We start from the raw sequence: 57671 nt of genomic DNA on the forward strand, positions 1-57671 counted from the left end.
GTTCGGGCGCACCGCCCCCGCCGCCCCCGCCCGCCGGCTGCTGCCGCGCCCCGCCGCCGGCTGGACCAACCCGCTCCTGCTGCTGGCCGCGGCCGCGCTGGTCGCGGGCGCCGTGCTCGGCAACTGGTTCGCGCTGCTCCTGGGCTGGCTGATCGCCTACGGCTCCCGGCGGCTGACCCCGGCGGAGACCAAGTGGGCCGTGCTGGGCGTGCCCTCCCTGGCGCTGGCGGCCGGTCTGGTCTGGCTCTGGGGCCGCGACAACGGCCGCTGGGGCGACCCCATCGCGCACGGCCACATGAACGACGCCCTGGCCGAGACCTGGCCCTGGGTGGTGCGCGGCGCGGCGGTGGCCTCGGCGCTGTTCCTGGTCTGGCGCTCCCAGCGCAGGCCCTGACGCCCAGGGGCGCGGCGCGCCGTCGGGAGGGCCCGGCACAATGGCCCGCATGACGCTCCCCGCCCTCACCGTCGGCTTCGACCTCGACATGACGCTCATCGACTCCCGGCCGGGCATCCGCGCCTGCTACGTGGCGCTGGCGGAGCGGACCGGGACGTACATCGACGCGGATCTGGCGGTGACCCGGCTCGGGCCGCCGCTCGCCGAGGAGCTGGTGAACTGGTTCCCGGCCGGGGAGGTCGCCGCCGTGGCCGACCTGTACCGGGAGATGTACCCGTCGTTCGCGATCGCCGCGACGCCCGCCATGGCGGGGGCGCGGGAGGCCGTCGAGGCGGTGCGGGCGGCCGGCGGGCGGACCATGGTGGTCACCGCCAAGTACGAGCCGAACGCCAAGCTGCACCTCGCCCACCTGGGCATATCGCCCGACGTCGTGGTGGGCGACCTGTGGGCCGAGCAGAAGGCGGAGGCCCTGCGCGCGTACGGCGCGAGCGTGTACGTCGGCGACCACGTCGGGGACGTGCGCGGCGCCCGCGCGGCGGGCGCGCTGTCGGTCGCCGTGGCCACCGGGCCGTGCGACGGCGGTGAGCTACGGGCGGCCGGGGCGGACGTGGTGCTCGACGACCTGTCCGCCTTCCCGCGCTGGCTGGCCGGTCATCGGCCGGCGCCCCGGGCCTGACGCCGGCCGGCGGCGACCGAACGCAGCACGCCCGCGGCGGCGACGAGGAATCCGATGGCCATGAGCATGCTCAAGCCGAACATGTAGGTCGGGAAAGGCTTCGCCCCGAAGAACAGCGGTGCCATGGTGACCATGGTGGCCAGGGCGCCGATGAAGAACACGACGGCACCGGCGCGGATCAGCCGGTCACCGGGCCCGGTGGAATTCGTTTGGGTTTTGTCACGCACCGGACCAGGGTAGTTCCCAGCCCGAGAGAACAACCGGGGGACGTCTTGTCACCCGCCCGAAGACCATTAGCCTTGGTAGCGCTCGGTAGCGCCAGGTGTCGGCGGGTCACGGTCGACCCGCCCCGGGGCTGACGAGAGCCGATTTACGAAGCTTTTTCCCGACGAGGACGAGGACGAGGACAGACGTGCCTACCGGCAAGGTCAAATGGTTCAACAGCGAGAAGGGCTTCGGCTTTCTCTCCCGCGACGACGGCGGTGACGTCTTCGTGCATTCCTCGGTCCTCCCCGCCGGAGTCGACGCGCTCAAGCCGGGCCAGCGCGTCGAGTTCGGCGTGGTCGCCGGTCAGCGCGGTGACCAGGCACTCTCCGTGACCGTGCTCGACCCGACCCCGTCCGTCGCGGCGGCCCAGCGCAAGAAGCCCGACGAGCTGGCCTCCATCGTGCAGGACCTGACGACCCTCCTGGAGAACATCACCCCGGGGCTCGAGCGGGGCCGCTACCCCGAGAAGACCTCCGGCAAGAAGATCGCCGGCCTGCTGCGCGCGGTCGCCGATCAGCTCGACGTGTGACCCGCGGCCGGCCCCGGGGGAGCGGTGACCCTCAGGGGAAGGCGAGCGCGTCCGGGCCGAGGGGCGGCACCAGTCCCTCGGCCGCCGCGCGGGTGAGCAGCCCGCGGATCGCCGCGTAGCCGTCCTCGCCGAGGTCGGCGGTGAACTCGTTGACGTACAGCCCGATGTGCTGGTCCGCGACGGCCGGGTCCATCTCCTGGGCGTGCTCCATGACGTACGGCCGGGAGACCTCGGGGTCGTCCCAGGCGGCCTGTACGGACGCCTTGACGGCGTCGGCGATCCGGCCGAGCGCCGGGGCGCCCAGCGAGCGCCTGGCGATGATCGCGCCCAGCGGGATCGGCAGCCCGGTGGTGCGCTCCCAGTGCTCGCCCATGTCGGCGAGCTTGTGCAGCCCGTAGTTCTGGTAGGTGAAGCGGGCCTCGTGGATGACGAGCCCGGCGTCCACCTTGCCGTCGCGCACGGCCGGCATGATCTCGTCGAACGGCATGACCACGATCTCGCCGACCCCGCCGGGCAGCGTGTCCGCCGCCCACAGCCGGAACAGCAGGTACGCGGTCGACCGCTCGCTGGGCACCGCGACCGTCCGGCCCGTCAGCTCGGCGCCGTCCTCCCGGGTCAGCACCAGCGGCCCGCAGCCCCGGCCGAGCGCGCCGCCGCACGGCAGCAGCGCGTAGTCGTCCAGGACGTACGGCAGCACGGCGTACGACACCTTCAGTACGTCGAACTCGCCGCGCTCGGCCATGCCGTTGGTGATGTCGATGTCGGCGAAGGTCACGTCGAGCGCGGGTGCGCCGGGGATCCGGCCGTGGGCGAGGGCGTCGAAGACGAACGTGTCGTTCGGGCAGGGGGAGTAGGCGATCTGCAGGGATTCAGTGGGCATGCGGGTTCCAACTCTCCAGTGCGGGCGCGAGCTTCCCGAACCCCTCGGTGAGGGCGGTGAGCGCGTCGCCGATGCGCCAGGCGGCGCGGTCGCGGGGGCCCACCGGGTTGGAGACCGCGCGGACCTCCAGCACGGGCACCCCGTGCGCGGCGGCGGCCTCGGCGACCCCGAACCCCTCCATGCCCTCGGCGAGGGCCCCAGGGTGCCGGTCGCGCAGCGCGGCGGCGCGGGCGGCGGTCCCGGTGACGGTGGAGACGGTGAGGACGGTGCCGGCGCGCGCGCCGGTGGCCTCGCACGCGACTCGTACGAGTGATTCGGGCGGCCGGTGGGTGACGGTGCCGAAGCCGAGTTCGGTGACCGGCAGGAAGCCGTCGGTGGTCTCGGCGCCCAGGTCGGCCGCGGTGATCGCGTCGGCGACGACCAGCGAGCCGAGCGGCGCGCCGGGCTGGAAGCCGCCGCCGATCCCGGCCGAGACGACCAGGCCGTAGGGGCGGCCGGCCAGCGCCGCGGCGGTGAGCGCGGTGGCGGTGGAGGCGGCGGCCAGGGCAGGCCCCACACCGGCGGCCAGCAGGTCGAACCCGGCGGCCGCGTGCACCACGCGGACCGTCCCGGGCAGTGCGCTCTCCCCGGCTCCGGCGCCGGGGAACGCCCCTGCCACCGCGTTCCGTTCGGTCGGGACCGCGGTGGCTACGAGGACGCGTACGGAAGGCGTGATCAGGCCTTCTTCAGCTTGAAGGACCACAGACCCTTGGCCGGGTTGGTGCCCATCTGGATCGAGACGGTGTTGGTGTTGCCCTGGGTGCCGTACTGGGAGTTGAAGAAGGCGCTGCCCGGGATGGCGCGGTACGTCTTCTTGCTGACGTCGGTGAACTGGCGGCCGTTCACCAGGATCGTCCAGCCGCTGTCGGCGATCTTCGGGTCGACCCCGAAGCGGACCCTCTCGTCCTGGTCCAGCTTGATCGACTCGATGTCGCCGGCGTTCTTGGCGCACTTCGTGAGCGACGCGGCGTCCAGCGCCTTGCCGTCGTTGTAGCAGACCGCCTCGGAGCTGACCGAGCTTCGGCCCACGGTGACGGTCGCGACGGGCGTCGGCTTCTCGCAGCCCGACAGGACTAGCAGTCCGGCGGAAACGGCGCCGGCGGCGGCGACGGCGCGGCGGCGTCGCACAACGGATTGCAGCGTGGTCATGGCCGAAGGCTATCGGGCCCCCGCAGCCGTCTGCCCATGTGGGGTACGGCGTGCCCGGTTCGTTACGCCACTCGCGCTCGTGCGCGGCCGCCGTGCCGGGCCGAGGCGAGCAGGCCGCGCAGCGTGGTCAGCCAGCCGGCGGCCACGATCGCGGCGGCGACGACTAGGCCGAGGGTGCCGTTGAGCGGCATCACGATGCCGATCGCGCCGCCGAACACCCAGGCCATCTGGAGCAGTGTCTCCGACCGGGCGAACGCCGAGGTCCGCACCAGTTCGGGCACGTCCCGCTGGATCAGCGCGTCCAGGGACAGCTTGGCCAGCGCCTGCGCGAACCCGGCGACCGCGGCCAGGCAGGCCACCAGGAACGGCCCGAAGAACAGGGCGGCCACGATCGCGGTGCCGAGCGCCACGGCGACGACCGTCACGATGATGATCTCGGGCGCCTTCGACTTCAGCCAGGCGCCGACGGCCGTGCCGAGCGCGTTGCCCGTGCCCGCCGCGACCCCGACGATCCCGAGCGAGACCGCCGCGCTCTCCCCGGCCGGCGGGTGCTCGCGCAGCAGGAAGGCGAGGAAGAAGATCAGGAAGCCGGACAGGCAGCGCAAGGCGGCGTTGGCACCCAGGGCGTGCGTGACGGCGGGCCCGACCGTGCGCAGACCGGGGCGCTTGGCCAGTTTCTGCCGTGGCCCGTGCAGATGCTCCTCGTCGGCGGCGAGCAGCGCGAAGTCCTCGCCCTTGGCCGAGTCCACCTTGCGCGGCAGGGAGAACGACAGGAACGTGCCGGCCACGAAGATCACGAAGGCGCCGTACAGCGGCCACGGGTCCCCGACGGCGTGCAGCCCCGCCCCGATCGGCGCGGCCACGCCGGTGGCCAGCAGCCCGGCCAGGGTCACCCGCGAGTTGGCCTTCACCAGCGAGAACCCCGGCGGCAGCAGACGCGGCACGACGGCGCTGCGCACCACCCCGTACGCCTTGGAGGCCACCAGCACTCCGAGCGCGGCCGGATACAGCTCCAGACTCCCGCTCGCCACCGCCCCCGAGATGATCAGCGCGAGCAGCGCACGCGCCAGCATCGCCCCGGCCATCGCCGCGCGGCGGCCGTGCGGCAGCCGGTCGAGCAGCGGACCGATGACGGGGGCGAGGACGGTGAAGGGGGCCATCGTGATGGCCAGGTAGAGCGCGACGCGGCCGCGGGCCTCGTCGGTGGGCACGGAGAAGAACACCGTGGACGCCAGGGCCACGGTGATCATGACGTCCCCGGCGCCGTTCACCGCGTGCAGCTCGATCAGCTTGCCGAGACCGGACTCGCCCGCCCCGTGGGCGTGCGTGGCCTTGCGGATCCCGCGCGCGGTGCCGGTCACCGGGAAGTGCAGGGCACGGCCGACCGAGCGGACGGCACCGCCGACCCGGCCCGAACCGCCACCCCGAACGCTCCCCCTGTCCGCGGCTGCCACGTCGTTCATAGTGCCCCGAGACACCGCCCGATAGTGCGGTTTGAATTCAAGCGAGTCGAACGCCCGGCTCGTCCCGCCGCTTCTCCCCCGCACGGCCGGGCGCCCGGGGGAGCGTCGTACACCGGCCGAGGGGGCCGGAATCCGGGTGTGTCCGCGGGACGTCCGCGACCGGTGGACGGGCCGGAGACATCGCCGCGCGGCGGCGGACTGTCCCCGACCACCGGCGACGGGGTAGCGTGCGTATCTCAGCCATAACGCAGAATGGATGGCAGAGGTGCGCCCGAGCGCGATCGGACGCGGACGTCGATGCGGCCCACAGGTCCGCTCCGTCCGCTTCACCGCCGGAGGCAGCAGCACTCGTGTAGACGGCGTAGGAGAGAAGCGATACCTGTGAGCGCAGCGACAACGCGAAGCCGCACCCCCGACCGCCTGTGCGCCGAGGCCGTCGACCTCGCACGGGCCGCCGCCGAGGAGGCCGCCGCACCCGGAGTGGTCGGCGAGCACGCCGGCCTGGTGTCGGAGGGCGACCGTGTTGTCACGCACTTCTTCGAGTGCAAGGAGCCCGGCTACCGCGGCTGGCGCTGGGCGGCGACGGTGGCCCGCGCCTCCCGAGCGAAGATCGTGACGCTGGACGAGGTCGTCCTGCTCCCCGGCCCCGACGCCCTCCTCGCCCCCGAGTGGGTCCCGTGGAGCGAGCGCCTGCGCCCCGGCGACCTCGGCCCCGGTGACCTGCTCCCGACCGACCAGGAGGACCTGCGCCTGGAGCCCGGTTACACGGGCGAGGAGGAGCCGCCGCCGAACTCGGTCCTGTCCGGGGAGATCGCGGAACTCGCGGAGGCCGAGGACGCCGAGGTCACCCCCGGCACCCCGGCCGTCCAGCAGACCGTGCCGGCCCGCGGCACCATCGCCGCGCTCGCCGAGGAACTCGGTCTGCGCCGTGCCCGCGTGCTGTCCCGCTACGGCCTGCACGTCGCCGCCGACCGCTGGGAGGACGCGTTCGGCCCCAAGACCCCGATGGCCCAGGCGGCCCCGGCCACCTGCATGAGCTGCGGCTTCCTCACCCCCATCGGCGGCTCCCTCGGCCAGGCCTTCGGCGTCTGCGCCAACGAGTTCTCCCCGGCCGACGGCCGCGTGGTCTCCTTCGGCTACGGCTGCGGCGGCCACTCGGAGGCGGCGGTCATGCCCAAGCCGCCCCAGCCGCCCGCGCCGGTGATCGACGAGACCCGGGTGGACCCCTTCCCGCTCCGCCCGTCCCGCGACTCGGGCTCGGTCCCGACGACGGGAGACGACGAAACGGCGGAACTCGGCCACTCGTAGCCTCCGCCGGCCGGCTGGTTCCGGGCCGGCTGTCCCCAGGGCGGTGCCTGCTCGGGGGCGGCTGCGTGCTCGGGGCCGGCTGTCCCCAGGCCGGCTGGTTCGGGCGACTCGGCGCTCCCCCGGGCCCTTTCCTCTCCGGGGCGGTTGAGCGCTTGGGGTCGGTTGGACCACATGGGTCAGTCGCCCCCGCAGCCGGCCGGGCCGCGCAGACCGGCTGATCGGGGTCGGCGACCCGACCCCGATCCGCACCCCGCCCTGACCTCGCCCTTCGGTCTCCCCGGCGCGCTCGCTGTACCTTCGTCCTCACGTCGACGAGGAGAGTGAACGTGAGCAAGTACGTGCGGCCCGCGGCCGAGGGCGCCGACCCCTTCGGCACCGCCCGCCTGCGCCGCGGGGTCCTCGACGCCTGGGCCACCAGCCCCGCCCGGTTCCGCGAGGACGCCAACGCCGAGGAGGACCTGGTCCTCGGCGGCTACCGGGACCGCCTTGTGGTCGAGCTGGCCCAGAACGCCGCGGACGCCGCCGCCCGGGTGGGCGCCCCCGGCCGGCTGCGGCTCACCCTGCGCGACGGCGTGCTGGTCGCCGCGAACACCGGCGCCCCCCTGGACGCGACCGGTGTCGAGTCCCTGTCCACCCTGCGCGCCTCCGCCAAGCGCGACGCCCAGGACACCCACGGCGCCGTCGGCCGGTTCGGCGTCGGCTTCGCCGCCGTCCTCTCCGTCACCGACGAGCCCGCGATCATCGGCCGCCACGGCGGGGTCCGCTGGTCCCTCGCCGAGGCCCGCACCCTCGCCGCCGACACCGCCCGGCACAGCCCCGGCCTCGGGGACGAGATCCGGCGCCGCGACGGACATGTCCCGCTGCTGCGACTGCCGTTCGCCGCCGAGGGCTCCGCCCCGGAGCCGTACGACACCGCCGTCATCCTGCCGCTGCGCGACACCGCCGCCACCGACCTCGCCGAACGCCTCCTCGACGCCGTCGACGACGCCCTGCTGCTCGCCCTGCCCGGGCTCGACGAGGTCGTCGTCGAGGTCAACGGCGAGAGCCCGCGCACCCTGCGCCGCCGGACCGAGGACGCCGTCACCGTGGTGGAGGACTCCCGCGACGGCACCACCCGCTGGCGTACCGCCGCCGCGCACGGCCCGCTCACCCCCGACCTGCTCGCCGACCGGCCGGTGGAGGAACGCCTGCGCCCGCACTGGTCGGTGACCTGGGCCGTCCCCACCGACGCCGACGGCCGCCCGGCCCGCCCGCGCACCACACCCGTCGTGCACGCCCCCACCCCCAGCGACGAGCCCCTCGGCGTCCCCGCCCTGCTCATCGCGTCGTTCCCGCTGGACACCACCCGCCGGCACGCCGCCCCCGGCCCGCTCACCGACTTCCTGGTGCAGCGGGCGGCGGACGCCTACGCCGCACTGCTCGCCGCCTGGCGCCCGGTGACCGAGGGAATGATCGACCTCGTACCCGGGCCGCTGGGCAAGGGGGAGCTGGACGGCGCGCTGCGGCAGGCGATCCTGGAGCGGCTGCCGCGTACCGCCTTCCTGCCGCCGGCCGTCGAGGCCAAGGGCGACGAGCGCGACGAGGACCTCCCCGAGGCACTGCGCCCGCGGGACGCCGAGGTCGTGGAGGGCGTGGGCGCGGACACCGTACGGGTACTCGCGGAAGTGCTGCCCACCCTGCTGCCCGCCGGACTGGAACGGCGGGCGGAACTGCGCGTGCTCGGCGTCGCCCGGCTCCCGCTCGCCGACGCCATCGACCGGCTGGCCGGTCTTGAGAAGGCCCCCGGCTGGTGGTGGCGGCTGTACGACAGCCTCGCCGGGATCGACCCCGACCGGCTCTCCGGGCTGCCCGTGCCGCTGGCCGGCACCGCCGCCGAGGCGTTCGGCACCGGGGCGGGACGCACCGCCGTCGGACCCCGGCAGATCCTGCTGCCCACCGCGGACGGCGCCCGGATCGACCCCGACGTGCTCGGCCGGCTCGGGCTGAAGGTCGCCCACGAGGACGCCGCGCACCCGCTGCTGGAGAAGCTGGGCGCGCTGCCCGCGACCCCGCGCGCGGTGCTGACCACCCCGCAGGTGCGGGCCGCCGTGGCGGCCTCGCTGGACGACGAGGGCGGCGCGCTGTGGGAGGAGGACGCCCTCGACGCAGAGGAACTGGCCGACACCGTCCTGGCGCTGGTGCGCGACGCGGCCCTGGAGCCCGGTGACGAGCCGTGGCTCGGCGCCCTCGCGCTGCCCGACGAGGACGGCGAACTGGCCCCGGCGGGCGAGCTGGTGCTGCCCGGCAGCGCCTTCGCGCGGGTGGTGCGCGCCGACGAGCTGGCCGCCGTGGACGCCGAACTGGCCGACCGGTGGGGCGAACAGCCGCTGACCGCCTGCGGCGTGCTCGCGGACTTCGCGCTCGTCCGCGCCACGGACGTCGTCCTCGACCCGGACGAACTGGAGCCTCGGGAAGGCGACTTCGCCGAACCCGACGACGCGGGCCTGCTCGACGCCGTCGACGTCTGGTGCGAGGACATCCTCGACCGCTTCCCGGACACCCCCGTACCGCCGGTCGCCACCGAGCTGGTCGCCGTGCGCGACCTCGACCTGGTGGACGACGACCACTGGCCCGAGGCGCTCGCGCTGCTCGCCCGGCCGCCGCTGCGCGACGCGCTCACCCAGCCGGTGCGCGTCCTGCTGCCCGACGGCACCCACGAGGTCGTCCGCCCGTACACCGCCTGGTGGCTGCGCGGGCACCCGGTCCTCGCCGGGCGCCGGCCCGCCGGGCTGCTCGCGGCGGGCGGCGACCCGCTGCTGCGCGGCCTGTACGACGAGGCCGACGCCACCGGCTTCGAGGACGAGCAGGTGCTGCGCGCGCTCGGCGTACGGACTTCCGTGTCCGCGCTGCTCGACGAGCCCGGCGGCGCGGCCGAACTGCTGGACCGGCTCGCCGACCCCGAGCGTCCGGTCGGCCCGGCCCAACTGCACGGTCTGTACGGCGCGTTGGCCGAGCTGGACCCGGACCAGGTGACCCTGCCCGACGAGCTGCGGGCCGTGGTCGACGGGCAGGTACGGGTCGTGGACGCGGCCGACGCGGTGGTCGTCGACTCCCCGGACCTGCTCCCCTTCACCGCCGGCGTCCCGCTGCTGCCGGTCCGCCCGGCCCGCGCCGCCGAGCTGGCCGAGCTGTTCCAGGTGCGGCGGCTGAGCGAGTCCGTCACCGGCGAGATCCACTCCGAGGGCGCCGAGCACGACGTACCGGAGCCGGTGCGGGTGCTGCTCGGCCCGCGCACCCCCGCCACCTACGTCGAGCACGAGGAGCTGGTCGTCGACGGCGTCGAGATCGACTGGCGCCTCACCGACGACGGCGTCCTGCACGCGGCCACCCTGGAGGGCGTCGCGGCGGGCCTCGCCTGGGCGGCCGGCCAGTGGCCCCGCCGCTTCGAGGTCGCGGCCCTGCTGGAGGACCCGACCCGCACCGGGGAACTGGCGCGCGACCGGTGGTTCGACTGAGACACGGGTCCACCGCGACCCTTCACTGGTTCATTCAGCAATTTTCAAATTCCGTACAACCTTTCCCGTGCATCGCGAATCTGATCATGTGAGCCAGCAGGCTCCCAAGATCAGTTGGGGCCGGCGACGATGACGCACCGTACGGTGCGGCCGCCGGCCCCACTCTCCATACAGGGGAACGCATGCGCATACGTGCCACCGTGGCCGCCGTCACCGGCGCCCTGGCCCTCTCCGCCTTCGTCGTGCCGGCCGCGCAGGCCGCCGACGGCTCCTCGGCGTTCAGCCCCGCCGACCTGTCGAAGGCCGCCCGTGCCCTCCACGCCACCTCCGGCAAGTCGGCGTTCCGCTCCTCGGCCGCCGCGGCCGAGGACGAGCCCTACGCGCTGGACCTCAGCTTCTCCGGCGTGAAGGTCAACAATGGCAAGCCGATCGTCGTGGGCACCACCAACCACGTCTCCGTGCCGGTCACCTACACCGTGACGCACGGCGCGGACGTCGACATCCACGCCGATGACTTCCTCATGGACGTGGACATCTACCGCGGGTCGTACGACAACCCGAGCGGGCTGCAGATCGGCGACGACTGGCCGACCTGCACCGACCAGTCGACGACCGTCGCCTCCTGCAAGGGCACCATCGACATCTACCCGCAGGACGAGGACTTCGGTCTGATCAACGCGGACGCCACCACCTGGAAGGCCGAGGGTTACGCCTTCGCCTTCAACGGCCAGGACCCGTCGGACCCGAACTTCGACATCACCAAGGTCGGCTACGTGGATCAGGACGCCCTGACCACCACCAAGCTGCAGCGCTACTCCAAGCTCACGGTCAACGCCTCGCCCGAGCCCGTGAAGAAGGGCAAGACCATCACGGTCACCGGCGCCCTCACCCGCGCCAACTGGGACGACCACAAGTACCACGGCTACACCAAGCAGTCGGTGCAGCTGCAGTTCCGCAAGAAGAGCTCCAGCACCTACACGACGCTGAAGACCATCACGTCGGACTCCTCGGGCAACCTGAAGACGACGACCACCGCCAAGGAAGACGGCTACTTCCGTTACGCCTTCGTGGGCACCACGACCACCCCGGCGGTCAACGCCACGGGTGACTTCGTCGACGTGCAGTAAGCGGTCATGACGTAGTCAGCAGTACCGTCCGGCCCCGGAAGCGCACGCCGCCTCCGGGGCCGGAACGTTTCTTCCCACTTGCGTCATGAGCGGGCAATCGGCGGACAAAGAATCGCCGGGAACGGCTTCGGCCGTACAACCGGAGCCGGGCCTCGCGGATCTGATCGCGTGAGTCGACCGACTCCACGATCATCTCTCCCTCCAGGGAACCGCACATGCGCATACGTGCCACCGTGGCCGCCGTCTCCGGCGCCCTCGCCCTGTCCGCCCTCGCCGTCCCGGCCGCGCACGCGGCCACGTCGAGCGGTACGCCGTACACGATGGACGTCAGCTTCTCCGACCTCAAGATCGCCTCGGCGATCAAGGTGGGGACGACGAACAAGGTCAGCACCACCTACACGTTCACGCTGACGCACGGCTCGGACGTGGACATCACCGCGTCGGACTTCTACGCCGACGCCTACCTCTACCGCGGCACGCTGGACGCCCCGTCCAAGACGCTGGAGGGCGACGACTTCGCCACCTGCTCGCCCACCTCGTCGACCGCCGCCACCTGCACCGGCACCGTCGACCTCTACCCGGGCGAGGGCGAGCTGAAGAACGCCGACGCCGGCAGCTGGTCCGTCGCCGCGGAGGCGACCGCCTTCAACGGCCAGGACCCGAACAACCCCGATCTGAGCAAGGTCGGCTACGCCGAGCACGGTGACATGGCCACCACGAACCTCCAGCGCTACTCCAAGCTGACGGCCGACGCCGGCCCGGAGCCGGTCGCCAAGGGCAAGACCCTCACCACCACGGGCAAGCTCTCCCGCGCCAACTGGGAGGACAACCTCTACCACGGCTACACCAGCCAGCCGGTCAAGCTCCAGTTCCGCAAGGCGGGCACCACCACGTACACCACCGTCAAGACGGTCTCCTCCGACTCGTCGGGCAACCTGAAGGCCACCGCCACCGCCGCGTACGACGGCTACTGGCGCTTCAGCTTCGCGGGCACGTCGACCACCCCGGCGGTGAGCGCGACGGGTGACTACGTGGACGTGAAGTAGTCCTCACCACGAGAGCGGCGACCTGCGCCTGTACGCCGGTGACGGCAAGGGGGGCCTCGCGGCCGGCCGGACCATGTGGCCCTCGGTCTGACCGATCACGCCGGGAAGCGGCGGTCCACCCACCTCCAGGTGAGTTCCAGGGTGGCCGCCGCCAGCACCGACACCCCCACCGCCGTCCACGGCATCGCCATGCCGACCAGTTTCAGGGCGAAGAAGATCTGCAGGGCCGGTACCGCGAGGACGAAGAGGAAAGCGACGCCCATCGACGCCACCAGGGCGACGCGCCACCAGGTGTAGGGGCGGGCGATGATGGCCAGGACCCACATCGAGACCAGGAACAGGGTCAGGGTCGCCGCGCTGGTCTCCGCTTCCAGGGAGTCCGGGCCGGTGTAGTGGTGGCGGGCGATCAGGTACGTCACGAAGGTCGCCGCGCCGACCACCACCCCGCCCGGGATCGAGTAGCGCATGACCCTGCGGACGAAGTGGGGCCTGGCCCGTTCCCGGTTGGGGGCCAGGGCGAGGAAGAAGGCCGGGACGCCGATCGTGAGGGTGGAGAGCAGGGTCAGGTGCCGGGGCAGGAAGGGGTACTCCACCTGCCAGCACACCACCAGCACGGCGAGCAGCACCGAGTACACCGTCTTGACCAGGAACAACGTGGCCACGCGGGTGATGTTGCCGATGACCCGGCGGCCCTCGGCCACCACCGAGGGCAGGGTGGCGAAGCTGTTGTCCAGCAGGACGATCTGCGCGACCGCCCGGGTGGCCTCCGAACCGGAGCCCATGGAGACGCCGATGTCCGCGTCCTTGAGCGCGAGGACGTCGTTCACGCCGTCGCCGGTCATCGCCACGGTGTGCCCCTTCGACTGCAGCGCGCCCACCATGTCCCGCTTCTGCTGCGGGGTGACCCGGCCGAAGACGGTCCCCTCGTCCAGCGCGTCCGCCATCGCCTTGCGCTCGGGGGGCAGCCGGCGCGCGTCCACCGCCGTGCCGGACAGACCCAGCTTGGCCGCGACCGCGCCGACGGACACCGCGTTGTCGCCGGAGATGACCTTGGCGCGGACGTCCTGCTCCGCGAAGTAGCCGAGGGTGCCGGCGGCGTCGGGCCGCAGCCGCTGTTCGAGGACGACGAGGGCGGTGGGGCGGGCGCCCCTGGCCGGCTCGGGGTCGTCCAGGTCCCGGGTGGCGCGGCTGAGGAGCAGCACCCGCAGCCCCTGCTCGTTGAGCCGCTCGGTCTCGGCCAGGGCCGGGTCGCCGTCGGCGAGCAGCACGTCGGGGGCGCCCAGCAGCCAGGTGCTGGCCTCGCCGTCGCCCTCGCTGAAGGAGGCGCCGCTGTACTTGCGGGCGGAGGAGAAGGGGAGCGACTCGACGCAGCGCCACTCCTCGCTGTCGGGGTAGGCGTCGATGATCGCCTGGAGGGAGGCGTTGGGCCGGGGGTCGGACTCGCCGAGGGCGCCCAGCACCCTGCGCACGTACGTCTCGTCCGCGCCGCCCAGCGGCTGGAGGCCGGTGACGTCCATGCCGCCCTCGGTCAGGGTGCCGGTCTTGTCCAGGCAGACGGTGTCGACCCGGGCCAGCCCCTCGATGGCGGGCAGCTCCTGCACCAGGCACTGCTTGCGGCCCAGCCGGATGACGCCGATGGCGAAGGCCACGGAGGTCAGCAGCACCAGGCCCTCGGGCACCATCGGGATGATCCCGCCGACCGTGCGGGCCACCGAGTCCTTCAGCCCGTCGCTCTTGACCACCAGTTGGGTGACGACCAGGCCGATCGCGGCCGGGACCATCATCCAGGTCACGTACTTGAGGATCGTGGAGATGCCGGTGCGCAGCTCGGAGTGGACGAGGGTGAAGCGGGAGGCCTCCTCGGCGAGCTGGGCGGCGTAGGCCTCACGACCCACCTTGGTGGCCCGGAAGGCGCCCCCGCCCGCGACCACGAAGCTGCCGGACATGACCGGGTCGCCGGGGCGCTTGACCACGGGGTCGGCCTCGCCGGTGAGCAGCGACTCGTCGATCTCCAGACCGTCGGTCTCCGCGCACACGCCGTCCACGACGACCTTGTCCCCGGGGCCTATCTCCACCAGGTCGTCCAGGACGATTCCGCTGGTGGGGACCTCCACGGCGCTGCCGTCGCGGTGGACGGTCGGCCGGGACTCACCGATCACCGCGAGCGAGTCGAGGGTCTGCTTCGCGCGCCACTCCTGGACGATGCCGATGCCGGTGTTGGCGAGGATCACGAAGCCGAACAGGCTGTCCTGGATCGGCGCGACGAACAGCATGACCAGCCACAGCACACCGATGATCGCGTTGAACCGGGTGAAGACGTTCGCGCGGACGATCTCGCCCATCGAGCGGCTGCTGCGCACCGGCACGTCGTTGACCTGCCCGCGCGCCACGCGCTCCGCGACCTCGGCGCCGGTCAGCCCGCCCGAGCGGCTCTCGGGCAGGGCCACCGGGTGCACGGGGTCGAGTTCGGCGCCCGCGTCGATGTGCGTCATGCATTCGACGGTACGTGCGCTTTTGTCGGTTCACCTGCCGAGTGGGGTGCATTTCCGACCAGGGGATGACCGGTTGTCCTGCCTGGGTCGTACGGCCGGTCGGTACGGCTGTCCGGCGTGTGCGGCTATTCGGCGGACGCCGACTCCAGGGTGGCCGACCGCTTGATCGCCGCGTCCCGCTTGCGGACGTACCAGACGCCGATCAGTCCGAGACCGCCGCCGGCCAGGCAGGTCCACACCCACCAGGCGTGCCCGTGGCCCGCGAACCAGCCGTAGAAGGGGAGCTGGACCAGGAAGAGGACGAACCACACGATCGTGCCGCCGGTGATGGTGGCGACCACGGGGCCCTCCAGGGGCTCCGGCGCCTCGTGCTTGGGGGTCCACTTAGCCATGGGCACAGCTTAAGGGCCTGGCGGGTCTACGCGCGGAGATAGCGATCTCCGACTCATACCTTCATACTGAAACCGTTTGCCTTTGACCACTTCTGCTCGTATGAAACTCCAATGGGGCTCGGGGGAACCCCGTCGGTGATGAGGTTACGCATGTCCACCTCGGCACCTGCCAAGGTCACCCCCGAGAAGCCGGGCGGCTCGCCCGCCTACGGCGCTCTCGACCGCTACTTCAAGATCTCGGAACGCGGCAGCACTCTGGGCCGCGAGATCCGTGGCGGTTTCGCCACCTTCTTTGCGATGGCGTACATCATCGTGCTGAACCCGATCATTCTCGGCAGCGCGAAGGACATGTACGGGCACCACCTGAACAACGGCCAGCTGGTCACGGCGACCGTCCTGACGGCCGCGTTCACCACGCTGCTCATGGGTGTCATCGGCAACGTGCCGATCGCGCTCGCCGCCGGCCTCGGTGTGAACTCGGTCGTCGCGCTCCAGCTCGCCCCCCGTATGTCCTGGCCGGACGCCATGGGCATGGTCGTGCTGGCCGGCTTCGTGGTCATGCTGCTGGTCGCCACGGGTCTGCGCGAGCGCGTGATGAACGCCGTGCCGTTCGGCCTGCGCAAGGCGATCTCGATCGGTATCGGCCTGTTCATCATGCTGATCGGCCTGGTCGACTCCGGCTTCGTCACCCGCGTCCCGGACGTCGCCCAGACCACCGTCCCGCTCCAGCTCGGGGTCAACGGTCACCTCACCGGCTGGCCGGTGCTGATCTTCATCCTGGGCACGCTGCTCACCTTCGCCCTGATCGTCCGCAAGGTGCCGGGCGCGATCCTGATCTCCATCGTCGGGATGACCGTCCTCGCGCTGATCATCAACGCTGTCGCCACGGTCCCGAGCTGGGGCCTGACGGTCCCGAAGTGGCCGGGCAACCCGCTGGCCACCCCCGACTTCGGCCTGGTCGGCCAGGTCAGCCTTTTCGGCGGCTTCGGCAAGGTCGGCGTGCTGACCGGCATCCTCTTCGTCTTCACGGTCCTGCTGTCGTGCTTCTTCGACGCCATGGGCACGATCATGGGCATCAGCGACGAGGCCAAGCTGACCGACGCCCAGGGCTACATGCCGGGCATCAACAAGGTCCTCTTCGTCGACGGCCTCGCCGTCGCGGCGGGCGGCGCCAGCTCCTCCTCGGCCACCACCGCGTTCGTGGAGTCCACGGCCGGTGTCGGTGAGGGCGCGCGCACGGGCTTCGCGAACATGGTCACGGGCGGCCTGTTCGCCGTGGCCCTCTTCCTCACACCGATCGCCACCATGGTCCCCTCGCAGGCGGCCACCCCGGCGCTGATCACGGTGGGCTTCCTGATCCTGTCGAACTCCATCAAGGAGATCGACTGGGCGGACTACACCATCGCGATCCCGGCCTTCGTGACCATGCTCATGATGCCGTTCACCTACTCGATCACCAACGGCATCGGCATGGGCTTCATCACCTTCGTCGTGCTGCGCCTGGCCGCCGGCCGGCCCCGGGACATCCCGGTCCCGATGTACGTCGTCTCGGCGGTGTTCGCCTTCTACTACCTGATGCCGGCCCTCGGCCTGACCTGAGACGGGGGCGTCACGTGACGCCGTAGAACCTCTCCGTCTCCTCGACGGCGGTCTGGAACCGTTCGTCGAAGTCGTCCCGAATGAGCGTGCGGACCACATAGTCCTGCACGCTCATTCCCCTTTTGGCCGCGTGGTGCCGGAGCCTCTCGAGCAGCTCCCCGTCCATCCGCAGGCTGAGCACAGTGGTCCCCATGGGTATGAGGGTCGCCACATCGGGTCGTCCCATGCGTCGCTTTTCGGAACCGTGTCACTCGTTCGGGTGATCGAGGGGTTCAGTGGCGGGCGTCACGGGCATCTGGGCGTGTCCCGTTGGTCTTTAGTCAGAGTAATGAGTTACGCTAAGGAACATGCCGGACCTCACCCATGGCGACGACGCTGCCGCTGTGAACTCCCTCCGCTCCGCCGTGATGCGGCTGTCCCGTCGGCTCAAGCACCAGCGGGTCGACGAGTCCCTCAGCCCCACCGAGATGTCGGTGCTGGGCACGCTGTCCAACTGCGGCAGTGCCACGCCGGGCGAGCTCGCCCGCAAGGAGCACGTCCAGCCGCCGTCGATGACCCGCATCGTCGCGCTGCTCGAGGGCAAGGGCCTGGTCCGTCTGGAGCCGCACCCCGATGACCGTCGCCAGAAGGTCGTCACCAGGACCGAACAGGCCGAGGCGATGCTCGAGGAGAGCCGCCGCAAGCGCAACGCGTTCCTGGCCGGCCTGGTCGACGGCCTCGACGAGGACGAGTGGGCCAAGCTGCGCGCAGCCGCCCCCGTGCTGGAGAAGCTCGCTCACCTGTAACCAGCCCCCGAAGGAGGCGAACCTTTTGAGTTCGGGATCCGGAACACCTTCCGCCCCCGCACCGACGGCCACCCACGAATCCCGCGCGTCCTCGATGTTCAGCTCGCTGAGGATCCGCAACTACCGCCTCTTCTTCGTCGGGCAGGTCGTCTCCAACACCGGCACCTGGATGCAGCGCATCGCCCAGGACTGGCTGGTGCTCAGCCTCACCGGTTCCTCCGCGGCCGTCGGCATCACCACGGCCCTGCAGTTCCTTCCGATGCTGCTGTTCGGCCTGTACGGCGGCGTCCTCGTGGACCGGCTGCCCAAGCGCCCCACGCTGCTGGTGACCCAGTCGGCCATGGCCGTCACGGGCCTCGCGCTCGCCTTCCTCACCCTCTCCGGGCATGTGCAGGTGTGGCACGTCTACGTCGCGGCCTTCGCCGTCGGTCTGGCCACCGTGGTCGACAACCCGGCGCGGCAGTCCTTCGTCTCCGAGATGGTCGGCCCGGACCAGCTGCAGAACGCGGTCAGCCTGAACTCCGCGAACTTCCAGTCCGCCCGCCTGGTCGGCCCCGCCGTCGCGGGCGTCATGATCACCGGCGTGGGCACCGGCTGGGCGTTCCTCTTCAACGGACTGTCCTTCGTCGCCCCGCTGGCCGGCCTGCTGCTCATGCGCGGCCGTGAGCTGCACGTGGTCCAGCGCGCACCGCGCGGCAAGGGCCAGCTGCGGGAGGGGCTGCGGTACGTGGCGGGCCGCCCGGAGCTGATCTGGCCGATCGTCCTGGTCGGGTTCATCGGCACCTTCGGCTTCAACTTCCCGGTGTGGCTGTCGGCCTACGCCGACGACGTCTTCCACGCCGGGGCCGGCGCCTACAGCCTCTTCAACACGCTGATGGCCGTCGGCTCGCTCGGCGGCGCCCTGCTGGCGGCCCGCCGCGGCACGGCCCGGCTGCGGCTGCTGATCGCCGCGGCGCTGGCCTTCGGCGCGCTGGAGACCGTGGCCGCGCTGGCGCCGTCGTACTGGCTGTTCGCGCTGCTCATGGTCCCCATCGGGGTGTGCGGCCTCACGGTCAACGTCACCGCGAACACCTCCGTGCAGATGGCCACCGACCCGGCCATGCGCGGCCGGGTGATGGCCCTGTTCATGATGGTGTTCATGGGCGGTACGCCGATCGGCGCACCGGTCGTCGGCTGGATCACCGACACCTACGGCCCCCGGGTCGGCTTCGCCCTCGGCGGTCTCATCTCGGCCGCCGCGGCCGCCTCGGTCGGCCTGGCCCTCGCCCGGGTCGGCGGCCTGCGCCTCTCGGTGGGCTGGCACCGCGGTCATCCGCAGGTGCGGTTCGTCCCGCGCGAGCGGGAGCGGCTGGCCACGGCCGCCTGAGCGCCCGGCCCGCGGGGTCCGGCCTTCGCGACAGGCCCTAGACCCTGCGGGCCAGCACCTGCCCCGGCCACTCGTCCGCGCCGTGCCGGAAGGACTCGGTGCGGACGAAGCCGTTGCGCTCGTAGTAGGCGACCAGCCCGCCGTCGTCGCCCGCGTAGCAGTCCACCCGGAGCAGGGAGATCCCGGCCCGGCTGGTCTCCGCGGCGGCGTGGGCGAGCAGGGCGGCACCGGTGCCGCGGCCCGCGGCGCGCCGGTCGCGGGCGAGCAGGTGGATGTACCGCTCGGGCTCGTCGGCCGGTGCCAGATAGGGGGCGGGGCCGTCCGTGAGGGTGAGCGTGGCGGCCGGGACCCCGTCCACCTCGGCGATCCAGGGCGAGCCCTCGGTGACGTACCGCTCGACCAGCGCCACCGCCCGCGGGTCGCCCGACCAGGACTCGGTGCCCCACTGCCGGGTCCGGCCCCGCGCGACCAGCCACGTCACGGCGCTGTCGAGCATGCCGAGGATCACGGGTATGTCGTCAGGGCCGCCCGCTCTGATGATGGTCTTCCCGGTGTTCTCCATGCCGTCGATGGTGCCGGGTCCGGGACGCCGGGGCAGCGGGTTTTCGGCGCTCCCCGGACGCCCGCGCACCACGCCCGCGCACCACGTCCGCGCATCACGCCCGCGCATCACGCCCGCGCACCCCGCCCGCGCATCACGCCCGCGCACCGCGTCCGGCGGTCCCCGGGGCGTCCGCGCGCCGTGTCCGGCGGGCGGCTGGCCCCGTGATCCGTTCCCTGCCAGGGTGACGCCATGAGACTCTTCGCCGCCGTGCTGCCCCCCGCGGACGTGACGGACGAGCTGGCGGCCGAGGTGGCCCTGTTGCGCCGGCTGCCGGGTGCCGACGGGCTGCGCTGGACCGGCCGCCCCGGCTGGCACTTCACGCTCGCCTTCTACGGCGAGGTCGGCGACGAACTCGTCCCCGACCTGTCGGACCGGCTGGAGCACGCGGCCCGGCGCACCGACCCGTTCCCGCTGGCGGTCGCGGGCGGGGGGCAGTTCGGGCACGGCAGGGCCCTGTGGGCGGGCGCCCGCGGTGACCTGGACGCCCTGCGGCTGCTGGCCGACCGGGCGGAGGCGGCGGCCCGCAGGGCGGGCGTGCCGATGGGCGAGCACCGCCGCTACAAGGCCCACCTGACGGTGGCGCGCAGCCGGGACGGGGTGGACGCGCGGCCGTACGTGGAGGGCCTGCGCGACTTCACGAGCCGCACCTGGACCGTGGCCGATCTGGTGCTGGTGCGCAGCGACCTGCCCACCTCCGGGGTGCCCGGGGAGCAGCCCCGGTACGAGGCGGTCGCCCGCTGGGCACTCGGGCGGACCGGTTAGGCTCGTCGTGTGGACCCGAAATCCCGGAACCGGATCATGGCCGGTGTGCTTGTGCTGATGTTCGTGGTGGTGGCCGTGGCGGCGGCGGTCAGGTAGAGACCCGGCCGGGCGCCGGGGAACCGCCTGTCGCCGTGCGGTTCCCCGCCGCCGGTGCGCTACCAGGCGAAGGCCTCCGGGGACGGCCCCGGGCCCGGGAAGATCTCGTCCAGGCCGGTCAGCAGCTCCTGCGACAGCTCCAGCTCGACGGCCCTGAGGGCCGACGCGAGCTGCTCGGCGGTGCGCGGGCCGACGATCGGGCCGGTCACCCCCGGCCGGGTGAGCAGCCAGGCCAGGGCGGCCTCGCCGGGCTCCAGACCGTGCTTGTCGAGCAGGTCCTCGTAGGACTGGATCTGCGCGCGTGTGGTGGGGTCGGCCAGGGTGTCGGCGGCCCGTCCGGAGGCACGGCGCCCGCCCTGCACCTCCTTCTTGATCACACCGCCGAGCAGACCTCCGTGCAGCGGCGACCAGGGGATGACCCCGAGGCCGTACTCCTGCGCGGCCGGGATGACCTCCATCTCGGCGCGCCGCTCGGCGAGGTTGTACAGGCACTGCTCGCTGACCAGGCCGATGGTGCCGCCGCGGCGGCGGGCGGCGGCCTCGTTGGCCTGGGCGATCTTGTAGCCGGGGAAGTTGGAGGAGCCGACGTAGAGGATCTTCCCCTGCTGGACGAGGACGTCGATCGCCTGCCAGATCTCCTCGAAGGGGGTGTTCCGGTCGATGTGGTGGAACTGGTAGACGTCGATGTAGTCCGTCCGCAGACGCTTGAGACTGGCGTCTACGGCCCGGCGGATGTTCACCGCGGACAGCTTGTCGTGGTTGGGCCAGGCGTCGCCGTCGGCGGCCATGTTGCCGTACACCTTGGTGGCCAGCACCACCTTGTCGCGGCGCTCGCCGCCCTGGGCGAACCAGTTCCCGATGATGGACTCGGTCCGGCCCTTGTTCTCGCCCCATCCGTAGACGTTGGCGGTGTCGAAGAAGTTGATGCCCGCGTCCAGCGCCGCGTCCATGATCGCGTGACTGTCGGCCTCGTCGGTCTGCGGGCCGAAGTTCATGGTGCCGAGGACGAGTCGGCTGACCTTGAGTCCGGTGCGTCCTAGCTGCGTGTACTTCATGAGGTCCTAGCCAACGGCTTGGAGTGCGCTCCAGGCAAGGGCGGCCGGTCAGTCCTGGGGGAACTCGTCGGTCTTGAGGGTGAGTCCCACGACGGTGCCGGTGAGGTCCAGGTCGTTGCCGAAGGCCACCGTGGTCTCGATCTCGTAGCCGCCTTCCTTGGGCTGGGTGTAGACGTGGCACCGGCGCTGGTAGGGGTCGGCGACGAGGTAGACCGGGACCTCCGCCTCGGCGTAGGCGGCCTTCTTGGGGCCGTAGTCGTTGGCCGCGGTGCCCTTGGAGATGACCTCGGCGGCGAACTCGACGTCGCTGTGCCGCCATTGGCCGGCCGGCGTCTTCTCGGCGCCCTCGGAGATCACCGTCACGTCCGTGGCGAAGCCGTTGAGGTGGCCCGGGTAGTCGATCCGGACGTCAGACTTCACCCGTTTCCGGGGGTACTTGGTCCGCAACTGCTCGTAGAGGTCGGCGATGATTTCCCAGTGGGTGTCCCGCTGCGGCGACATGAAGACGGTCCCCTCGACGATCTCGACCTTGTATCCCTCGGGGACGGGCATCTTCTCGAGCCGCTCGAACAGATCGTCGAGCGTGATCGGGTTGTCGCTCTCGGCCATCGCGATCCTGTCTTCGAGGACGGTCATCGTGGCGCTCCTCCCCGGCCGCTCCGTCGACGATTGCGGCCGCGCGGTTCAACGATACGCACGGTGACCGGGAGACGCCGGGATCAGGTCAATCCGTTCCGGCCTCGTACGCCTGGCCGAACCCCCACGCCTCCCACATCGCCGCCGCGAAGGCGCCCGCGATCCGGTGTTCGCCGGTCTCGTTGGGGTGCGTGCCGTCGTAGGTGTCCGTGTGGATGTCGTACGGGCGCGGCGGCGAGGCCGGCAGGATCGGGGAGCGGGGTTCGTCCAGGTCGGCGACCAGCTTCGCGAGCAGGACGTTGAACCGGTCCACCTGATCGGCGAAGGGGGCGTCCAGTTCGGCGCGGATGTTCGGGATCACCGGCAGCAGCACCATCCGGATGCGCGGGGCCGCCGCGCGCGCCTCGGCGACGAAGGTCCGCACGTTCTCGGCCGTCTGTTCCGCGTTGGTGTAGAAGCCCAGGTCGATGAGTCCGAGGGAGACGAGCAGCACGTCCGGCCGGCACGTGCGCACCGCCTCGCCGATCAGCGGGGCCATGTGGAGCCAGCCCTCGCCCCATCCGGCCAGGTGGGACCGGGGGAAGCGCGGTTCGGCGTAGTCGAGGGAGGTCGGGGCGTCGGCCTCTTTGTCGTACAGGGTCTCGCGCGGGCCGACGAAGGTGAAGGGGCCGTCGTACGACGCGCGCAGGTGCTGCCACAGTCGGTAACGCCATGTGTGCTCGCCGGCGCTCCCGATCGTCATGGAGTCACCTACGGGCATGAACCTGAGCATCCGCTCATGATGGACGATCACGCGGACCGGTGGGGTGTGAGGCCCGCCACCCCAGGAGCACCGACGCGGGCGCACACCCCTTAAACACCCGGCGCGAATGGCAGGCTTGGGGCATGCGTCGACCGTTCGCCCTGCTCGCCGGGGTCCTCCTCCTGGGCGCCTGCGCGCTGCCCGCCTCCGCCGCCGACGGCGGCACCGGTGACGAAGGGTTCACCATCAAGGACCCGCGGATCACGGAGTCCAGCGGCCTGGCCGCCTCCCGTCTGCACCCCGGCATCTACTGGACGCACAACGACAGCGACGACGGGCCGTACATCTACGCGGTCGACAGCCGGACGGGCCGCACCGTCGCCACGGTGACCCTGCGCGGCATCGGCTCCCCGCGCGACGTGGAGGCCGTCTCCATCGGGCCGGACCACCAGATCTACGTCGGCGACATCGGCGACAACCTCGACGGCAAGTGGCCGTACGTGTGGATCTACCGGCTGCCCGAGCCGAAGGTGCTGAAGGACCAGACCGTCCGGGCCACCCAGTACGTCGTGAAGTACGCGAACGGGGCGCGGAACGCCGAGTCGCTGCTCGTACACCCCCGGACCGGGCGCGTGTACATCATCGACAAGAAGGAGGACGGCGGTCACCTCTACGAGGGACCCGCGCACCTGAGCACCTCGGGCACGAACGTGTTCAAGCCGGTCGCCGCCGTGGACCTGTGGGCCACCGACGCCGCCTTCTCCCCGAACGGCAAGCAGCTCGCCGTGCGGGGCTACTTCGGCGGCATCCAGTACGACTGGAACGGCGGCAGAATCAAGCGGGTGGGGCGGCTGGACGTGCCCCTGCAGGGGCAGGGCGAGTCGATCTCGTACTCCGCCGACGGGACGAAGCTGATGTACGGCACCGAGGGCGCCGACAGCGAGGTGCTGGCGCAGGACGCGCCGGCCGGAGCGTCGGACAAGGCGCCCACCGGCGGCGGTAGTTCGGCCTCGGACGGCGGCACCGGCGCCGACGGCAACGGGACCCTGAAGATCGGTGCCGTGGTGGTGGCCGTCGGCGCCGCCGCCCTCTTCGGACTGCGGCGGCTGCGCCGCCGGAACTGACACCGCCCGGGCCCTGGCCCGGGGTTGGGGCCGCGCGGAGCGGCGCGGCCGCGCTGCGGGGTACGGAGGGCTGCGCGGTCGCGCTCAGGGCAGCGAAGGGTCGCGCGGAGACGCGAAGGGCGCCCGGTGTGCCACCGGGCGCCCTCCTGACCGGAGCTGACGGGAGGTCAGAGCCTCTCGATCACGTAGTCGACGCACTTGGTGAGCGCCTCGACGTCCGCCGGGTCGATCGCCGGGAACATGGCGATGCGCAGCTGGTTGCGGCCGAGCTTGCGGTACGGCTCGGTGTCCACGACGCCGTTGGCACGCAGCACCTTGGCGACGGCCGCCGCGTCGATCTCGTCGGCGAAGTCGATCGTGCCGATGACCTGCGAGCGCTTGGCCGGGTCGGAGACGAACGGGGTGGCGTACTTCGACTCCTCCGCCCAGCTGTACAGGCGGGTCGAGGAGTCCTTGGTGCGGCCGGTGGAGAAGGCGAGGCCGCCCTGCCCGTTGAGCCACTCCAGCTGCTGGTTGAGCAGGAAGAGGGTGGCGAGGGCCGGGGTGTTGTACGTCTGGTTCTTGCGGGAGTTGTCGATCGCCGTGGGCAGCGAGAAGAACTCCGGGACGTGGCGGCCGCTCGCGTGGACACGCTCGGCGCGCTCGATCGCGGCCGGCGAGAAGATGCCGATCCACAGGCCGCCGTCGGAGGCGAAGGACTTCTGCGGGGCGAAGTAGTAGACGTCCGTCTCGGCGATGTCGACCGGGAGGCCGCCCGCGCCGGAGGTGGCGTCCACCAGGACCAGCGCGCCCTCGTCCGCGCCGGCCACGCGCTCGATCGGCATGGCCACACCGGTGGAGGTCTCGTTGTGCGTGTACGCGTAGACGTCGACACCGGCCTCGGCGCGCGCCTCGGGGTGGGTGCCGGGGTCGGCGGCGATGACGGTGGGCTCGGCCAGCCAGGGGGCGAGCTTGGCCGCCTTGGCGAACTTGGAGGAGAACTCGCCGAAGGTGAGGTGCTGGGACTTGTTCTCGATCAGTCCGTGGGTGGCGATGTCCCAGAAGGCGGTGGAGCCGCCGTTGCCGAGGACGACCTCGTAGCCCTCGGGCAGGGAGAACAGGGAGCCGATGCCCTCGCGGACCTGGCCCACCAGGTTCTTCACGGGGGCCTGGCGGTGGGAGGTGCCGAGCAGGGAGCTTCCGGTGGCGGCGAGGGCGTCGAGCGCCTCGGTGCGCACCTTGGAGGGGCCAGCGCCGAATCGACCGTCGGCGGGCTTCATGTCAGCGGGAATCTGGATGTCGGCCACGAGTCGGAGGGTATCCGCTAGACGAAACGGGACGGAACCGTGTCCGTCCGATGAGACGAGTTCACCGTCCCCTCGACTTGTGAGGTCGTACGACTTATCCGGGGTGGTTGTGGACAACGGACGGTGACTGTCCGTGGTCGTGTGCATCCTGGAACGCATGACGGATCTCTCGGGCCTTGAGGCGGAGCTGCGCGGGTGCGTCCGGGGCGAGGTCGGCTTCGACGTGACCGCCCGGGCGCTGGTGACCATGGACGCGTCCAACTACCGGCGGGTCCCCGCCGGGGTGGTGTCCCCGCGGGACGCCGACGACGTGGCGGCGGTGCTGGAGGTGTGCCGTGCGCGCGGAGTGCCGGTGGTGGCGCGCGGCGGCGGCACCTCCATCGCCGGGCAGGCGACCGGCACGGGCGTGGTGCTGGACTTCACCCGGCACATGAACGGCCTGCTGGAGTTCGACCCGGGCAGCCGCACCGCCGTGGTCCAGCCGGGTCTCGTCCTCGACCGCCTCCAGGAGGCCGCCGCCCCGCACGGGCTGCGCTTCGGCCCCGACCCCTCCACGCACAGCCGGTGCACGCTCGGCGGGATGATCGGCAACAACTCGTGCGGCTCCCACTCGGTCGCCTGGGGGACCACCGCGGACGCCGTGCGGGAGCTGTCCGTCGTCACCGCGCGCGGGCGGCGGCTGCGGGTCGGGCGGGACTGGGCCGGGGCACCGGACGGCCTGCGGGAGCTGGCGGAGGGCGAACTGGCCCGGCTGCGCACCGGGTTCCCGGACCTGCCCCGCCGCATCTCCGGGTACGCCCTGGACGCGCTGCTGCCCGAGCGGGGCGCCGACGTCGCCCGCTCCTTCTGCGGCTCCGAGGGCACCCTCGGCATCCTGACCGAGGCGGTCGTCCGGCTGGTCGAGGCACCCCGCGCGCGTGCCCTCGCGGTGCTGGGATACGCCGACGAGAGCGCGGCCGCCGAGGCGGCGGCGGGCCTGCTGCCGCACCGGCCGCTGACGGTCGAGGGCATGGCGGCCGACCTGGTGCGCTCACCGGCCGGCCTGCCCGGGGGCGGGGCCTGGCTGTTCGTGGAGACCGGCGGGGACTCGCCGGCCGAGGCACGCGCGCGTGCGGAGGCGGTCGTCCGCGCGGCCGACGTCGTCGACTCCCTCGTGGTGACGGACCCGGCGGCCCAGCGGACGCTCTGGCGGATCCGGGAGGACGCGAGCGGCACGGCCACCCGGATGCCGGACGGCACCGAGGCCTGGCCCGGCTGGGAGGACTGCGCCGTGCCGCCCGCCCGGCTGGGCGCCTACCTGAGGGACTTCCGCGCCCTGCTCACCGCCCACCGCCTGCGCGGCACCCCGTACGGCCATTTCGGCGACGGCTGCATCCACGTCCGCGTCGACTTCGACCTGCTCACCGAGGCGGGCGTCGGCCGCTTCCGGCGCTTCTCCGAGGAACTGGCCGACCTGGTGGTGGCGCACGGCGGCTCGCTCTCCGGGGAGCACGGCGACGGCCAGGCCCGCGCGGAGCTGCTGCCGCGGATGTACGGCGAGGAGACGGTGCGGCTCTTCGAGCGGGCGAAGGCGGTCTGGGACCCCGACGACCTCCTCAACCCCGGCATGCTGGTCCGCCCGGCCCCGCTGGACGCGAACCTGCGCTTCGCCGTCCTGCCCCGCCGCCCGGTCGACGTGACCTTCGGCTACCCGGCCGACGGCGGTGACTTCAGCGCGGCCGTCCGCCGCTGCGTCGGCGTCGCCAAGTGCCGTACGACGACGGCCGCCGGACCCGCCGTCATGTGCCCCTCCTTCCGGGCGACCGGCGCGGAGGAGCACTCCACGCGCGGGCGGGCCCGGCTGCTGCACGAGATGCTCGCGGGCGAGCTGGTCACGGACGGCTGGCGGTCCCCACAGGTCAGGGACGCGCTGGATCTCTGCCTGTCCTGCAAGGGCTGCCGCTCGGACTGCCCGGTCGGCGTCGACATGGCCACCTACAAGGCCGAGTTCCTGCACCACCACTACGCGGGCCGGCGCCGCCCGGCCGCCCACCACACCCTGGGCCGGCTGCCGGTCTGGCTGCGCTGGGTGGCCCGGACCCGGACGGCCCCGCTGCTCAATGCGCTCGCACGGACCGGCCCGCCGGTACGGGCGGCGAAACGGCTGGGCGGGATCGCGGCCGAACGGGAGATCCCCCCGATCGCGCGGGAGCCCTTCAGCCGCTGGTGGCGGCGGCGGACCCCGCGGACCACCGGCGACCTGGCCGTCCTGTGGCCCGACACCTTCACCGAGCACCTCTCGCCCTCCGTCGGGCGGGCGGCCGTCAGGGTGCTGGAGGCCGCCGGGCTCCGGGTGGTCCTGCCGCCCTACCGGCCGCTGGGCGGCGGGGTCTGCTGCGGCCTGACCTACGTCTCCACCGGGCAGCTCGACCGCGCCCGCGCGGTGCTGCGCCACACCCTGGACCTGATGGAGCCGGTGCTGCGCACGGGCGCACCGGTCGTCGTCCTGGAACCGAGCTGCGCGGCCGCCCTCCGCGGCGACCTCCCGGAGCTGCTGCACGACGACCCGCGCGCGGGCCGCCTGGCGGCGGCGGTCCGCACCTTCGCCGAGACGCTCCAGGAACACGCCCCGGGCTGGACACCGCCCGCCGTGGACCGTCCGGCCGTCGGCCAGACCCACTGCCACCAGCACGCCGTCCTCGGCGACACCGCCGACCGCGCGCTGCGCGCCTCCGCGGGCCTGACCGGCGAACTGAGCGGCGGCTGCTGCGGCCTGGCGGGCAACTTCGGCTTCGAGCGCGGCCACTTCGAGGTGTCGCGCGCCTGCGCCGAGGAACAGCTCCTGCCGTCGGTGAGCGGGGCCCCCGAGGGAGCCGTGATCCTGGCGGACGGCTACTCCTGCCGGACCCAACTCGACCAGCTCGCCGGGGTACGGGGCCGGCACCTGGCCGAGGTACTGGCCGAGGCCCTGAACGCCGAGAACGCCGAGAACGCCGAGAGCGCCGAGAGCGAAGCGGGGGACACGAAGTGACCGAGGAACACGAGGACGGCAGGGTGGCCGTCCTCTCCGACATCCACGGGGTGCTGCCCGCGCTGGAGGCCGTCCTCGCGGAGCCCGAGGTCGCCGCCGCCGACCGGATCGTCCTGACCGGGGACATCACGGCGAGCCCGCAGCCCTCCGAGGTGATCGAGCTGCTGCGCGAGCAGGGCGAGCGGGTGCTGTGGGTCGGGGAGGTGCTGTTCCGTTCGGTCCCGGGCAGGCGTGGGGCGCCGGGTACCAGCCGGAGCGGTGGTCCAGCAGGTGACCGCCGCACATCTCACCATCCAGGACAGCTACATAAAGGGTTCACACCCCTGACGTAGTCCATTACCCTGGACTCGGTAGTACATCGAGATGAACATGATCTGATCCGAGCCAGCCCCAGGACCGCCCGTGAGCACGCCCAGCGCCACCGCACCCCCGACGCAGCACGCGCCCGCACCCCCGGGCGGCGGTGGCAGTCCGCGCGGCCCGCGCGGCTTCGGCTCGCTCGGGCCCGTCGGGCTGGTGCTCGCCGGCGGGATCTCGGTGCAGTTCGGCGGGGCGCTCGCGGTGACCCTGATGCCGAGGGCCGGCGCGCTCGGCGTCGTCACCCTCCGGCTCCTCGCGGCCGCCGTGGTCCTGCTCCTGGCCTGCCGGCCCCGGCTGCGTGGCCACTCACGCGCCGACTGGGGCACCGTGGTCGTCTTCGGCATCGCCATGGGCGCGATGAACGGCCTCTTCTACGAGGCGGTCGCCCGTATCCCGCTGGGCCCCGCGGTCACCCTGGAGGTCCTCGGCCCGCTGGCCCTGTCCGTCCTGGCGTCCCGCCGGCTGATCAACGCGCTGTGGGCCGGTCTCGCCCTGGGGGGCGTCTTCCTGCTGGGCGGCGGTGGCTTCGGCGACCTCGACCCCGTCGGTGTCGCGTTCGCCCTGGGTGCCGGCGCCATGTGGGCGGCCTACATCGTCTTCAGCGCCCGCACGGGCCGCCGCTTCCCGCAGGCGGACGGGCTCGCCCTCGCCATGGCGGTCGCGGCCCTGCTGTTCCTGCCGCTGGGCATCGCCGAGGCGGGTTCCCGTCTCCTCGACCCCACCACCGTCGCCCTCGGCTCTGCGGTGGCCCTGCTCTCCTCGGTGCTGCCCTACACCCTGGAGCTCCTGGCCCTGCGCCGCCTGCCCGCCTCCACCTTCGCCATCCTCATGAGCCTGGAACCGGCCATCGCGGCGACGGCCGGCTTCCTCATCCTCGGCCAGGCCCTGTCCGCCACGGAGGCCGCCGCGATCGCCCTCGTCATCGCCGCGAGCATCGGCGCGGTGCGCACCCAGGTGGGGCGCGGCAAGGTCACCCTGCCGGTCGAGGGACAGTGATCCGGGGCACCGGATCGCCGGAGGCGTGAGCCCTCCGACCCCGGCCCGCCACGGGTGCCGACGCCCGTCGTCGGCACCCGTGGCGGGCCGGGGAAATTTCCGGCCTGAATTCATGCAAGCACGCTTGATTGTTTTTGGGCCCGCTGCCATGCTCCCCCCATGTCCGAGCCGACGCCCGTCCTTGCCGACCTGCGCGACGAAAGCGAAGAACTCGACCGTCTGGTCGCCGACCTGACCGAGGAGCGGTGGCGCCTCGCGACCCCCGCGCCGCGCTGGAGCATCGCCCACCAGATCGCCCACCTGCACTGGACCGACCGGGCTGCCCTGCTCGCCGTCACCGACGAGACCGGCTTCGGCCAGGTCGTGGAGACGGCCCTGAAGTCGCCCGACACCTTCGTGGACGACGCCGCCGAGGAAGGCGCCCGGCCGGCGCCCGCCGACCTGCTGTCCCGGTGGCGGGAGGGACGGGCCGCCCTGGACCGGGCGCTGCGCGCGGCCCCGCAGGGCGCTCGCTTCCCCTGGTTCGGGCCACCCATGTCGGCCGCGTCCATGGCCACCGGACGGCTCATGGAGACCTGGGCCCACGGCCAGGACATCGCTGACGCCCTCGGTGTGGTCCGCGCACCCACCGACCGGCTCCGGCATGTGGTCCGCATCGGGGTGCGGGCCCGGAACTTCGCCTTCGGCGTACGGGGACTCCCGGTGCCGCAGGAGGAGTTCCGCGTCGAGGTGCGCGCACCGTCGGGCGAGTCGTGGACGTACGGCCCCGAGGACGCCCCGCAACGCGTCACCGGTACCGCCCTCGACTTCTGTCTCCTGGTCACCCAGCGCGCCCACCGCGACGACGTGGCCCTGCGCGCCGACGGCCCGGACGCCGACCGCTGGCTCGACATCGCGCAGGCGTTCGCCGGCCCGCCCGGCACCGGCCGCCCGCCGAAGGAGGGCAGCCGGTGAAGCCGCTGCGCATCGGCAACTTCTCCGGCTTCTACGGTGACCGCGCGGACGCCCTGCGCGAGATGCTCACCGGCGGCGAACTGGACGTCCTGACCGGCGACTACCTCGCCGAACTGACCATGCTGATCCTCGGCCGCGACCGGCTGAAGGACCCCGGCGCCGGGTACGCCCGCACCTTCCTGCGGCAGCTGGAGGAGTGCCTCGGCCTCGCGCACGAGCGGTCGGTCAAGATCGTGACCAATGCCGGCGGCCTCAACCCCGCCGGGCTCGCCGACGCCGTACGGCGGTTGGCCGGCCGGCTCGGTGTCCCCGTCCGCGTCGCCCACGTCGAGGGCGACGACCTCACCGCGCGGCACCCCGGCAGCCTCGCCGCCCACGCCTACCTCGGCGGCTTCGGCATCGCCGACTGCCTGCGCGCGGGCGCCGACGTCGTGATCACCGGGCGGGTGACCGACGCGGCCCTGGTCACCGGGCCCGCCGCCGCCCATTTCGGCTGGCGGCCCGAGGACTACGACCGGCTGGCGGGCGCCGTCGTCGCGGGCCACGTCCTGGAGTGCGGGACGCAGGCCACCGGCGGCAACTACGCCTTCTTCGGCGACGGAGACGTCCGCCGCCCCGGCTTCCCGCTCGCCGAGATCCACGAGGACGGCAGCTGCGTCGTCACCAAGCACCCCGGCACCGGCGGCTTCGTCGACGTCGGCACCGTCACCGCCCAGCTCCTGTACGAGACGGCGGGGGCCCGGTACGCCGGGCCCGACGTGACGGCCCGCCTCGACACCGTGCGACTCACCCAGGACGGCCCCGACCGGGTGCGCGTCGAGGGGGTGCGCGGGGAGGCCCCGCCGCCCACCCTCAAGGTCGGGCTCAACCGTCTCGGCGGCTTCCGCAACGAGGTCGTCTTCGTGCTCACCGGACTCGACATCGAGGCCAAGGCCGCCTTGGTCCGGGAGCAGATGGCCGACGCGCTGGCCAAGTCCCCGCCCGCCGGGACGCGCTGGGAGCTGGCCCGCACCGACCACGGCGACGCCGGCACCGAGGAGACCGCCAGCGCACTGCTGCGGCTCGTCGTACGCGACCCCGACCAGGCGGTCGTGGGACGCGCGCTCAGCGGCGCCGCGATCGAGCTGGCCCTCGCCAGCTACCCCGGGTTCCATGTGGTGGCGCCCCCGGGGAAGGGCGCCCCCTACGGCGTCTTCGAGGCCGTGTACGTCCCCCAGGACGCCGTCGACCAGGTGGCCGTCCGCCACGACGGGCGGCGCGTCCCCGTGGCCCCGCCCCGGGACACCGCCGCACTCACCGACGTGCCCCGGCCGCCGCTCCCGGACCCGCTGCCGGCCGGGCCCACCCGCCGCGCGCCCCTCGGCCTGGTCGCGGGCGCCCGCAGCGGCGACAAGGGCGGTGACGCCAACGTCGGCGTGTGGGCGCGGTCCGAGGACGCCTGGCGCTGGCTGGCGCACGAGCTGACCGCCGACCGGTTCCGGGAACTGATCCCCGAGAGCCGGGAGCTGTCCGTGACCCGGCACGCGCTGCCGAACCTGCGCGCCCTCAACTTCGTCGTGACCGGCATCCTCGGCGCGGGCGTCGCCGCCCAGCACCGCTTCGACCCGCAGGCCAAGGCCCTCGGCGAATGGCTGCGCTCCCGCCACCTGGACATCCCGGAGGCCCTCCTGTGACCGTCCTCGGCTCCACCCTGGACACCCTCGGCCCGGACTACCGGGCCCACCGCGAGACCATGCTCGCCAAGCTCGCCGACCTCGACACCGAGCACGCGAAGGCACTCGCCGGCGGCGGCGAGAAGTACCTCGCCCGGCACCGAGGGCGCGGCAAACTGCCGGTCCGCGAGCGCATCGAACTGCTCCTCGACCCCGACACCCCGTTCCTGGAGCTGTCCCCGCTGGCCGCCTGGGGCAGCGACTACGCCGTCGGCGCCTCGCTGGTCACCGGCATCGGCGTGGTCGAGGGCGTGGAGTGCCTGATCACCGCCAACGACCCGACCGTGCGCGGCGGGGCCAGCAACCCCTGGAGCCTGAAGAAGGCGCTGCGCGCCAACGACATCGCGCTCGCCAACCGGCTGCCCTGCATCAGCCTGGTGGAGTCCGGCGGCGCCGACCTGCCCTCCCAGAAGGAGATCTTCATCCCCGGCGGGGCCGTCTTCCGGGACCTGACCCGGCTGTCCGCCGCCGGCATCCCGACCGTGGCCGTCGTGTTCGGCAACTCCACCGCGGGCGGCGCCTACGTCCCCGGCATGTCCGACCACGTGATCATGGTCAAGGAACGGGCCAAGGTGTTCCTCGGCGGACCGCCGCTGGTGAAGATGGCGACCGGCGAGGAGAGCGACGACGAGTCCCTGGGCGGCGCCGAGATGCACGCGCGCGTCTCGGGCCTCGCCGACTACTTCGCCGCCGACGAACACGACGCCCTGCGCCAGGCCCGCCGCGTCGTCGCCCGCCTCAATCACCGCAAGGCGTACGAGGACCCGGGCCCGGCGGCCCCGCCCAAGTACGACCCGGAGGAGCTGCTGGGCATCGTCCCCGGCGACCTCAAGATCCCCTTCGACCCGCGCGAGGTCATCGCCCGCATCGTCGACGCCTCCGACTTCGACGAGTTCAAGCCGCTGTACGGCACCAGCCTCACCACCGGCTGGGCGACCCTGCACGGCTACCCGGTCGGCATCCTGGCCAACGCCCAGGGCGTGCTGTTCAGCGCCGAGTCGCAGAAGGCCGCCCAGTTCATCCAGCTCGCCAACCAGCGCGACATCCCGCTGCTCTTCCTGCACAACACCACCGGCTACATGGTCGGCAAGGAGTACGAGCAGGGCGGGATCATCAAGCACGGCGCCATGATGATCAACGCCGTCAGCAACAGCAGGGTCCCGCTCCTGTCCGTGCTCATGGGGGCGTCGTACGGCGCCGGGCACTACGGCATGTGCGGGCGCGCCTACGACCCCCGCTTCCTGTTCGCCTGGCCCAGCGCCAAGTCGGCCGTCATGGGCCCCCAGCAGCTCGCGGGCGTGCTGTCGATCGTCGCCCGCCAGTCGGCGACGGCCAAGGGGCAGCCGTACGACGAGGACGCGGACGCCGCCCTGCGCGCCATGGTGGAGCAGCAGATCGAGTCCGAGTCGCTGCCCATGTTCCTGTCCGGGCGGCTGTACGACGACGGCGTCATCGACCCGCGCGACACCCGCACCGTCCTCGGCCTGTGCCTGTCCGCCATCCACACGGCCCCCTACGAGGGCGCGCGCGGCGGCTTCGGCGTCTTCCGGATGTGAGGGACCCAGTGATTTCGACACTCCTCGTGGCCAACCGGGGCGAGATCGCCCACCGCGTCTTCCGCACCTGCGCCGAACTGGGGATCCGGACGGTCGCCGTGCACTCCGACGCGGACGAGAACGCGCTCCACGCGCGCGTGGCCGACGCGGCCGTACGACTGCCGGGCGCGACACCCGCGGAGACGTACCTGCGCGGCGACCTGATCGTGAAGGCGGCCCTGGCCGCCGGCGCGGACGCCGTCCACCCCGGCTACGGCTTCCTCTCCGAGAACCCGGACTTCGCCCGCGCGGTGCTCGACGCCGGACTGCTCTGGATCGGCCCGCCGCCCGCCGCCATCGAGGCCATGGCGTCCAAGACACGCGCCAAGGAACTCATGGGCATCGCCCCCCTCGGCGAGGTCACCGAGGACGACCTGCCGGTGCTGGTGAAGGCGGCGGCGGGCGGCGGCGGCCGCGGCATGCGCGTCGTGCGCCGCCTGGCGGACCTGCCGGCCGCGCTGGAGGGCGCCGCCGCCGAGGCCGCGAGCGCCTTCGGCGACGGCGAGGTCTTCGTCGAGCCGTACGTCGAACGCGGCCGCCACGTCGAGGTGCAGATCCTCGCCGACACCCACGGCACCGTCTGGACCCTCGGCACCCGCGACTGCTCGCTCCAGCGCCGCCACCAGAAGGTGATCGAGGAGGCCCCCGCACCCGGCCTCACCCCACGGCTCACCGAGGAGCTGTACGCCCTGGCGGTGCGCGCGGCCCGGGCCGTCTCCTACGTGGGTGCCGGCACGGTCGAGTTCCTGGTCGCCGACGGCCGGGCCCACTTCCTGGAGATGAACACCCGGCTCCAGGTGGAACACCCGGTCACCGAGGCCGTCTTCGGCCTCGACCTGGTCGCCGAACAGCTCCGCGTCGCCGAGGGCCACGCCCTGCAGGCCGCACCGCCCGCCGCACGCGGCCACGCCGTCGAGGCCCGTCTGTACGCCGAGGACCCCGCCCACGACTGGGCCCCGCAGACCGGCACCCTGCACCGCCTCGCCGTACCGGCCGGGGTCCGCCTCGACACCGGCTACACCGACGGCGACACCATCGGTGTCCACTACGACCCGATGCTCGCCAAGGTCGTCGCCCACGCACCCACCCGCGCCGAGGCGCTGCGCCGGCTGGCGGGCGCCCTGGAGCGGGCCGAGGTCCACGGCCCGGTCACCAACCGCGACCTGCTGACGCGCTCCCTGCGGCACCCCGAGTTCGCCGACGGCCAGATGGACACCGGCTTCTACGACCGCCACCTCGCCGAGCTGACCCGTCCCGCACCCGACGTCCACGCCCCCCTGGCGGCCGCCCTCGCCGACGCGCACGGCCGCTCACGCTTCGGCGGCTGGCGCAACGTCCCCGCACAGCCGCAGACCAAGCGCTACGAGGTGGCCGGCGAGGAGATCGAGGTCCGCTACCGGCACACCCGGCAGGGCCCCGTGGCCGACGGGGTCCGGGTCGTGCACGCGGACGCGCGCACCGTCGTCCTCGAAGTGGACGGCGTGCGCCGGAAGTTCGAGGTCGCACGGTACGGCGACCAGGTGTACGTGGGCGCCACCCGTCTCACGGCGCTGCCCCGCTTCCCCGACCCCGCCGCCCAGCTCGCCCCGGGCTCGCTGCTCGCACCGATGCCGGGCACGGTCGTACGGGTCGCCGACGGCCTCACCGAGGGGGCCGCCGTCACCGCCGGCCAGCCGCTGATCTGGCTGGAGGCGATGAAGATGCAGCACCAGATCACCGCACCCGCCGCCGGCACGCTCACCGCCCTGCACGCCAGGCCCGGACAGCAGGTGGAGCCGGGCCTGCTGCTGGCGGTGGTGCAGCCGACGTAAGGGCCACGGGGAACCGCGCGCCCAGCCATGGACCACCCGCACCCGGAGGACCGCATGACCACCCTCATCGAAACAGCGGAACACAAGGCACTCCGAGACGCGGTCGCCGCCCTCGGCAGGCGGTACGGCCGCGACTACGTCGCCCGCACCGTCGCCGAGGGCCGCCCGCCCACCGAACTCTGGGCCGAGGCCGGCAAACTCGGCTACCTCGGCGTCAACCTGCCCGAGGAGCACGGAGGCGGCGGCGGTGGCATCACCGAACTGTCCATCGTCCTGGAGGAGCTGGGCGCCGCCGGCTCCCCGCTGCTCATGCTCATCGTCTCCCCGGCCATCTGCGGCACCGTCATCGCCCGCTTCGGCACCGAGGACCAGAAGCGCACCTGGCTCCCCGGACTCGCCGACGGAAGCCGCCTGATGGCCTTCGGCATCACCGAACCCGACGCCGGCTCCAACAGCCACCGCATCACCACCACCGCTCGCAAGGACGGCGCCGACTGGCTCCTCAGCGGCCGCAAGGTCTTCATCTCCGGGGTGGACATGGCCGACGCCGTGCTCATCGTCGGCCGCACCGAGGACGCCCGCACCGGACGCCTCAAGCCCTGCCTGTTCATCGTCCCCACCGACGCCCCAGGCTTCCAGAAGCGCGCGATCGACATGGAACTCAAGGCCGCGGAGCGGCAGTTCGAGCTGGTACTCGACGACGTACGGCTGCCCGCCGAGGCGCTCGTGGGCGACGAGGACGCGGGGCTGCTCCAGCTGTTCGCCGGACTCAACCCCGAGCGCATCATGACCGCCGCCTTCGCCATCGGCATGGGCCGCTACGCGCTCGCCAAGGCGATCGAGTACGCCCGCGACCGCACCGTCTGGAAGACGCCCATCGGCGCCCACCAGGCCATCGCCCACCCCCTGGCGCAGGCCCACATCGACCTGGAGCTGTCCCGCCTGATGATGCAGAAGGCGGCCCACCTCTACGACGCGGGCGACGACATCGGCGCGGGCGAGGCCGCCAACATGGCCAAGTACGCGGCCGGCGAGGCCTGCGTGAAGGCCGTCGACCAGGCCGTGCACACCCTCGGCGGCAACGGCCTCACCCGGGAGTTCGGCCTGGCCTCACTGATAACCGCCGCGCGCGTGTCTCGTATCGCCCCGGTGAGCCGGGAGATGATTCTCAACTACGTCTCCCACCAGACCCTGGGCCTGCCCAAGTCCTACTAGGACCCGCCGTCCGGATCAGGCCGCCGCAGCCGCTTGGAGGAACCGTGTTCCGCAGCGCGTACGCAGACGTCCCGCCCGTAGCACTCCCCATCCACGAAGCCGTCCTCGGCGGCGCCGCCGACCGCGGCGACCTGCCCGCCCTCATCGACGGCACGGACGGCACCACGCTCACGTACGCGCAGGTGGACCGGTTCCACCGGCGCCTGGCCGCCGCACTCGCCGAGGCGGGCGTCCGCAAGGGCGACGTCCTCGCCCTGCACAGCCCGAACACCGTCGCCTTCCCCACCGCCTTCTACGCCGCCACCCGCGCGGGCGCCTCCGTCACCACCGTGCACCCGCTCGCCACCCCCGAGGAGTTCGCCAAGCAGCTCGGCGACAGCGCCGCCCGCTGGATCGTCACCGTCTCCCCGCTGCTGGAGTCCGCCCGCCGCGCGGCCGAACTAGCCGGCGGTGTAAGGGAGATCTTCGTCTGCGACAGCGCACCCGGGCACCGCTCGCTCCTCGACATGCTCGCCACCACCGCCCCCGAACCCGACCTCGCCTTCGACCCGGCCGAGGACGTCGCCGCACTGCCGTACTCCTCCGGCACCACCGGCGTCCCCAAGGGCGTCATGCTCACCCACCGGCAGATCGCCACCAACCTCGCCCAGCTCGAACCCGCCGTACCGGCAGGCCCCGGCGACCGCATCCTCGCCGTCCTGCCCTTCTTCCACATCTACGGCCTGACCGCCCTGATGAACGCGCCCCTGCGCAACGGCGCCACCGTCGTCGTCCTGCCCCGCTTCGACCTCGACACCTTCCTCGCCGCCATCGAGAACCACCGCATCACCGGCCTGTACGTCGCACCCCCGATCGTGCTCGCCCTCGCCAAACACCCGGCCGTCGCCCGCTACGACCTCTCCTCCCTGAAACACGTCATCAGCGCCGCCGCCCCCCTCGACGCAACCCTCGCCGCCGCCTGCTCCGAACGCCTCGGCCTGCCCCCCATCGGCCAGGCCTACGGCATGACCGAACTGTCACCCGGCACCCACGTCGTCCCCCTCGACGCCCTCCACCAGGCACCCCCCGGCACCGTCGGCCGGCTCATCGCCGGCACCGAGATGCGCATCGTCTCCCTCGACGACCCGCACAAGGACCTCCCGGCCGGCGAACCCGGCGAGATCCTCATCCGCGGCCCCCAGGTGATGAAGGGCTACCTCGGCCGCCCCGACGCCACCGCCGACATGATCGACACCGACGGCTGGCTGCACACCGGCGACGTCGGCCATGTCGACGAGGACGGCTGGCTGTTCGTCGTCGACCGCGTCAAGGAACTCATCAAGTACAAGGGCTTCCAGGTCGCACCCGCCGAACTCGAAGCCCTGCTGCTCACCCACCCCGGCATCGCCGACGCGGCCGTCATAGGCGCCCACGACGACGACGGCAACGAGATCCCGCACGCCTTCGTCGTCCGCCAGCCCACCGCCGAAGGCCTCACCGGCGGCGACGTCACCGCCTATGTCGCCGAACGCGTCGCCCCCTACAAACGCGTCCGAGCCGTCACCTTCATCGAGGACGTGCCCCGCGCCGCCTCCGGAAAGATCCTGCGACGCCAGCTCAGGGAGCGCACATGACCGCACTCGTCGGCCGCACCCGCGCGCGCGGAGTCGAGACCCTCAGCCTCGACTCCACCGCCACCCGCAACGCCCTGTCCGCCGCGCTCGTCACCGAACTCGACGGCGCCCTGACCGACTGCGGCAAGGACCCCGACGTCCGGGCCGTCGTCCTCACCCACACCGGCACCACCTTCTGCGCCGGGGCCGACCTGCGCGACCCGCCCGACCCCGACGCCCTCGTCGGGCTGCTGCGCCGGATCGTCGAACTGCCCCGACCCGTCCTCGCCCGGATCACCGGACACGTCCGCGCCGGCGGCCTCGGCCTGCTCGCCGCCTGCGACATGGCCGCCGCGGGCCCCGAGGCCACCTTCGCCTTCACCGAGGTCCGCATCGGCGTCGCCCCCGCGGCCATCTCCCTGCCGGTCCTGCCGCGCACCGACCCGCGCGCCCTCGCCCGCTACTACCTCACCGGCGAGCGCTTCACCCCCGCCGACGCCGTACGCCTGGGCCTGCTCACCGTCACCGCCGACGACGTCGACGACGCCCTCGCCCCCCTCCTCGACGGACTGCGCCGCTCCTCCCCCCAGGCCCTGGCCGAGACGAAACGGCTGCTCACGGCTAGGGTGCTGGAGACGTTCGACCGGGACGCGGCGGAACTGACCGCGCTCTCGGCCCGGCTGTTCGCCTCCCCCCAGGCCCGGGAGGGGATGACGGCCTTCCTGGAAAGACGGGATGCGGCATGGGTGGTGTGAGTACGGCGGACCGCGACCGCGTACCCAAGCAGGACCGCAGCCGCGCCACCCGGCAGCGGCTGCTGGAAGCCGCCGTCGCCTGCCTCGCCGAACACGGCTGGGCAGGCTCCACGGTCACCGTCGTCGCCGAACGCGCCGGCGTCTCCCGCGGTGCCGCCCAGCACCACTTCCCGACCCGCGAGGACCTGTTCACCGCCGCCGTCGAGTACGTCGCCGAAGAACGCTCCAACGCCCTCAGGGAACTCTTCCCCGAGGGCACCGCCGACCGCCGGGCCGTCGTCACCGCCGTCGTCGACCTCTACACCGGCCCCCTCTTCCGCGCCGCCCTCCACCTGTGGGTCGCCGCCTCCAACGAGGAACAACTGCGCGCACGCGTCACCGAACTCGAAGCCCGCGTCGGCCGCGAGACCCACCGCATCGCCATCGACCTCCTGCACGCCGACGAGACCCGACCCGGCGTCCGCGAGACCGTCCAGGGCTTCCTCGACATGGCCCGCGGCCTCGGCCTCGCCAACCTCCTCACCGACGACGCCGCCCGCCGCCGACGCGTCGTCGCCCAGTGGTCCGACCTCCTGGAACGGGCCCTGCGCTGAGCCGCTGTCAGCGGCGGCCCCGAGTCCAAGGCAAACTCTGACCCAGTGAGCCAGGCCACACCCGGATCCGGCTGGGGGCAGTACCCTTGCCCCATGCTTCCGATGCTCGTCCGACGCCGCCACGTGGACTACGTGCGCGTCACGAGCATGGGCTGTCGGCCTTCTGCCTGACCCAGCCCCCTTTCTCTCCCGCCTTCACCGCCTGTCGCTGTCGCACAGGCATCCCGGGCACCGCTCCACCCTCCGGCGGCCCGCCCGCGGCCCACCCACATCTCCACCCACCCTGTGGACGCACCCATGACGACGCACACCGCGACGACCCCGTCGTACGCCCAGCTCCCCATCATCGACCTGTCCGCCGCCGACCGCGGCCCCCAGGCCCGCGCCCTGCTCCACGCCCAGCTGCACAGCGCCGCCCACGACGTCGGCTTCTTCCAGCTCGTCGGGCACGGCGTCACCCAGGCCGAGACCGACGCGCTCCTCACCGCCATGCGCGCCTTCTTCGACCTCCCCGAGGCCGACCGGCTCGCCCTCGACAACGTCAACTCCCCGCACTTCCGCGGCTACACCCGCATCGGCGACGAACGCACCCAGGGTGCCCGCGACTGGCGCGACCAGCTCGACATAGGCGCCGAACGCCCCGCCCACACCCCGCGCCCCGGCGAGCCCCCCTACTGGTGGCTCGAAGGCCCCAACCAGTGGCCGGCCGCCCTCCCCGAACTGCGCACCGCCGCGCTGACCTGGATCGACCGGCTCAGCGCCGTCGCCCAGCGCCTCCTGCGCGAACTCCTCACCGCCATCGGCGCCCCCGCCGGCTTCTACGACCCGATCTTCGGCGAGCACGCCCACCCGCACCTCAAGCTCGTCCGCTACCCCGGTAGCGCCGGCGACGGCACCGACCAGGGCGTCGGCGCCCACAAGGACTACGGCTTCCTCACCCTGCTCCTGCAGGACACCGTCGGCGGCCTCCAGGTCCAGCGCGACGACCACCGCTTCCACGACGTCCCGCCGCTCGACGGCGCCTTCGTCGTCAACCTCGGCGAACTCCTCGAAGTCGCCACCAACGGCTACCTGGTCGCCACCAACCACCGCGTCGTCAGCCCGCCCGGAGCGACCGAGCGCTTCTCCGTCCCGTTCTTCTACAACCCCCGCCTCGACGCCCGGGTCGAGCCCCTGCCCTTCCCGCACGCCGCCACCGCACCGGGCATCACCACCGACCCGTCCAACCCGCTGCACGCCGAGTACGGCTACAACGAGCTCAAGGGCAAGCTCAGGGCACACCCGCTGGTCGCCGAACGGCACCACCGCGACGCACTGATCCCGGCCTGAGCCACCGGCCCCCGAACGGACCGGAGACCGGACCGAGCCGCGACCGGACCGGGCGGAGCCGCGCCCCGACGCGCCTCCGCCCCCGGCCGCCCGGCTAACGGGCGATGTCCGCGTAGCCCGGGATCTCCTCCGGCCGCCGCGCCCCCGGACCCACGTACCGCGCCGAGGGCCGCACCAGCCGGCCGGTCCGCTTCTGCTCCAGGATGTGCGCCGACCACCCCGCCGTACGGGCACACGTGAACATCGACGTGAACATGTGCGCCGGGACCTCGGCGAAGTCCAGCATGATCGCCGCCCAGAACTCCACGTTCGTGGCCAGCACCCGGTCAGGGCGCCGGTTGTGCAGCTCCTCCAGCGCCGCCTTCTCCAGCGCCTCCGCGATCTCGAACCGCGGCGCGCCCAGCTCACGGGCGGTACGGCGCAGCACCCGCGCCCGGGGGTCCTCCGCCCGGTACACCCGGTGCCCGAACCCCATCAGCCGCTCACCGCGGTCCAGCGCCCGCTTGACGTAGCCCACCGCGTCACCGGTCCGCTCGATCTCCTCGATCATCCCGAGGACCCGCGACGGCGCACCGCCGTGCAGCGGCCCGGACATCGCGCCCACCGCGCCCGACAGCGCGGCCGCGACGTCCGCGCCGGTGGAGGCGATCACCCGCGCCGTGAACGTCGACGCGTTCATGCCGTGCTCGGCGGCCGACGTCCAGTACGCGTCGACGGCCGCCACGTGCTTCGGGTCCGGCTCGCCGCGCCAGCGGATCATGAACCGCTCGACCACCGAACCCGCCTTGTCGATCTCCCGCTGCGGCACCATGGGCAGCCCCTGCCCGCGCGCCGACTGGGCGACGTACGACAGCGCCATGACGGCGGCCCGCGCGAGATCGTCGCGGGCCCGCGCCTCGTCGATGTCGAGCAGCGGCTTCAGGCCCCACACCGGGGCCAGCATGGCGAGCGCCGACTGGACGTCCACCCGGATGTCACCGGAGTGCACCGGGATCGGGAACGGCTCCGCGGGCGGCAGGCCCGGATTGAAGGCGCCGTCGACCAGCAGCCCCCACACGTTCCCGAACGAGACGTGCCCGACGAGGTCCTCGATGTCGACCCCGCGGTAGCGCAGGGCGCCACCCTCCTTGTCGGGTTCGGCGATCTCCGTCTCGAACGCGACGACTCCCTCGAGCCCGGGTACGAAATCGGACATCAGGCGGCTCCTAGTGAAGGTTCGGCGGCGGTCACCCCGGTGATGCCCCGATCGGCCGGTGGTCACCCAAACCGCTGCGGAACCTGCACGATAACCCCGAGTGCCAGCTTTGGGCAGCCCATACGGCACTGAGTGCCATGCGTTCGATACGGCAGGATGACCGCGTGACCGACCGCGACCCCAGCCTCGACCCCCTCGTGGACCCCGCCGCCATGCGCAAGCAGTACCGGGCCGCGGGACTGGACGAGAAGGACCTCCCCGCGCACCCCATGGACCAGTTCGCCGGCTGGTTCGAGGACGCCACGCGGGCGGCCCTGCACGGCACGCTCTACGAACCCAACGCGATGGTCGTCTCCACGGCGGACGCCCACGGCCGTCCCAGCTCCCGCACGGTCCTGATGAAGCAGTACGACACCGACGGCTTCGTCTTCTACACCAACTACGACTCACGCAAGGCCCGCGAGCTGGCCGAGAACCCCTACGTCTCGCTGCTCTTCCCGTGGCACCCCATCGCCCGCCAGGTCATCGTCACCGGCGTCGCCCGGCGCACCTCCCGCGAGGAGACCGCCGCCTACTTCCGCACCCGCCCGCACGGCTCCCGGCTCGGCGCCTGGGCCAGCGCCCAGTCCTCGGTGATCGCCTCCCGTGACGACCTGGACGCGGCATACGCCGAACTCGGCGCCCGCTACCCCGAGGGCGAGCAGGTCCCGGTCCCGCCCCACTGGGGCGGTTTCCGCGTCGCCCCGGAGACGGTCGAGTTCTGGCAGGGCCGCGAGAACCGCCTGCACGACCGCCTGCGCTACGTCGCCCGCCCGGACGGAACCTGGCGCACGGAACGCCTCAGCCCCTGAAGCCGCCCGGGAAACGCAGACGACCCGCGAGCTCGGTCCCTCCGCCTGCTCGGCGAAGGAGCCGGCCGGACGTACCGGCGAGCTCGCGGGTCGGGTGACTGCGTTGGATTGGGCCGGCTGCGTGTCTCGCGCACACGCGGGTCCGGCACCGCACAGAGTGTGGTGACGGGCCGCTAGCCCGCAGCCACCTCTTCCGTCCGGTATGCATACATCTGCCGAACCACCTCCTCTCCGAAGTACTGCCACTCTAAGAAGCCGTCTGCGGACGCTCAACTGTTTTTTTCGCATGACGATCCGCACCCCCTCCTCCTACGGTTCCGTCCATGACCGATCTTCGAATCGAGCCCGTCGACGGCGACCGCATGCTGGAGCAGTGGCGGCATGTGCACAACGTGATCGTGCCGCCTGCGGCCATGTCCCCGGCGGACGCCCGGGAGCGGGCCGGGCGGTACCGGCTGGAGAACGCCTATCTCGGGGACGAGCTGGTCGGCTGCTCGACCGTGCGGCCGCCGGCGGGGGAGGGGCGGGTGGCGACCGTCATCGCGCGCGTGCTGCCCGGGTTCCGGCGGCGCGGCTTCGGTGCCGCCCTGTACGAGAGCGGGCTCGCCCACGCGCGGGTGCTGGGGGCGGCGGCGGTCGAGACGTGCGTGCTGGCGGTGAACGTGGAGGGGCTGCGGTTCGCCGGGCGGCTGGGGTTCGTGGAGGTCGACCGGTATGTGCTGGACGGGGAGAGCGACGAATGGGTCGATCTGCGCCTGGACCGGGTCCCGGGGCCGGACATGGATTCCCGCAAGATTGCGGGAACATGATGTGGGCTGCGTCACGTTCCAGTTGAATAAGGCCAGTGAGCGAACCGAGCGCCGTACGTGCGCGGACGCAGCCTCCAGGGGGTCCAGGTGAGTGCTTCGCGGCGGAGTGGGACCACCGACGAGCTGGGGCCGGACGAGCCCGAGCGGGACGGTCCACAGGGTGCTGCCGGTGCGGACGGTCCGGCGGCTGAGGAGTCCGGCGGCTCGGACCTGCTCGCCGCGCTGCTGGACGGCATGGACGCGGCTCTGTGCGCCTTCGACGCGGACGGGACGGTGACGCACTGGAACCGCGAGGCCGAGCGCATCCTGGGCTGGACGGCGGCCGAGGCGGTGGGTCGGCACGGGTTCGCGGGGTGGGCGGTGCGCAGCGCCGACGCCGAGGAGGTGCAGGGCCGTCTGATGTCCGCGATGCGGGCGCCGGGCCGGCAGGTGCACGAGTTCGCGCTGGTCACCAAGGACGGCGGGCGCGTCCTGGTGCGGACCCAGTCCGCCGCGGTGCGGGGGCCGGACGGGGAGCCGGCGGGGGTGTACTGCGCCTTCAGCGAGGTGCACGCGCAGATCGATCTGGAGCGGTCCATCGCGCTCAGCGAGGCGTTGTTCGAGGACGCGTCCTGGGGCGTGGTCCTGGTGGACGCCGATCTGCGGCCCGCGGTGGTGAACGGGCACGCGGCGCGGGCGCTGGGCATCGGACGCACGTCGGCGCTCGGGCGCCCGCTCGGGGAGTTGCTGACGCAGGGCGTGGAGGAGCTGGAGGGCGCGCTGACGCATGTGCTGTCGGAGGGTGCGCCGCCGGCGCCCGCCGAGATGTGGGTGAGTGTGCGGACGTCCGAGGGCGAGGCGCGGCGCTGCTGGCGCAGTGGCTTCGTGCGGCTGGCCTCGCCGCTGGCGGAGGAGCCGGTGCCGCTCGGGGTGGGCTGGCTGTTCCAGGACGTCACGGAGGCCAAGCAGGGCGAGCAGGAGGCGGCGCTGCTGCGGTTCCGCACCAACCAGTCGCACCGGGCGGCGCGTGCCGCGGCCGAGTGCGAGGACCCGGCGGAGGCGGCCGTGGTCCATCTGGACTTCGCCCTGGCCGGTTTCGCCGATCACGCGCTGCTCGACCGGCTGGCGGGTCCCGCGCGCGGGGAGGGCGACGACGCGGTTCCGGTGCGGCTGGTGCGGCTCGCGGCGACCCCCGCCGGTGCTCCGGGGCCGAGTCTGCTCACGGGCGCGGCGGGGCTGCCGGTGCGCTACGAGGCGGGACATCCGGCGCTGAGCTGTGTCGAGCGGGCGGGTTCGGTGCGGGCGGACGCGGGGTCGGTGCCGGCCGAGCGGGCGCGTGAGTGGGCGCTGGCGCGGCAGTGGCCGGGCGAGGTGGTGCACGCGTTGTGCGCGGTGCTGCGCAGCCGGGGCCGGACGCTGGGTGTGGTGACCTTCCTGCGGGGTGCCGGGCGCAGCCGTTTCGAGCGGTCGGACGCGGCGTACGCGGAGGACGTGGCGCTGCGGATCGGGGCGGCGCTGGACCTGGCGGAGGCGGTGCGGGAGAAGCCGGGGGACTGACGTACCCCGGCCGCCGCGACAGGCCCTGGGCCGTGTCCGACCTAGTGCCGGTAGAAGATGCGGTCGCCGTACTCGGTCATGACGCGGCCGTTCCAGTCGTGGCCGCCGTCGACGTTGCCCGAGCGCAGCAGCGGGGGTTCGATGCCGCGGTCGGCGAGGGTGGCCGCGGTGGTGGCCATGACGGCCTGCATGAGGGCGCTGGTGATCACGGTGGACGCGGGGGCGAAGGGCGCCGGGATGGTGTCGAGGGTGAGTTCCGCGTCGCCGACGGCGATCTTGGAGTCCAGGACGATGTCGCAGTGGTCCCGCAGGAAGGTGCCGGAGCTGTGCCGGGAGCTGGTCTCGATGGCGTAGGCGACGGAGGTGACACCGATGACCTTGACGCCGAGGGCGCGGGCGTTGAGGGCCATCTCCACGGGGAGGGCGTTGCGGCCGGAGAGGGAGATGATCACGAGGGCGTCGCCGGCGCGCAGGGGTGAGCTGTCGAGGACGGCGCTCGCGAGTCCGTCGACGCGTTCGAGGGCGGAGCCGAGGGTGGCGGGGGTGACGTCGACGCCGACGACCCCGGGGACGGCGAGCAGGTTCATCAGGGCGAGTCCGCCGGCGCGGTAGACGACGTCCTGGGCGGCCAGAGAGGAGTGCCCGGCGCCGAAGGCGAACAGCCGGCCGCCGGCCGCGACGGTGTCGGCGAGCAGGGTGCCGGCCGCGGTGATCGCCTCGGCCTCCTCCTCGCGGACCCGTTGCAGCAGGCCGATGGCGGCGTCGAAGAACAGGTCGGCAGGCGTGCCGTCGCTCATGCGGTGCCCCTTCGCAGCGTCTGTGTCGCGGATCACCCTGCGGTCTGGACCAATGCGGTGTCAATACGGCCGCTACGGTGCGCGTCGGGCCCGGCGCGTGGCGCCGCGTCCCCCGTTTTCCCGGTACCGCCCGCTTGTCAGTGGGGTACGGCAGAATTGATGGCAGGGCCAGCGCACGCGCCGGGCTTCCGGCAGAGGTAATCGAGGGGCACGTATGTCCGGACTGATCGACACCACGGAGATGTATCTCCGCACCATCCTCGAGCTCGAAGAGGAAGGCGTCGTCCCCATGCGCGCCCGCATCGCGGAGCGGCTCGACCAGAGCGGGCCGACGGTGAGTCAGACGGTGGCGCGCATGGAGCGCGACGGTCTGGTCTCCGTGGCCAGCGACCGCCATCTGGAGCTGACCGACGAGGGCCGCCGGCTGGCCACGCGGGTGATGCGCAAGCACCGTCTCGCGGAGTGCCTGCTGGTGGACGTGATCGGCCTGGAGTGGGAGCAGGTGCACGCGGAGGCGTGCCGCTGGGAGCACGTGATGAGCGAGGCGGTGGAGCGCCGGGTGCTGGAGCTGCTGCGGCATCCGACCGAGTCGCCGTACGGCAACCCGATCCCGGGTCTGGAGGAGCTGGGCGAGAAGGACGGGGCCGATCCGTTCCTGGACGAAGGCATGGTGTCGCTGGCCGACCTGGACGCGGGCACGGACGGCAAGACGGTCGTGGTCCGGCGTATCGGTGAGCCGATCCAGACGGACGCGCAGCTCATGTACACGCTGCGGCGCGCGGGTGTGCAGCCCGGCTCGGTGGTGAGTGTGACGGAGTCGGCCGGCGGGGTGCTGGTGGGCAGTGGTGGTGAGGCGGCCGAACTGGAGGCGGACGTCGCCTCGCACGTGTTCGTCGCCAAGCGCTGAACGGAGAGGGCCCCGGCGCTTTCGCGCCGGGGCCTGTCCTCCCCTGTGCTGACCCGGAGCCCCGAGCTCTCAGGGTCATCCCCTCGGACCGCTTTTCCCCGAGTGGTCCGCCTCCCGCCTGAAAGATCCCCTCGGCGGCGGCGATCATTCCTTGAGGGGTGTCACTCGAAGGAGGGGTGTTGTCCGCAGAGGCAGTATTTTCGAATGCGCATTCGATAGTCTGCGTCGGCGGCACGACCGCGAGCCGGCAGCGGCACCACGGAGCTCCGGCGGCAGTACGACGGCAGTTCGACACGGGAACGGCAGTTCACCGGTACGAGGCAGGCGGAGCTGGGGGGTACCAGGCCGATGGCACGGCGTATCGACGTGGCGGGAGCGGACGGGGTGCGCCTGGCCGCCTGGGAGTTCGCGGACCCGCCCAAGGCGGAGGCTGAGCCCGGCACTCCGGGCGTGCTGTTACTCCACGGCCTGATGGGCCGTGCCTCGCACTGGGCGCCCACCGCCCGCTGGCTCGCCGAGCGGCACCGGGCCGTCGCGCTCGACCAGCGCGGCCACGGGCAGAGCGACAAACCGCCGCGGGCCGCCTACACGCGCGAGGCGTACGTCGAGGACGCCGAGGCGGCCCTGGAGCAGCTCGGCCTCGCCCCCGCGGTCCTCATCGGCCACGCCATGGGCGCGCTCACCGCCTGGCAGCTCGCCGCGAAGCGCCCCGACCTGGTCCGCGGCCTGATCATCTGCGACATGCGGGCCTCCGCGCTCGGCGCGGCTTCCCAGCGCGAGTGGACCGAATGGTTCCGGTCCTGGCCCGTCCCCTTCGCCACCCTCGCCGACGTCCGCAAGTGGTTCGGCGAGGACGATCCCTGGGTGGAGCGGCCGAGCCCCGCCCGCGGCGCCTTCTACGCCGAGGTCATGCAGGAGTCCGCCGACGGCTGGCGGCCCGTCTTCCTGCCGGAGCAGATGCTGCGCACCCGGGAGAGCTGGGTGTACGACGCGCACTGGGAGGAACTGGCCCAGGTGCGCTGCCCCGCGCTGGTCGTGCGCGGCCTCGACGGCGAGCTGGGCCGGGCGGAGGCGCAGGAGATGGTGCGGGTGCTGCCCCGGGGCGAGTACGCCGAGGTCGCCGACGCCGGCCACCTGGTGCACTACGACCGGCCGCCGGCCTGGCGGGCGGCGGTCGAGCCCTTCCTGGAGCGCGTCCTGGCGGGCTGAGGCCCGCCCGGCCCGTCAGCCCTTGCTCACCGCCGTGAGGATCTCCGGCAGGCGAGCCGCCGCCCGAGGCGCGGCGAGCCGCAGGCCGAGGAACGTGGCCGTAGCGCCGTACGCCGCGCCGGCCGGCAGCAGCACCCAGCTCCAGGCGTCCCCGCCCGCGCTCGCGTGCAGCGCGATGGTGAGGGCGATGACGGGCGAGCAGAGCAGCGCCGCCGCGACCATGCCGCCGAAGATGGAGATCCAGGCGAGACCGGCCTGGCCGGGGGCCACGTTCTTGTGGCCCTCCTGGGGGATGGAGTACGGGAAGCGGGCCGAGGTCCACGCCCCGGTGGCGAGCATCGCCCCGAGCAGCGCGAAGGACAGCCCCAGGACCTCCGGCAGCCGGGGCCAGTCGTCCAGCAGGGCCGTGGTCAGGACGGTCACGAGGGTGGCGTACGGCAGGGTGATCACCAGCAGGGCCAGCGCCCGGCCGCGCAGCTCCTCGTAGGCGTCCCGGGGCGTGGAGATCGTCAGCGCGACCATCCAGAAGGCGGAGGTGTCCTGGCCGAACTGGTTGTACATCTGGATACCGAGCATGCCGGCGCCGAAGCACGCGAAGTAGATCGAGCCGGTGCCCTGCAGGGCGTTGAACACCGGCAGGATCAGCCCGATGGCCAGCGAGGTGACCCAGGCGGCCTTGGTCTTGGGGTCGCGCCATACGTAGCGCAGGGTGCGCTCCATGACCGGACCGGTGCGCCCGCCCGGCAGCAGCCGCCGGGGTCCGCCGGTGACGGCGCGGTCGGGGGTGCCGGCGTCGAGTGCCTGCACGGTGGAGCCGTCCGGGGAGGTCATCAGCCGGTCCAGGCTCCGCGCCCAGAAGGCGATCAGCAGCGCGAGCCCGGCCACCGTCAGCCCGAGCTGTCCGGCCGCCGCCCCGTAGGCACCCTCGCTCGCCGACCGCACCGCCGCCACCGCCGAGGCGGGCGGCACCCACGACAGGACGTCCGCGACCGGCCGCAGTTGTCCGGCCCCCGAGGAACCGAGGCGCTGCGCGGCGAAGTTGACGAGCTGGGCCCCGACCGCGATCACCAGCCCGCTGAGCACGGCGAGATCGCGGCCCTTCCGGCTGGTCAGCAGCCGTACGTTGGCCGTGGCGACGGCCCGGGCGAGCGCCACGCAGACCAGCAGGGCGAGGACGGCGGCGACGACGGCGACGACGGAACCGGCCGCGCCGTGCGCCACCGACAGGACGCAGCCCGCCAGCACGAGCAGGGAGAACAGCGGCCCGATGCCGACCAGGGAGGCCGCCAGCAGGGCGCGGACCAGAGGGCGGGGCCGCAGCGGCAGCATCACCAGGCGGGTGGGGTCCAGGGTCTCGTCGCCGCCGGGGAAGAACAGCGGCAGCACCGCCCAGCCCAGGGCCAGCACGGCCGTGCCCGGTACGGCGACGGCGTCGGCGTGCGCGTGCCCGCGCAGCGCCAGCAGGCCCGCCAGTTGCAGCAGCGCGATCAGGACCGCCACCACCGCGGAGGCGACGAACGCGGCCCGCCGGCCCGCGGACTGCCGGAGCCCGTTGCGCAGCAGCGACAGTTTCAGCCGTACGACGGTGGCGGTCAGCTGTGTCATCGGGCCGCCCCGCCGCCCAGCCAGTCGAGATCGGTTCCGGCGTCCCGGCCGCGCGCCCCCACCAGTTCGAGGAAGGCCGCATGCAGCGTGGGGTGTTCACCGCGGACCTCGGCCAGCGACCCGGTGGCGCGGATGCGGCCCGCCGCGAGGACGGCCACCCAGTCGCACAGCGACTCGACCAGCTCCATCACGTGGGAGGAGAAGACGACGGTGGCGCCGGATGCGGTGTACCGCTCCAGCACCTGCCGGATCGTCTGCGCGGAGACCGGGTCGACGCCCTCGAACGGCTCGTCCAGGAAGAGCACCTGCGGGTTGTGGAGGAGCGCGGCGGCGAGCCCGATCTTCTTGCGCATGCCGGTCGAGTAGTCCACGACCAGCTTGTGCTGGGCCCCGGCCAGGTCGAGCACGTCCAGCACCTGGGTGGCCCGCTTGTCGACCTCGGCGCCCGGCAGCCCCCGCAGCCGCCCGGCGTACCCGAGCAGTTCGCGTCCCGAGAGCCGCTCGAACAGCCGCAGGCCCTCGGGCAGTACGCCGATCCGCGCCTTGACGGCCACCGGGTCCCGCCAGACGTCGTGCCCGACGACCTCGACGGACCCCTGGTCGGGGCGGAGCAGCCCGGTGACCATGGACAGGGTGGTGGTCTTGCCGGCCCCGTTCGGCCCGACGAGACCGATGAACTTACCGGCGGGCAGGTCGAGATCGATGCCGCCCACGGCGACCTGCTGCCCGAATCGCTTCCACAGTCCCCGCACACGCACCGCAGCCTCGGTCATGCACGGAACCCTACGGCGCCCGCCGGCGGTCGCGGGGGGCGGGGAACCGGGTGGGCTACCTGTCCCGGCCGCAGGCGTAGGCGAGCGGCGACACCAGTTCCTCGGCGTCCGGCAGCCACCGGTTGGCATGGGTGGGCCGGCGGGCCCACTGCACGGCGCCCCGGGACCCGAAGCGGGTCGGCGGAGCGGCCACGTAGCCGCCCTCCCCGAGCGGAGTCAGACGCAGCGATGACGGCGTCCAGCCCAGGGTCCGCACCAGGTCGGGGACCTTCGCGGCGGCACCCGGCAGCACGAAGAAGTGCATCCGGCGATCAGGGGTGAGCGTCACCGGGCCGAGGGCCAGCTCCATCCGCTCCATGCGGGCCAGGGCCAGGAACCCGGCGCTCTCCGGGACGGACAGCGCGTCGAACGTGCGCCCCGTCGGCAGCAGGATCGACGCCGTCGGCTGCTTCTGCCACATCCGGCGGGCGACGGTCGCGCTGCCGGTCGCCTGCGTCGCCCAGTCGGGGCGCGCGGGGTGCGCACCCGGCGCGGGGCAGGAGGCGTCGCCGCACGAGCAGCACTGCAGCCCGTCGACGGCTTCCAGCCAGGTGCCCGGGAACACGTCCCAGTGGCGTTCCTCGGTGTAGCGCACGGCGGTCTCCAGCAGCGATTCCCCGCGCTGCTGCGGAATCTGAGCGGCTTCGGTCCCCACGATCGTCTCTTCCACGCTCCACTCAACTCCCGCACTCACCTGGAGTTACGGCCGCGGCGCGCGCGGGGGAGGAGCACCGGTCCCGCGCCCGGGGCGCACGGGTGCATGTGTGGGGGCGCGCGGGAGGAACCGCGGCGTGGGGTGGGTAACCAGATGTGGGGGTGGCATCTGCCTTTACCCCGGCAAACCGCACATGTCACGCATTGACGGTATGTCAGCTGGGCAGTGATCTTCAGGGCCGGGAACCTTCCGGCCGGAACGTCACGCTCCAGGGGTTCGCAGGGGGTAGCAATGGCCGCAAGGCCTCTCGTGGCGAGGCAGCCGAACGAACGGCTGCAGGCACTCATCCAGGAAGCGGGGTGCTCGAATGCCGGGCTGGCCCGGCGGGTCAACATGTGCGGCGCCGAGCACGGTCTCGACCTGCGCTACGACAAGACGTCCGTGGCCCGCTGGCTGCGCGGACAGCAGCCGCGGGGCCGGGCGCCGGCGATCATCGCCGAGGCGCTCGGGCGCAAGCTCGGCCGTACGGTCACGATCGACGAGATCGGCATGGCCAACGGCAAGAACCTCGCCTCGGGGGTCGGCCTCCAGTTCTCGCCGACGGTACTGGGGGCCATCGAGCAGGTCTGCGAGCTGTGGCGCAGCGACGTGGGGCGGCGGGACTTCCTGTCCGGCTCGTCCGTCGCCGCCTCCGCGCTGGTCGAGCCCAGCCGCGACTGGCTGATCTCGGTGCCGGACACCCAGGTGGCCCGGCAGGCGGGCCCCCGCGTGGGCCAGTCCGACGTGGCCGCGGTGCGGGCCATGACCCAGGCGCTGGTGAACCTCGACCACCAGTACGGCAGCGGGCACGTGCGCCCGGTCCTGGTGCACTACCTCAACAGCGTCGTCTCCGGGCTGCTCGCGGGGTCCTACCGGGAGGCCGTCGGGCGCGAACTGTTCGCCACGGTCGCCCGGTTGACCGAGCTGGCCGGGTACATGGCGGTCGACACCGGTCAACCGGGCCTGGCCCAGCGGTACTACATCCAGTCCCTGCGCCTCGCGCAGGCCGCCGGGGACCGCGGCTACGGCGGGTACGTGCTCGCCGCCTCCATGAGCCATCTCGCCGCGCAGCTCGGGAACCCGCGCGAGATCTCCCAGCTGGCGAGGGCGGCGCAGGAGGGCGCGCGCGGGCGGGTGACCCCGCGGGCGGAGGCGATGTTCCACGCGGCCGAGGCGCGCGGGCACGCCCTGCTCGGGGACGTCCGGTCGGCGCAGACCGCCGCCGGGCGGGCGATCTCGGCGATGGAACAGGCGGACGCGGCCTCGGGGGACGACCCGGTGTGGATCGCCCACTTCGACGAGGCCTACCTCGCCGACGAACTGGCGCACTGCCATCGCGACCTGGGGCAGCCCGAGGCGGCCGCGCGCTACGCCGAGCAATCGCTCGCCGGGCACCCCGAGACCCGGGCCAGGCGCCGGGCCATCGGATATGTGCTGCTTGCCACGGCCCAGGTGCAGCAGCGCGAGATCGAGCAGGCGTGCAGCACGGGCACGAAGGCGGTGGAGCTGCTGGAGACGCTGCGGTCCAACCGGGGCGCCGAGTACCTGGAGGACCTCCAGCAGCGGCTCGAACCCTTCCGGGACGAGGCGGTCGTCCGGGAGTTCGGAGCCCGGCTCGACCTCCAGCCCGCCGCCTGAACACTGTCCCCGCGGTCGCGTGAACGCACGGCGAACGGCGCCCGTGTGCCCGACGGGCACCTGAAACAGCGTGCCGCGGGGCAGTTTTGTTACCGCTGTCACAGGGAAGAAGATCGCGCCCGGAGCTGCGTGGCAACCGGCTCGGGGGACCCGGTAGCGTGAGCCGACGATTCCGAAGGTCCCCCATTCGTAGGAGTCCCGGTGACGCAGAGTGGACAGGGCGAGGAGCCCTCGGCGCGGCCCGCGCGCGAAGGCATCGTGCTGCCCTCCGACGGCGGCGAGCCCTTGCTGCCGGGCATGACCGGCCCCGCCGCCTCGGCGGCGCCGGCCGGCGGTCAGGCATGGGGTGACCCGTGGGGCCCCGGCCCGCAGCAGCCGCAGCAGGACTGGCCGCCGGCGGCCGCCCAGCAGTGGGGCGCCCCGGAGCAGCAGCCCACGGGCCCCGGCCCGCTGCCTCCGGAGGGAGCGCCGGCCCCGTCGTACGGCAGCGGGTCCTACGGCGCCGGCGACCAGGGCGGCGGCTACGGCGCGGGCGGCGGGCAGCCGGCCCACGGCGAGCACGGACAGCCTGGCTACGGCGCCCACGACGCGTACCAGCAGCCCCAGCAGCAGTACCCGGCCCAGCCGTACCCGGGCGGCCCAGGTCCGCTGCCGGAGGCGTACCCGGCCCAGGGCGCACCGCTGCCCCCGGCGGCCGACGGCGCGACCCAGTACATCCCTCCGGTCCCGGCGGCCCCCGCGGACGAGGGCGCGACCCAGTACCTGCCCCCGGTCACGGCCGCGCCTGCGCCCGCCGACGAGGGCGCCACGCAGTACATCCCGCCGGTGGCCGCCGGCGGGATGCCGCCCGAGACCCCCGGGGAGGAGACCCGGTACCTGGGGCGCGCCCAGCAGCAGCCCGCGCCGGGCGCGCACCCGGACGCGCAGGCGACCCAGTACATACCGCCCTACACCGGTCAGGCACAGGGCGGGGACCGGCAGCCGCCCGCCGAGTTCGACAACCTCTTCCGCAGCGGGCCCGGGGGCGGTGACGGCCCGGCCGGCGCCACCCAGCAGATGCCGCGCGTCCCGGCGGCCGACCCCTATCCGCGCCCGGCGCAGCAGCAGTCGTACGCCCCGCCCGTGGACGAGGACGAGGGGCGGCGCGGCGGCCGTACCGGCTCGCGGGTGCCGCTGATCGCCGCCGTGGGCGTCGCGATCGTCGTCCTCGGCGTCGGCGCGGGCGCCATGCTCAGCGGCGGCGACGGGGACAAGGGCAGCGACGACAAGACCGTCGCCGCGTCCTCGCCGGCCGCCCAGGACTCCCCGTCGTCGGCCGCCGCCGACCCCGCCCGGGAGCAGGCGGTCGCCCTGGACAAGCTGCTCGCCGACAGCGGCAGCAGCCGCGCCTCGGTGATCCAGGCGGTGGCGAACGTCCGGCAGTGCGACAACCTCGGGCAGGCGGCCTCCGACCTGCGCGGCGCGGCCAAGCAGCGTGGCGACCTGGTCACCCGGCTCGGCAAGCTGTCCGTCGACAAGCTGCCGGGCAACGCCGAGCTGACCGCCGCGCTCAACCGGGCCTGGCAGGCGTCCGCGGCCGCCGACAACCACTACGCGGCCTGGGCCGACCAGGTCGGCGGCGGCCGCAAGGGCTGTCACAAGGGGCACGCCCGGGTCACCGGCGAGACCCAGGCCGGCAATCGGGAGAGCGGCACCGCCAGCACGCAGAAGGCGAAGGCGGCGGGGCTGTGGAACGCCATCGCGCAGAAGTACGGCCTGACCCGGCGCCAGCCGACCCAGCTCTGAGGGTCCGGGCGGCCGGGTCCGGCCGCCCGGGTCAGTCGAGGTCGGCGCTCTCCAGCGTGGCCGTCATGTCGGTGCCGCCGTCGAGGCCCGTCTCGGCGGTCCGCTTCGCGGCGACCAGCCGGCCGTCCCTGACCACCTGGAGGGTCACGTCGGCGTTGACGAGCCGCGGCAGGCCGAGCCCGGCGAGCTTGCCCTCGTAGGGCCAGTGCAGGGCCGGGGTGAGGCCGCCGGTGGACACCTTCAGGTCGTCGTCGAGGGCGTGCCGCACGGTGTCTGCGCTCGCCTCGCCGCTGCCGATCCGCTCCAGGACGGCCTTCAGCACGATGTAGCCGATCCAGGTGGTCTGGACGCCGGCGTCGGCGGGGTCGATGCGGTTGTCGCCGAACGCCTCCTCGCTGATCACCTTCTTCATCGGGTCCCAGCGCGAGTCGGACGCCGGCGGGTACCAGCTGGTGACGTACGCGCCCTCGTACGGGCCGCTCGAGCCGCCCGTGGCGTCGATCAGGCTCTGGTCGACGCTGCCCAGCACGGTCGCCGTGCGCACGGCGGGAAACTCGTCGCGAGCCCGCCGGAACGAGTCCATGAAGGTGTCGGTGCGGTCCCCGAGCGCCGGGACCACGCAGCCCTTCCTGGCCGTGTCCCGGGTGGCGGAGCGCAGCGCGTGGTCGGCCTGGTCGCCGTACGCGGTGGCGTTCTCGGCGGCGAGCTGGTCCTCGGCCGCCGCGTGCCGGCCCGCCTTCAGGCCGGAGTCGAGCAGGGCGGGTAGCTGGTCGCCGGCGATGCTGTCGGGGCGGACCAGCGCGACCGGGCCGCAGGTGCCGGCCAGCGCCCGGCCCAGACCGGCCAGGAGGGCGGGCTGGCCGCCGTTGACCGGGTAGGACATGGAGCCGGTGAACTCCTCGTTGGTGACCCCGTAGCCGCCGATGTAGGGGATGCCGGCGCTCTCCAGCGGGGCCAGGTAGGAGTCGCCGAACTGGCTGTAGGAGCCGACGACGGCGACCGCGCCCGCGGCCACCGCGCGCCGGGCGCACTTCGCCGCGCCCACGCTGTCGTTGTGGTCGTTGCAGGTCAGGACCTCGAGCTTGCGGCCGTTGATGCCGCCGTGGGCGTTGATCCACTTGCCGTAGGCGCGGGCCATGGCGGGCATGCCGGGCTTGTTGGTGGCGTCGGTGTTCTGCGGTGCCCAGGTCATGACCTTGATCGGGTCACCCCCGGAGCCCCCCGTGGCACCGGGGATGACCCCGCATCCGGCGGTGAGCGTCGCACAGGCGGTCAGTGCGACCGCTCCGAGGGCCGTGGCTCTGACGGGCCGGGTGAAGGGAAGGGGGAAGGTGCTGCGGAAGCGTCGCCTGCCGGTCATGCACACGCACGATTCCCTCACACCGCGAACCCGGGAGTGACCCTCGGTCAACGAAAGGTGACAGCGAGGTGAATTACGGGGGCCCGTGTGGCCGGTGGGGCGGGGAACGTACGATCGATGACCGTGCAAGGTTCGGAGAACTCTTCCCGTCGCGGCCGTCGCTCCTCCACCATGGGCGGCATGCCCCTGAACGACATGCCGTGGTGGCGCTGGCGCAGCAACGTGCGCTCCGCGCTGCACATGCTCTCCGATCCGGCGTTCCAGCGGGACGTCTGGCTGGCCGGCGTGGACGGGTACGGCGACGTCACGGACGCCGTCTACCGGCTGGTGGAGGACACCTGGCTGGACAACTGGTCCGCGGAGAAGTACGTCGGCACGATCTTCCGGGACTCCCAGGAGGCGGCGCTCGTCGACACCGCCGTCCTGCGGGTGCTGCGGATCATGCACCAGGTCGGACCGGACGCCCCGGTCTCCGCCTACCTCGACCACCACGCGTGGCCGGAGGCGGTGCGGGCGGCCCGGGACGCGCACCTGCGCCTGGCGGCCAGTGACGGCGACGACCCCGAGGCGACGCCGCGCAGCCTGGAAGTGCTGCGGATCATGACGAGGACGGCCTAGCGGCCACCGGCCGTCCGCCCCGTCCGGCCACCCGTCCGCCCTGCGGACGACCGCCCATGGCGGGGGGTCCTTGTGGGACCCTGTAGTGCATGAACGAGCAGCCCGCGCGCGCCGCCGACGACCCGGCGGACCAGTACGTCCTCACCCTCTCCTGCCCGGACAAACAGGGCATCGTGCACGCCGTGTCGAGCTACCTGTTCATGACCGGCTGCAACATCGAGGACAGCCAGCAGTTCGGCGACCACGACACGGGCCTGTTCTTCATGCGCGTCCACTTCTCCGGCGAGGCGCCGGTGACCGTGGACAAGCTGCGGGCGAGCTTCGCGGCGATCGGTGACTCCTTCCACATGGACTGGCAGATCAACCGGGCCGACGAGAAGATGCGCATCGTGCTGATGGTCAGCAAGTTCGGGCACTGCCTGAACGACCTGCTGTTCCGGGCGCGGATCGGCGCCCTGCCGGTCGAGATCGCGGCCGTGGTGTCGAACCACACCGAGTTCGAGGAGCTGGTCGGCTCCTACAACGTTCCCTTCCACCACATCCCGGTGACGAAGGAGACCAAGGCGGACGCCGAGGCGCGGCTGCTGGAGATCGTCCGCGAGGAGGACGTCGAGCTGGTCGT

Annotated in this window: 50 protein-coding genes and 2 pseudogenes (1 of these 52 running past the window's edge); 33 read left to right on the forward strand and 19 right to left on the reverse strand. The window is 73.0% G+C overall.

Going from position 1 to position 57671, the window contains the following annotated elements; all coding sequences use genetic code 11:
• Positions 1-394: pseudogene (locus tag PV343_RS31960) on the forward strand (hypothetical protein); the annotation flags it as partial.
• 40 nt (positions 395-434) lie between these two features.
• Positions 435-1070: an HAD family hydrolase gene (locus PV343_RS31965; protein ID WP_319150531.1), complete on the forward strand. Its 636-nt coding sequence runs from the start codon at positions 435-437 to the stop codon at positions 1068-1070.
• Here the strand turns inward: PV343_RS31965 and PV343_RS31970 are convergent.
• Positions 1046-1297, reverse strand: a complete 252-nt coding sequence (locus PV343_RS31970) for a hypothetical protein (RefSeq protein ID WP_319150532.1) — start codon at positions 1295-1297, stop codon at positions 1046-1048. The genes PV343_RS31965 and PV343_RS31970 overlap by 25 nt on opposite strands.
• A 185-nt stretch (positions 1298-1482) precedes the next feature.
• On the opposite strand from PV343_RS31970, the gene PV343_RS31975 reads away from it, so the two are divergent.
• Positions 1483-1866, forward strand: a complete 384-nt coding sequence (locus PV343_RS31975; protein WP_319150533.1) for a cold-shock protein — start codon at positions 1483-1485, stop codon at positions 1864-1866.
• A 31-nt stretch (positions 1867-1897) separates the two neighbouring features.
• On the opposite strand, the gene PV343_RS31980 is transcribed toward PV343_RS31975, so the two are convergent.
• From PV343_RS31980 to PV343_RS31995, 4 genes are all read right to left on the reverse strand, one after another.
• Positions 1898-2746, reverse strand: coding sequence for a 1,4-dihydroxy-6-naphthoate synthase (locus tag PV343_RS31980; RefSeq protein ID WP_319150534.1), 849 nt, complete (start codon positions 2744-2746; stop codon positions 1898-1900).
• A complete protein-coding gene (locus PV343_RS31985; protein ID WP_319150535.1) occupies positions 2736-3488 on the reverse strand; it encodes a futalosine hydrolase in 753 nt (250 codons plus the stop codon). The genes PV343_RS31980 and PV343_RS31985 overlap by 11 nt, the downstream gene beginning before the upstream one ends.
• Complete coding sequence (locus PV343_RS31990; protein WP_319150536.1) at positions 3461-3934, reverse strand: DUF2771 domain-containing protein; 474 nt, start codon at positions 3932-3934, stop codon at positions 3461-3463. The genes PV343_RS31985 and PV343_RS31990 overlap by 28 nt, the downstream gene beginning before the upstream one ends.
• A 62-nt stretch (positions 3935-3996) precedes the next feature.
• Positions 3997-5397, reverse strand: coding sequence for an MFS transporter (locus PV343_RS31995; protein ID WP_319150537.1), 1401 nt, complete (start codon positions 5395-5397; stop codon positions 3997-3999).
• Positions 5398-5778: 381 nt separating this feature from the next.
• Here PV343_RS31995 and PV343_RS32000 point away from each other — a divergent pair, with 381 nt between their 5' ends.
• The 4 genes from PV343_RS32000 (at position 5779) to PV343_RS32015 (ending at position 12372) form a co-directional block, all read left to right on the forward strand.
• Positions 5779-6705, forward strand: coding sequence for a DUF3027 domain-containing protein (locus tag PV343_RS32000; RefSeq protein ID WP_319150538.1), 927 nt, complete (start codon positions 5779-5781; stop codon positions 6703-6705).
• A gap of 326 nt (positions 6706-7031) precedes the next feature.
• Positions 7032-10199, forward strand: coding sequence for a sacsin N-terminal ATP-binding-like domain-containing protein (locus tag PV343_RS32005; protein ID WP_319150539.1), 3168 nt, complete (start codon positions 7032-7034; stop codon positions 10197-10199).
• Positions 10200-10381: 182 nt separating this feature from the next.
• The gene (locus PV343_RS32010; RefSeq protein ID WP_319150540.1) at positions 10382-11326 is read left to right on the forward strand and encodes a hypothetical protein; all 945 of its coding nucleotides are present in this window, start codon (positions 10382-10384) and stop codon (positions 11324-11326) included.
• Positions 11327-11541: 215 nt separating this feature from the next.
• Positions 11542-12372 (forward strand): hypothetical protein, encoded by an 831-nt coding sequence (locus PV343_RS32015; RefSeq protein WP_319150541.1) that lies wholly within the window; start codon positions 11542-11544, stop codon positions 12370-12372.
• Between the two features lie 95 nt (positions 12373-12467).
• Here the strand turns inward: PV343_RS32015 and PV343_RS32020 are convergent, their stop codons facing one another.
• Together PV343_RS32020 and PV343_RS32025 are read right to left on the reverse strand one after the other, a co-directional pair.
• The gene (locus PV343_RS32020; protein WP_319150542.1) at positions 12468-14864 is read right to left on the reverse strand and encodes an HAD-IC family P-type ATPase; all 2397 of its coding nucleotides are present in this window, start codon (positions 14862-14864) and stop codon (positions 12468-12470) included.
• Positions 14865-14989: 125 nt separating this feature from the next.
• On the reverse strand, positions 14990-15256 hold the full coding sequence (locus PV343_RS32025) for a DUF2530 domain-containing protein (RefSeq protein WP_319150543.1): 267 nt from the start codon (positions 15254-15256) through the stop codon (positions 14990-14992).
• Between the two features lie 150 nt (positions 15257-15406).
• Between PV343_RS32025 and PV343_RS32030 the strand changes: the two genes are divergently transcribed.
• Positions 15407-16855 (forward strand): NCS2 family permease, encoded by a 1449-nt coding sequence (locus tag PV343_RS32030; protein ID WP_319150544.1) that lies wholly within the window; start codon positions 15407-15409, stop codon positions 16853-16855.
• Between the two features lie 10 nt (positions 16856-16865).
• Here the strand turns inward: PV343_RS32030 and PV343_RS32035 are convergent, their stop codons facing one another.
• Positions 16866-17048: a ribbon-helix-helix protein, CopG family gene (locus tag PV343_RS32035; RefSeq protein WP_043478484.1), complete on the reverse strand. Its 183-nt coding sequence runs from the start codon at positions 17046-17048 to the stop codon at positions 16866-16868.
• A gap of 154 nt (positions 17049-17202) precedes the next feature.
• Between PV343_RS32035 and PV343_RS32040 the strand changes: the two genes are divergently transcribed.
• Both PV343_RS32040 and PV343_RS32045 read left to right on the forward strand, forming a co-directional pair.
• The gene (locus PV343_RS32040) at positions 17203-17640 is read left to right on the forward strand and encodes a MarR family winged helix-turn-helix transcriptional regulator (protein WP_020940738.1); all 438 of its coding nucleotides are present in this window, start codon (positions 17203-17205) and stop codon (positions 17638-17640) included.
• Positions 17641-17665: 25 nt separating this feature from the next.
• Complete coding sequence (locus PV343_RS32045) at positions 17666-19006, forward strand: MFS transporter (protein ID WP_319150545.1); 1341 nt, start codon at positions 17666-17668, stop codon at positions 19004-19006.
• Between the two features lie 37 nt (positions 19007-19043).
• On the opposite strand, the gene PV343_RS32050 is transcribed toward PV343_RS32045, so the two are convergent.
• Complete coding sequence (locus PV343_RS32050; protein ID WP_319150546.1) at positions 19044-19568, reverse strand: GNAT family N-acetyltransferase; 525 nt, start codon at positions 19566-19568, stop codon at positions 19044-19046.
• Positions 19569-19799: 231 nt separating this feature from the next.
• On the opposite strand from PV343_RS32050, the gene thpR reads away from it, so the two are divergent.
• Positions 19800-20372 carry an RNA 2',3'-cyclic phosphodiesterase gene (gene thpR / locus PV343_RS32055; protein ID WP_319150547.1) on the forward strand — a complete coding sequence of 191 codons (573 nt, stop codon included), beginning with the start codon at positions 19800-19802 and terminating at the stop codon, positions 20370-20372.
• Positions 20373-20527: 155 nt separating this feature from the next.
• On the opposite strand, the gene PV343_RS32060 is transcribed toward thpR, so the two are convergent.
• From PV343_RS32060 to PV343_RS32070, 3 genes are all read right to left on the reverse strand, one after another.
• The gene (locus tag PV343_RS32060) at positions 20528-21523 is read right to left on the reverse strand and encodes an aldo/keto reductase (protein WP_319150548.1); all 996 of its coding nucleotides are present in this window, start codon (positions 21521-21523) and stop codon (positions 20528-20530) included.
• 48 nt (positions 21524-21571) lie between these two features.
• Positions 21572-22159: a Uma2 family endonuclease gene (locus PV343_RS32065; RefSeq protein ID WP_319150549.1), complete on the reverse strand. Its 588-nt coding sequence runs from the start codon at positions 22157-22159 to the stop codon at positions 21572-21574.
• 88 nt (positions 22160-22247) lie between these two features.
• Positions 22248-22931, reverse strand: a complete 684-nt coding sequence (locus tag PV343_RS32070) for an SGNH/GDSL hydrolase family protein (protein ID WP_319150550.1) — start codon at positions 22929-22931, stop codon at positions 22248-22250.
• A 113-nt stretch (positions 22932-23044) separates the two neighbouring features.
• Here PV343_RS32070 and PV343_RS32075 point away from each other — a divergent pair, with 113 nt between their 5' ends.
• Positions 23045-24025, forward strand: coding sequence for a WD40 repeat domain-containing protein (locus PV343_RS32075; RefSeq protein ID WP_319150551.1), 981 nt, complete (start codon positions 23045-23047; stop codon positions 24023-24025).
• 167 nt (positions 24026-24192) lie between these two features.
• Here PV343_RS32075 and serC read toward each other — a convergent pair whose 3' ends face one another.
• Positions 24193-25311: a phosphoserine transaminase gene (gene serC / locus PV343_RS32080; protein WP_319150552.1), complete on the reverse strand. Its 1119-nt coding sequence runs from the start codon at positions 25309-25311 to the stop codon at positions 24193-24195.
• 157 nt (positions 25312-25468) lie between these two features.
• Between serC and PV343_RS32085 the strand changes: the two genes are divergently transcribed.
• The 12 genes and pseudogenes from PV343_RS32085 (at position 25469) to PV343_RS32140 (ending at position 41233) form a co-directional block, all read left to right on the forward strand.
• A complete protein-coding gene (locus PV343_RS32085) occupies positions 25469-28321 on the forward strand; it encodes an FAD-binding and (Fe-S)-binding domain-containing protein (protein WP_319150553.1) in 2853 nt (950 codons plus the stop codon).
• Positions 28318-28557: pseudogene (locus PV343_RS32090) on the forward strand (metallophosphoesterase family protein); the annotation flags it as partial. The gene PV343_RS32085 and the pseudogene PV343_RS32090, both read left to right, overlap by 4 nt.
• 166 nt (positions 28558-28723) lie before the next feature.
• Positions 28724-29677, forward strand: coding sequence for an EamA family transporter (locus PV343_RS32095; protein ID WP_319150554.1), 954 nt, complete (start codon positions 28724-28726; stop codon positions 29675-29677).
• A 159-nt stretch (positions 29678-29836) separates the two neighbouring features.
• Entirely contained in the window at positions 29837-30631 is a 795-nt protein-coding gene (locus tag PV343_RS32100) for a TIGR03084 family metal-binding protein (protein ID WP_319150555.1), read from the forward strand.
• Complete coding sequence (locus PV343_RS32105) at positions 30628-32304, forward strand: acyclic terpene utilization AtuA family protein (protein ID WP_319150556.1); 1677 nt, start codon at positions 30628-30630, stop codon at positions 32302-32304. The genes PV343_RS32100 and PV343_RS32105 overlap by 4 nt, the downstream gene beginning before the upstream one ends.
• Positions 32301-33899, forward strand: a complete 1599-nt coding sequence (locus tag PV343_RS32110; RefSeq protein ID WP_319150557.1) for an acyl-CoA carboxylase subunit beta — start codon at positions 32301-32303, stop codon at positions 33897-33899. The genes PV343_RS32105 and PV343_RS32110 overlap by 4 nt, the downstream gene beginning before the upstream one ends.
• An 8-nt stretch (positions 33900-33907) precedes the next feature.
• Complete coding sequence (locus PV343_RS32115; protein ID WP_319150558.1) at positions 33908-35749, forward strand: acetyl/propionyl/methylcrotonyl-CoA carboxylase subunit alpha; 1842 nt, start codon at positions 33908-33910, stop codon at positions 35747-35749.
• A 54-nt stretch (positions 35750-35803) separates the two neighbouring features.
• Positions 35804-36964, forward strand: coding sequence for an acyl-CoA dehydrogenase family protein (locus PV343_RS32120; RefSeq protein ID WP_319150559.1), 1161 nt, complete (start codon positions 35804-35806; stop codon positions 36962-36964).
• A 44-nt stretch (positions 36965-37008) separates the two neighbouring features.
• Complete coding sequence (locus tag PV343_RS32125; RefSeq protein ID WP_319150560.1) at positions 37009-38577, forward strand: 4-coumarate--CoA ligase family protein; 1569 nt, start codon at positions 37009-37011, stop codon at positions 38575-38577.
• Complete coding sequence (locus PV343_RS32130; protein ID WP_319150561.1) at positions 38574-39311, forward strand: enoyl-CoA hydratase family protein; 738 nt, start codon at positions 38574-38576, stop codon at positions 39309-39311. Before PV343_RS32125 ends, PV343_RS32130 begins: the two co-directional genes overlap by 4 nt.
• On the forward strand, positions 39299-39904 hold the full coding sequence (locus PV343_RS32135) for a TetR/AcrR family transcriptional regulator (protein WP_319150562.1): 606 nt from the start codon (positions 39299-39301) through the stop codon (positions 39902-39904). Before PV343_RS32130 ends, PV343_RS32135 begins: the two co-directional genes overlap by 13 nt.
• A gap of 297 nt (positions 39905-40201) precedes the next feature.
• Positions 40202-41233, forward strand: a complete 1032-nt coding sequence (locus PV343_RS32140) for an isopenicillin N synthase family dioxygenase (RefSeq protein ID WP_319150563.1) — start codon at positions 40202-40204, stop codon at positions 41231-41233.
• A gap of 94 nt (positions 41234-41327) precedes the next feature.
• On the opposite strand, the gene PV343_RS32145 is transcribed toward PV343_RS32140, so the two are convergent.
• Positions 41328-42428, reverse strand: a complete 1101-nt coding sequence (locus PV343_RS32145) for a citrate synthase 2 (protein ID WP_319150564.1) — start codon at positions 42426-42428, stop codon at positions 41328-41330.
• Positions 42429-42592: 164 nt separating this feature from the next.
• On the opposite strand from PV343_RS32145, the gene pdxH reads away from it, so the two are divergent.
• The 3 genes from pdxH (at position 42593) to PV343_RS32160 (ending at position 45624) form a co-directional block, all read left to right on the forward strand.
• Positions 42593-43279: a pyridoxamine 5'-phosphate oxidase gene (gene pdxH, locus PV343_RS32150; RefSeq protein WP_319150565.1), complete on the forward strand. Its 687-nt coding sequence runs from the start codon at positions 42593-42595 to the stop codon at positions 43277-43279.
• Positions 43280-43602: 323 nt separating this feature from the next.
• Positions 43603-44088, forward strand: coding sequence for a GNAT family N-acetyltransferase (locus PV343_RS32155; protein ID WP_319150566.1), 486 nt, complete (start codon positions 43603-43605; stop codon positions 44086-44088).
• A gap of 87 nt (positions 44089-44175) precedes the next feature.
• Complete coding sequence (locus tag PV343_RS32160) at positions 44176-45624, forward strand: PAS domain-containing protein (protein WP_319150567.1); 1449 nt, start codon at positions 44176-44178, stop codon at positions 45622-45624.
• A gap of 41 nt (positions 45625-45665) precedes the next feature.
• On the opposite strand, the gene PV343_RS32165 is transcribed toward PV343_RS32160, so the two are convergent.
• Positions 45666-46421, reverse strand: a complete 756-nt coding sequence (locus tag PV343_RS32165) for an SIS domain-containing protein (protein WP_319150568.1) — start codon at positions 46419-46421, stop codon at positions 45666-45668.
• Positions 46422-46635: 214 nt separating this feature from the next.
• Here PV343_RS32165 and PV343_RS32170 point away from each other — a divergent pair, with 214 nt between their 5' ends.
• Positions 46636-47328 carry a metal-dependent transcriptional regulator gene (locus tag PV343_RS32170; protein WP_020940714.1) on the forward strand — a complete coding sequence of 231 codons (693 nt, stop codon included), beginning with the start codon at positions 46636-46638 and terminating at the stop codon, positions 47326-47328.
• Between the two features lie 348 nt (positions 47329-47676).
• Complete coding sequence (locus PV343_RS32175) at positions 47677-48537, forward strand: alpha/beta hydrolase (RefSeq protein WP_319150569.1); 861 nt, start codon at positions 47677-47679, stop codon at positions 48535-48537.
• Positions 48538-48552: 15 nt separating this feature from the next.
• On the opposite strand, the gene PV343_RS32180 is transcribed toward PV343_RS32175, so the two are convergent.
• The 3 genes from PV343_RS32180 to PV343_RS32190 are packed head-to-tail and all read right to left on the reverse strand — an operon-like array spanning position 48553 to position 51624.
• Positions 48553-50142, reverse strand: coding sequence for a transporter (locus PV343_RS32180; RefSeq protein ID WP_319150570.1), 1590 nt, complete (start codon positions 50140-50142; stop codon positions 48553-48555).
• Positions 50139-50915 (reverse strand): ABC transporter ATP-binding protein, encoded by a 777-nt coding sequence (locus PV343_RS32185; protein WP_319150571.1) that lies wholly within the window; start codon positions 50913-50915, stop codon positions 50139-50141. The genes PV343_RS32180 and PV343_RS32185 overlap by 4 nt, the downstream gene beginning before the upstream one ends.
• Before the next feature lie 55 nt (positions 50916-50970).
• On the reverse strand, positions 50971-51624 hold the full coding sequence (locus PV343_RS32190; RefSeq protein ID WP_319150572.1) for a bifunctional DNA primase/polymerase: 654 nt from the start codon (positions 51622-51624) through the stop codon (positions 50971-50973).
• A gap of 276 nt (positions 51625-51900) precedes the next feature.
• Here PV343_RS32190 and PV343_RS32195 point away from each other — a divergent pair, with 276 nt between their 5' ends.
• Positions 51901-53286 (forward strand): transcriptional regulator, encoded by a 1386-nt coding sequence (locus PV343_RS32195; protein ID WP_319150573.1) that lies wholly within the window; start codon positions 51901-51903, stop codon positions 53284-53286.
• 201 nt (positions 53287-53487) lie between these two features.
• Complete coding sequence (locus PV343_RS32200) at positions 53488-55071, forward strand: hypothetical protein (RefSeq protein ID WP_319150574.1); 1584 nt, start codon at positions 53488-53490, stop codon at positions 55069-55071.
• A gap of 31 nt (positions 55072-55102) precedes the next feature.
• On the opposite strand, the gene PV343_RS32205 is transcribed toward PV343_RS32200, so the two are convergent.
• A complete protein-coding gene (locus PV343_RS32205) occupies positions 55103-56431 on the reverse strand; it encodes an ABC transporter substrate-binding protein (protein ID WP_319150575.1) in 1329 nt (442 codons plus the stop codon).
• A gap of 117 nt (positions 56432-56548) precedes the next feature.
• Between PV343_RS32205 and PV343_RS32210 the strand changes: the two genes are divergently transcribed.
• Positions 56549-57049 (forward strand): SCO4402 family protein, encoded by a 501-nt coding sequence (locus PV343_RS32210; protein WP_319150576.1) that lies wholly within the window; start codon positions 56549-56551, stop codon positions 57047-57049.
• 89 nt (positions 57050-57138) lie between these two features.
• Positions 57139-57671, forward strand: the 5' portion of a protein-coding gene (gene purU / locus PV343_RS32215; protein WP_319150577.1) for a formyltetrahydrofolate deformylase. The gene runs 352 nt beyond the window's last position; the window shows 533 of its 885 coding nt (coding positions 1-533); it begins with the start codon at positions 57139-57141; its stop codon lies off the right edge, out of view.

This window comes from Streptomyces sp. WI03-4A (assembly GCF_033792105.1).
In the GTDB taxonomy this organism is placed as follows: Bacteria; Actinomycetota; Actinomycetes; order Streptomycetales; family Streptomycetaceae; genus Streptomyces; species Streptomyces collinus_A.

Excerpts from the sequence above, each read along its gene's own strand:
- PV343_RS32025 (WP_319150543.1), bottom strand. The coding sequence starts at position 15,256 with ATGGCTAAGTGGACCCCCAAGCACGAGGCGCCGGAGCCCCTGGAGGGC.
- PV343_RS31980 (WP_319150534.1), bottom strand. The coding sequence starts at position 2,746 with ATGCCCACTGAATCCCTGCAGATCGCCTACTCCCCCTGCCCGAACGAC.
- PV343_RS32070 (WP_319150550.1), bottom strand. The coding sequence starts at position 22,931 with ATGCTCAGGTTCATGCCCGTAGGTGACTCCATGACGATCGGGAGCGCC.
- PV343_RS32195 (WP_319150573.1), top strand. The coding sequence starts at position 51,901 with ATGGCCGCAAGGCCTCTCGTGGCGAGGCAGCCGAACGAACGGCTGCAG.
- PV343_RS32180 (WP_319150570.1), bottom strand. The coding sequence starts at position 50,142 with ATGACACAGCTGACCGCCACCGTCGTACGGCTGAAACTGTCGCTGCTG.
- PV343_RS32145 (WP_319150564.1), bottom strand. The coding sequence starts at position 42,428 with ATGTCCGATTTCGTACCCGGGCTCGAGGGAGTCGTCGCGTTCGAGACG.
- PV343_RS32100 (WP_319150555.1), top strand. The coding sequence starts at position 29,837 with ATGTCCGAGCCGACGCCCGTCCTTGCCGACCTGCGCGACGAAAGCGAA.
- PV343_RS31995 (WP_319150537.1), bottom strand. The coding sequence starts at position 5,397 with ATGAACGACGTGGCAGCCGCGGACAGGGGGAGCGTTCGGGGTGGCGGT.
- PV343_RS31965 (WP_319150531.1), top strand. The coding sequence starts at position 435 with ATGGCCCGCATGACGCTCCCCGCCCTCACCGTCGGCTTCGACCTCGAC.
- PV343_RS32075 (WP_319150551.1), top strand. The coding sequence starts at position 23,045 with ATGCGTCGACCGTTCGCCCTGCTCGCCGGGGTCCTCCTCCTGGGCGCC.
- PV343_RS32170 (WP_020940714.1), top strand. The coding sequence starts at position 46,636 with ATGTCCGGACTGATCGACACCACGGAGATGTATCTCCGCACCATCCTC.
- PV343_RS32165 (WP_319150568.1), bottom strand. The coding sequence starts at position 46,421 with ATGAGCGACGGCACGCCTGCCGACCTGTTCTTCGACGCCGCCATCGGC.
- PV343_RS32060 (WP_319150548.1), bottom strand. The coding sequence starts at position 21,523 with ATGAAGTACACGCAGCTAGGACGCACCGGACTCAAGGTCAGCCGACTC.
- PV343_RS32085 (WP_319150553.1), top strand. The coding sequence starts at position 25,469 with ATGACGGATCTCTCGGGCCTTGAGGCGGAGCTGCGCGGGTGCGTCCGG.
- PV343_RS32140 (WP_319150563.1), top strand. The coding sequence starts at position 40,202 with ATGACGACGCACACCGCGACGACCCCGTCGTACGCCCAGCTCCCCATC.
- PV343_RS32205 (WP_319150575.1), bottom strand. The coding sequence starts at position 56,431 with ATGACCGGCAGGCGACGCTTCCGCAGCACCTTCCCCCTTCCCTTCACC.
- PV343_RS32010 (WP_319150540.1), top strand. The coding sequence starts at position 10,382 with ATGCGCATACGTGCCACCGTGGCCGCCGTCACCGGCGCCCTGGCCCTC.
- PV343_RS32065 (WP_319150549.1), bottom strand. The coding sequence starts at position 22,159 with ATGACCGTCCTCGAAGACAGGATCGCGATGGCCGAGAGCGACAACCCG.
- thpR (WP_319150547.1), top strand. The coding sequence starts at position 19,800 with ATGAGACTCTTCGCCGCCGTGCTGCCCCCCGCGGACGTGACGGACGAG.
- PV343_RS32035 (WP_043478484.1), bottom strand. The coding sequence starts at position 17,048 with ATGGGGACCACTGTGCTCAGCCTGCGGATGGACGGGGAGCTGCTCGAG.
- PV343_RS32020 (WP_319150542.1), bottom strand. The coding sequence starts at position 14,864 with ATGACGCACATCGACGCGGGCGCCGAACTCGACCCCGTGCACCCGGTG.
- PV343_RS31990 (WP_319150536.1), bottom strand. The coding sequence starts at position 3,934 with ATGACCACGCTGCAATCCGTTGTGCGACGCCGCCGCGCCGTCGCCGCC.
- PV343_RS32120 (WP_319150559.1), top strand. The coding sequence starts at position 35,804 with ATGACCACCCTCATCGAAACAGCGGAACACAAGGCACTCCGAGACGCG.
- PV343_RS32135 (WP_319150562.1), top strand. The coding sequence starts at position 39,299 with ATGGGTGGTGTGAGTACGGCGGACCGCGACCGCGTACCCAAGCAGGAC.
- PV343_RS32185 (WP_319150571.1), bottom strand. The coding sequence starts at position 50,915 with ATGACCGAGGCTGCGGTGCGTGTGCGGGGACTGTGGAAGCGATTCGGG.
- PV343_RS32040 (WP_020940738.1), top strand. The coding sequence starts at position 17,203 with ATGCCGGACCTCACCCATGGCGACGACGCTGCCGCTGTGAACTCCCTC.
- PV343_RS32030 (WP_319150544.1), top strand. The coding sequence starts at position 15,407 with ATGTCCACCTCGGCACCTGCCAAGGTCACCCCCGAGAAGCCGGGCGGC.
- PV343_RS32210 (WP_319150576.1), top strand. The coding sequence starts at position 56,549 with ATGACCGTGCAAGGTTCGGAGAACTCTTCCCGTCGCGGCCGTCGCTCC.
- PV343_RS32130 (WP_319150561.1), top strand. The coding sequence starts at position 38,574 with ATGACCGCACTCGTCGGCCGCACCCGCGCGCGCGGAGTCGAGACCCTC.
- PV343_RS32155 (WP_319150566.1), top strand. The coding sequence starts at position 43,603 with ATGACCGATCTTCGAATCGAGCCCGTCGACGGCGACCGCATGCTGGAG.
- PV343_RS32175 (WP_319150569.1), top strand. The coding sequence starts at position 47,677 with ATGGCACGGCGTATCGACGTGGCGGGAGCGGACGGGGTGCGCCTGGCC.
- PV343_RS32050 (WP_319150546.1), bottom strand. The coding sequence starts at position 19,568 with ATGGAGAACACCGGGAAGACCATCATCAGAGCGGGCGGCCCTGACGAC.
- PV343_RS32015 (WP_319150541.1), top strand. The coding sequence starts at position 11,542 with ATGCGCATACGTGCCACCGTGGCCGCCGTCTCCGGCGCCCTCGCCCTG.